Origin of the sequence: Amycolatopsis mediterranei, from assembly GCF_026017845.1 — a bacterium.
GTDB classification, from domain to species: domain Bacteria; phylum Actinomycetota; class Actinomycetes; order Mycobacteriales; family Pseudonocardiaceae; genus Amycolatopsis; species Amycolatopsis mediterranei.
This window is the reverse complement of sequence record NZ_CP100416.1, coordinates 6,046,132-6,102,384: the sequence shown is the minus strand read 5'-3', so window position 1 is coordinate 6,102,384 and position 56,253 is coordinate 6,046,132. Positions and strand designations below refer to the sequence as shown.

55 protein-coding genes (1 of these 55 only partly in view) are annotated in these 56,253 nt (G+C 71.3%); 32 read left to right on the top strand and 23 right to left on the bottom strand.

Features of this window, described 5'->3' with window-relative positions:
* From ISP_RS27295 to ISP_RS27225, 15 genes are all read left to right on the top strand, one after another.
* Positions 1–259, top strand: partial view of a (2Fe-2S)-binding protein gene (locus tag ISP_RS27295; protein ID WP_013227068.1) — the 3' portion only. It extends 212 nt beyond the left edge of the window; only the last 259 of its 471 coding nucleotides appear in the window; the start codon falls outside the window, past its left edge; it ends in the stop codon at positions 257–259.
* Positions 256–1,068, top strand: coding sequence for an FAD binding domain-containing protein (locus tag ISP_RS27290; protein WP_013227067.1), 813 nt, complete (start codon positions 256–258; stop codon positions 1,066–1,068). Before ISP_RS27295 ends, ISP_RS27290 begins: the two co-directional genes overlap by 4 nt.
* A 153-nt stretch (positions 1,069–1,221) precedes the next feature.
* A complete protein-coding gene (locus ISP_RS27285; RefSeq protein ID WP_230468951.1) occupies positions 1,222–1,833 on the top strand; it encodes a flavin reductase family protein in 612 nt (203 codons plus the stop codon).
* Between the two features lie 96 nt (positions 1,834–1,929).
* The gene (locus ISP_RS27280) at positions 1,930–2,079 is read left to right on the top strand and encodes a hypothetical protein (RefSeq protein ID WP_014467225.1); all 150 of its coding nucleotides are present in this window, start codon (positions 1,930–1,932) and stop codon (positions 2,077–2,079) included.
* Positions 2,058–2,651, top strand: a complete 594-nt coding sequence (locus ISP_RS48120) for an IS66 family transposase (protein WP_148281986.1) — start codon at positions 2,058–2,060, stop codon at positions 2,649–2,651. Before ISP_RS27280 ends, ISP_RS48120 begins: the two co-directional genes overlap by 22 nt.
* 55 nt (positions 2,652–2,706) lie before the next feature.
* A complete protein-coding gene (locus tag ISP_RS27270; RefSeq protein WP_014467224.1) occupies positions 2,707–3,936 on the top strand; it encodes an HNH endonuclease signature motif containing protein in 1,230 nt (409 codons plus the stop codon).
* Between the two features lie 689 nt (positions 3,937–4,625).
* Positions 4,626–5,468, top strand: coding sequence for an ESX secretion-associated protein EspG (locus ISP_RS27265; RefSeq protein WP_013227063.1), 843 nt, complete (start codon positions 4,626–4,628; stop codon positions 5,466–5,468).
* A 19-nt stretch (positions 5,469–5,487) separates the two neighbouring features.
* A complete protein-coding gene (locus tag ISP_RS27260) occupies positions 5,488–5,955 on the top strand; it encodes a hypothetical protein (protein ID WP_013227062.1) in 468 nt (155 codons plus the stop codon).
* 8 nt (positions 5,956–5,963) lie between these two features.
* A complete protein-coding gene (locus ISP_RS27255) occupies positions 5,964–8,027 on the top strand; it encodes a hypothetical protein (RefSeq protein WP_013227061.1) in 2,064 nt (687 codons plus the stop codon).
* Between the two features lie 4 nt (positions 8,028–8,031).
* Positions 8,032–8,376 carry a type VII secretion target gene (locus ISP_RS27250; protein ID WP_013227060.1) on the top strand — a complete coding sequence of 115 codons (345 nt, stop codon included), beginning with the start codon at positions 8,032–8,034 and terminating at the stop codon, positions 8,374–8,376.
* On the top strand, positions 8,373–8,918 hold the full coding sequence (locus ISP_RS27245) for a YbaB/EbfC family nucleoid-associated protein (protein WP_013227059.1): 546 nt from the start codon (positions 8,373–8,375) through the stop codon (positions 8,916–8,918). Before ISP_RS27250 ends, ISP_RS27245 begins: the two co-directional genes overlap by 4 nt.
* The gene (locus ISP_RS27240; protein WP_013227058.1) at positions 8,912–13,771 is read left to right on the top strand and encodes an RHS repeat-associated core domain-containing protein; all 4,860 of its coding nucleotides are present in this window, start codon (positions 8,912–8,914) and stop codon (positions 13,769–13,771) included. Before ISP_RS27245 ends, ISP_RS27240 begins: the two co-directional genes overlap by 7 nt.
* A gap of 3 nt (positions 13,772–13,774) precedes the next feature.
* Complete coding sequence (locus tag ISP_RS27235) at positions 13,775–14,251, top strand: radical SAM protein (protein WP_013227057.1); 477 nt, start codon at positions 13,775–13,777, stop codon at positions 14,249–14,251.
* Between the two features lie 52 nt (positions 14,252–14,303).
* The gene (locus ISP_RS27230) at positions 14,304–14,846 is read left to right on the top strand and encodes a GNAT family N-acetyltransferase (protein ID WP_013227056.1); all 543 of its coding nucleotides are present in this window, start codon (positions 14,304–14,306) and stop codon (positions 14,844–14,846) included.
* Positions 14,843–16,150, top strand: a complete 1,308-nt coding sequence (locus ISP_RS27225; protein WP_013227055.1) for an MFS transporter — start codon at positions 14,843–14,845, stop codon at positions 16,148–16,150. Before ISP_RS27230 ends, ISP_RS27225 begins: the two co-directional genes overlap by 4 nt.
* On the opposite strand, the gene ISP_RS27220 is transcribed toward ISP_RS27225, so the two are convergent.
* Complete coding sequence (locus ISP_RS27220; RefSeq protein WP_013227054.1) at positions 16,108–17,343, bottom strand: SGNH/GDSL hydrolase family protein; 1,236 nt, start codon at positions 17,341–17,343, stop codon at positions 16,108–16,110. The genes ISP_RS27225 and ISP_RS27220 overlap by 43 nt on opposite strands.
* A gap of 421 nt (positions 17,344–17,764) precedes the next feature.
* Complete coding sequence (locus ISP_RS27215; RefSeq protein WP_013227053.1) at positions 17,765–18,031, bottom strand: hypothetical protein; 267 nt, start codon at positions 18,029–18,031, stop codon at positions 17,765–17,767.
* A 238-nt stretch (positions 18,032–18,269) separates the two neighbouring features.
* Here ISP_RS27215 and ISP_RS27210 point away from each other — a divergent pair, with 238 nt between their 5' ends.
* Positions 18,270–20,621, top strand: a complete 2,352-nt coding sequence (locus ISP_RS27210) for an alpha-L-fucosidase (RefSeq protein WP_013227052.1) — start codon at positions 18,270–18,272, stop codon at positions 20,619–20,621.
* A gap of 40 nt (positions 20,622–20,661) precedes the next feature.
* Here ISP_RS27210 and ISP_RS27205 read toward each other — a convergent pair whose 3' ends face one another.
* Together ISP_RS27205 and ISP_RS27200 are read right to left on the bottom strand one after the other, a co-directional pair.
* Positions 20,662–22,155 carry an ArnT family glycosyltransferase gene (locus tag ISP_RS27205; protein WP_013227051.1) on the bottom strand — a complete coding sequence of 498 codons (1,494 nt, stop codon included), beginning with the start codon at positions 22,153–22,155 and terminating at the stop codon, positions 20,662–20,664.
* Positions 22,156–22,195: 40 nt separating this feature from the next.
* Positions 22,196–23,524, bottom strand: coding sequence for a type III PLP-dependent enzyme domain-containing protein (locus ISP_RS27200; protein ID WP_013227050.1), 1,329 nt, complete (start codon positions 23,522–23,524; stop codon positions 22,196–22,198).
* An 81-nt stretch (positions 23,525–23,605) separates the two neighbouring features.
* Here ISP_RS27200 and ISP_RS27195 point away from each other — a divergent pair, with 81 nt between their 5' ends.
* Complete coding sequence (locus tag ISP_RS27195) at positions 23,606–24,484, top strand: LysR family transcriptional regulator (protein ID WP_013227049.1); 879 nt, start codon at positions 23,606–23,608, stop codon at positions 24,482–24,484.
* On the opposite strand, the gene ISP_RS27190 is transcribed toward ISP_RS27195, so the two are convergent.
* Entirely contained in the window at positions 24,481–25,035 is a 555-nt protein-coding gene (locus tag ISP_RS27190; RefSeq protein WP_013227048.1) for a hypothetical protein, read from the bottom strand. The two genes, ISP_RS27195 and ISP_RS27190, sit on opposite strands and share 4 nt — an antisense overlap.
* 26 nt (positions 25,036–25,061) lie before the next feature.
* The gene (locus tag ISP_RS27185; protein ID WP_013227047.1) at positions 25,062–26,351 is read right to left on the bottom strand and encodes an NAD(P)/FAD-dependent oxidoreductase; all 1,290 of its coding nucleotides are present in this window, start codon (positions 26,349–26,351) and stop codon (positions 25,062–25,064) included.
* A 170-nt stretch (positions 26,352–26,521) separates the two neighbouring features.
* Here ISP_RS27185 and ISP_RS27180 point away from each other — a divergent pair, with 170 nt between their 5' ends.
* Positions 26,522–26,890: an STAS domain-containing protein gene (locus ISP_RS27180; RefSeq protein ID WP_013227046.1), complete on the top strand. Its 369-nt coding sequence runs from the start codon at positions 26,522–26,524 to the stop codon at positions 26,888–26,890.
* Between the two features lie 28 nt (positions 26,891–26,918).
* Here ISP_RS27180 and ISP_RS27175 read toward each other — a convergent pair whose 3' ends face one another.
* Genes ISP_RS27175 through ISP_RS27165 form a run of 3 tightly spaced genes read right to left on the bottom strand, consistent with a single transcriptional unit; the run spans position 26,919 to position 27,882 of the window.
* On the bottom strand, positions 26,919–27,170 hold the full coding sequence (locus tag ISP_RS27175) for a DUF4235 domain-containing protein (RefSeq protein ID WP_013227045.1): 252 nt from the start codon (positions 27,168–27,170) through the stop codon (positions 26,919–26,921).
* A complete protein-coding gene (locus ISP_RS27170; RefSeq protein WP_013227044.1) occupies positions 27,167–27,472 on the bottom strand; it encodes a DUF3618 domain-containing protein in 306 nt (101 codons plus the stop codon). Before ISP_RS27170 ends, ISP_RS27175 begins: the two co-directional genes overlap by 4 nt.
* On the bottom strand, positions 27,469–27,882 hold the full coding sequence (locus ISP_RS27165; protein WP_013227043.1) for a phage holin family protein: 414 nt from the start codon (positions 27,880–27,882) through the stop codon (positions 27,469–27,471). The genes ISP_RS27170 and ISP_RS27165 overlap by 4 nt, the downstream gene beginning before the upstream one ends.
* A 135-nt stretch (positions 27,883–28,017) precedes the next feature.
* Between ISP_RS27165 and ISP_RS27160 the strand changes: the two genes are divergently transcribed.
* Together ISP_RS27160 and ISP_RS27155 are read left to right on the top strand one after the other, a co-directional pair.
* On the top strand, positions 28,018–28,482 hold the full coding sequence (locus ISP_RS27160; protein WP_013227042.1) for an SRPBCC family protein: 465 nt from the start codon (positions 28,018–28,020) through the stop codon (positions 28,480–28,482).
* A gap of 164 nt (positions 28,483–28,646) precedes the next feature.
* A complete protein-coding gene (locus tag ISP_RS27155) occupies positions 28,647–29,120 on the top strand; it encodes a hypothetical protein (protein WP_013227041.1) in 474 nt (157 codons plus the stop codon).
* A 78-nt stretch (positions 29,121–29,198) separates the two neighbouring features.
* Here the strand turns inward: ISP_RS27155 and ISP_RS27150 are convergent, their stop codons facing one another.
* Positions 29,199–29,999 (bottom strand): GAF and ANTAR domain-containing protein, encoded by an 801-nt coding sequence (locus ISP_RS27150; protein ID WP_013227040.1) that lies wholly within the window; start codon positions 29,997–29,999, stop codon positions 29,199–29,201.
* 41 nt (positions 30,000–30,040) lie between these two features.
* Positions 30,041–30,562 carry a hemerythrin domain-containing protein gene (locus ISP_RS27145; protein WP_013227039.1) on the bottom strand — a complete coding sequence of 174 codons (522 nt, stop codon included), beginning with the start codon at positions 30,560–30,562 and terminating at the stop codon, positions 30,041–30,043.
* A gap of 124 nt (positions 30,563–30,686) precedes the next feature.
* Here ISP_RS27145 and ISP_RS27140 point away from each other — a divergent pair, with 124 nt between their 5' ends.
* The gene (locus ISP_RS27140; protein ID WP_013227038.1) at positions 30,687–32,204 is read left to right on the top strand and encodes a CYTH and CHAD domain-containing protein; all 1,518 of its coding nucleotides are present in this window, start codon (positions 30,687–30,689) and stop codon (positions 32,202–32,204) included.
* A gap of 31 nt (positions 32,205–32,235) precedes the next feature.
* On the opposite strand, the gene ISP_RS27135 is transcribed toward ISP_RS27140, so the two are convergent.
* From ISP_RS27135 to ISP_RS27125, 3 genes are all read right to left on the bottom strand, one after another.
* Positions 32,236–33,027, bottom strand: coding sequence for a SigB/SigF/SigG family RNA polymerase sigma factor (locus tag ISP_RS27135; protein ID WP_013227037.1), 792 nt, complete (start codon positions 33,025–33,027; stop codon positions 32,236–32,238).
* Positions 33,024–33,473 carry an ATP-binding protein gene (locus ISP_RS27130; RefSeq protein ID WP_013227036.1) on the bottom strand — a complete coding sequence of 150 codons (450 nt, stop codon included), beginning with the start codon at positions 33,471–33,473 and terminating at the stop codon, positions 33,024–33,026. The genes ISP_RS27135 and ISP_RS27130 overlap by 4 nt, the downstream gene beginning before the upstream one ends.
* 62 nt (positions 33,474–33,535) lie before the next feature.
* Positions 33,536–33,865 (bottom strand): hypothetical protein, encoded by a 330-nt coding sequence (locus ISP_RS27125; protein ID WP_013227035.1) that lies wholly within the window; start codon positions 33,863–33,865, stop codon positions 33,536–33,538.
* A gap of 243 nt (positions 33,866–34,108) precedes the next feature.
* Between ISP_RS27125 and ISP_RS27120 the strand changes: the two genes are divergently transcribed.
* On the top strand, positions 34,109–35,074 hold the full coding sequence (locus ISP_RS27120) for a TIGR03557 family F420-dependent LLM class oxidoreductase (protein WP_013227034.1): 966 nt from the start codon (positions 34,109–34,111) through the stop codon (positions 35,072–35,074).
* A gap of 30 nt (positions 35,075–35,104) precedes the next feature.
* Here ISP_RS27120 and ISP_RS27115 read toward each other — a convergent pair whose 3' ends face one another.
* Positions 35,105–35,470, bottom strand: coding sequence for an STAS domain-containing protein (locus ISP_RS27115; RefSeq protein ID WP_013227033.1), 366 nt, complete (start codon positions 35,468–35,470; stop codon positions 35,105–35,107).
* Positions 35,471–35,763: 293 nt separating this feature from the next.
* On the opposite strand from ISP_RS27115, the gene ISP_RS27110 reads away from it, so the two are divergent.
* The gene (locus ISP_RS27110; RefSeq protein WP_013227032.1) at positions 35,764–36,492 is read left to right on the top strand and encodes a GAF and ANTAR domain-containing protein; all 729 of its coding nucleotides are present in this window, start codon (positions 35,764–35,766) and stop codon (positions 36,490–36,492) included.
* A 42-nt stretch (positions 36,493–36,534) separates the two neighbouring features.
* On the opposite strand, the gene ISP_RS27105 is transcribed toward ISP_RS27110, so the two are convergent.
* Positions 36,535–36,747, bottom strand: a complete 213-nt coding sequence (locus ISP_RS27105; RefSeq protein WP_013227031.1) for a hypothetical protein — start codon at positions 36,745–36,747, stop codon at positions 36,535–36,537.
* A gap of 179 nt (positions 36,748–36,926) precedes the next feature.
* Here ISP_RS27105 and ISP_RS27100 point away from each other — a divergent pair, with 179 nt between their 5' ends.
* Genes ISP_RS27100 through ligD (ISP_RS27085) form a run of 4 tightly spaced genes read left to right on the top strand, consistent with a single transcriptional unit; the run spans position 36,927 to position 39,874 of the window.
* Entirely contained in the window at positions 36,927–37,124 is a 198-nt protein-coding gene (locus ISP_RS27100) for a hypothetical protein (protein WP_013227030.1), read from the top strand.
* A gap of 16 nt (positions 37,125–37,140) precedes the next feature.
* On the top strand, positions 37,141–38,073 hold the full coding sequence (gene ku, locus ISP_RS27095; RefSeq protein WP_013227029.1) for a non-homologous end joining protein Ku: 933 nt from the start codon (positions 37,141–37,143) through the stop codon (positions 38,071–38,073).
* Entirely contained in the window at positions 38,070–39,014 is a 945-nt protein-coding gene (gene ligD / locus ISP_RS27090) for a non-homologous end-joining DNA ligase (RefSeq protein ID WP_013227028.1), read from the top strand. Before ku ends, ligD (ISP_RS27090) begins: the two co-directional genes overlap by 4 nt.
* Positions 39,011–39,874, top strand: a complete 864-nt coding sequence (ligD, locus tag ISP_RS27085; protein ID WP_013227027.1) for a non-homologous end-joining DNA ligase — start codon at positions 39,011–39,013, stop codon at positions 39,872–39,874. The genes ligD (ISP_RS27090) and ligD (ISP_RS27085) overlap by 4 nt, the downstream gene beginning before the upstream one ends.
* Positions 39,875–39,884: 10 nt before the next feature.
* Here ligD (ISP_RS27085) and ISP_RS27080 read toward each other — a convergent pair whose 3' ends face one another.
* Complete coding sequence (locus ISP_RS27080) at positions 39,885–40,517, bottom strand: UdgX family uracil-DNA binding protein (protein ID WP_013227026.1); 633 nt, start codon at positions 40,515–40,517, stop codon at positions 39,885–39,887.
* Positions 40,518–40,608: 91 nt separating this feature from the next.
* On the opposite strand from ISP_RS27080, the gene ISP_RS27075 reads away from it, so the two are divergent.
* On the top strand, positions 40,609–41,025 hold the full coding sequence (locus ISP_RS27075; RefSeq protein WP_013227025.1) for a CBS domain-containing protein: 417 nt from the start codon (positions 40,609–40,611) through the stop codon (positions 41,023–41,025).
* Between the two features lie 84 nt (positions 41,026–41,109).
* On the opposite strand, the gene ISP_RS27070 is transcribed toward ISP_RS27075, so the two are convergent.
* From ISP_RS27070 to ISP_RS27045, 6 genes are all read right to left on the bottom strand, one after another.
* Positions 41,110–41,412 carry a DUF3040 domain-containing protein gene (locus ISP_RS27070; RefSeq protein ID WP_013227024.1) on the bottom strand — a complete coding sequence of 101 codons (303 nt, stop codon included), beginning with the start codon at positions 41,410–41,412 and terminating at the stop codon, positions 41,110–41,112.
* A gap of 64 nt (positions 41,413–41,476) precedes the next feature.
* Positions 41,477–43,243, bottom strand: coding sequence for an IlvD/Edd family dehydratase (locus tag ISP_RS27065; RefSeq protein WP_013227023.1), 1,767 nt, complete (start codon positions 43,241–43,243; stop codon positions 41,477–41,479).
* Positions 43,244–43,389: 146 nt separating this feature from the next.
* Positions 43,390–44,802, bottom strand: a complete 1,413-nt coding sequence (locus tag ISP_RS27060; RefSeq protein WP_034286145.1) for a GH1 family beta-glucosidase — start codon at positions 44,800–44,802, stop codon at positions 43,390–43,392.
* Positions 44,799–45,671 (bottom strand): carbohydrate ABC transporter permease, encoded by an 873-nt coding sequence (locus ISP_RS27055; RefSeq protein ID WP_013227021.1) that lies wholly within the window; start codon positions 45,669–45,671, stop codon positions 44,799–44,801. The genes ISP_RS27060 and ISP_RS27055 overlap by 4 nt, the downstream gene beginning before the upstream one ends.
* Positions 45,668–46,657: a carbohydrate ABC transporter permease gene (locus tag ISP_RS27050; protein WP_013227020.1), complete on the bottom strand. Its 990-nt coding sequence runs from the start codon at positions 46,655–46,657 to the stop codon at positions 45,668–45,670. Before ISP_RS27050 ends, ISP_RS27055 begins: the two co-directional genes overlap by 4 nt.
* 4 nt (positions 46,658–46,661) lie before the next feature.
* On the bottom strand, positions 46,662–47,966 hold the full coding sequence (locus ISP_RS27045; RefSeq protein ID WP_013227019.1) for an ABC transporter substrate-binding protein: 1,305 nt from the start codon (positions 47,964–47,966) through the stop codon (positions 46,662–46,664).
* Positions 47,967–48,215: 249 nt separating this feature from the next.
* On the opposite strand from ISP_RS27045, the gene ISP_RS27040 reads away from it, so the two are divergent.
* From ISP_RS27040 to ISP_RS27025, 4 genes are all read left to right on the top strand, one after another.
* Complete coding sequence (locus ISP_RS27040) at positions 48,216–49,211, top strand: LacI family DNA-binding transcriptional regulator (RefSeq protein ID WP_071831422.1); 996 nt, start codon at positions 48,216–48,218, stop codon at positions 49,209–49,211.
* Between the two features lie 511 nt (positions 49,212–49,722).
* Positions 49,723–52,641 (top strand): glycoside hydrolase family 48 protein, encoded by a 2,919-nt coding sequence (locus ISP_RS27035; RefSeq protein WP_013227017.1) that lies wholly within the window; start codon positions 49,723–49,725, stop codon positions 52,639–52,641.
* Between the two features lie 10 nt (positions 52,642–52,651).
* Positions 52,652–54,181: a cellulase family glycosylhydrolase gene (locus ISP_RS27030; protein WP_013227016.1), complete on the top strand. Its 1,530-nt coding sequence runs from the start codon at positions 52,652–52,654 to the stop codon at positions 54,179–54,181.
* A gap of 34 nt (positions 54,182–54,215) precedes the next feature.
* A complete protein-coding gene (locus tag ISP_RS27025) occupies positions 54,216–56,036 on the top strand; it encodes a glycoside hydrolase family 6 protein (RefSeq protein ID WP_176742058.1) in 1,821 nt (606 codons plus the stop codon).
* Positions 56,037–56,253 lie beyond the last annotated feature (217 nt).

Genomic DNA, 56,253 nt, shown 5'->3' with positions numbered 1-56,253 from the left:
CACCACCGTCGAAGGACTGTCCTCTTCGGACGGTGAGCTGCACCCCGTGCAGCGGGCGTTCCGGGAGCAGCACGGCCTGCAGTGCGGGTTCTGCACGCCGGGGATGATCATGGCGTCGGTGTCCCTGCTGGCCGACAACCCGAAGCCGGCGCGTGACGAGGTCCGCGCCGGGCTCGAGGGCAACCTCTGCCGCTGCACGGGGTACCACAACATCGTGAGCGCCGTGGTAGACGCGTCGGGGCAGGAGGTGGACCGGTGATCCCCGCTTCGTTCCAGTACCTGCGGGCGTCCACAGTGGACGAGGCGCTGACGCTGCTGGCCTCGCACGGCGACGACGCGAAGGTGCTGGCGGGCGGCCACTCCCTGCTGCCGCTGATGAAGCTGCGACTGGCCGCGCCGGAGTACCTGGTGGACATCGGCCCGCTCGACGAGCTGCGGTACGTCCGGCTGGAGGGCGACGAGGTCGTCATCGGCGCGTTGTCCCGGTACAGCGCGCTGGTGCAGGACCCGGTGCTGCTGGAGCACGCGCCCCTGCTGGCCCACGTGTCCGGCGAGGTGGGCGACCGCCAGGTCCGCCACCGCGGCACGATCGGCGGCTCCCTGGTCCACGCGGATTCGGCGGCCGACCTCCCGGCGGCGGTCCTGGCCTCGGACGCGGTCCTGGTGGCCCGTGGCCCGTCGGGCGAGCGCCGCATCCCGGCGGCGGAGTTCTTCCTCGGCCCGTTCACGACACCGCTGGAGCCGGCGGAACTGCTGACGGAGATCCGCCTCCCGGCCCAGACGGGCCAGGGCTGGGGCTTCGAGAAGTTCACCCGCCGCGCGATCGACTGGGCGATGGTCGGGGTGACGGTCGTGGGCGGCCGCGTCGGCCTGGTGAACATGGGCGGAGTGCCCTTGCGCGCCACGGCCACGGAGGAGGCCTTGGCGGCCGGGGCATCGATCGACGACGCGGCGGCGCTGGCGGCCGAAGGAACGAACCCGCCGGACGAGCCCCACGCGACGGCGGAGTACCGCCGTCACCTGGCCCGGGTCCTGACACGACGGGCCTTGGCGCAAGCCTCGCGGTGAGCAGAGGGGGCGGCACTTCCGCGGGTGCCGCCCCCTTGATCGCGATGGCCGATTCCCGCCAGCGCCGGGTCCCGTGTGGACGGCAGGATCGGTGGCGTGAAACCTGTTGAGCACACGGCCATCGAGCCCGGTATCCTGTATTTCGGTACTCCGGTGGTGTTGATTTCCAGTACCAATGAAGACGGTTCGGCCAATCTGGCCCCGATGTCCTCGGCGTTCTGGCTCGGCTGGCGGGCGGTGCTCGGGCTGGGCGTCCGGTCGAAGACCGCGCAGAACCTGTTGCGCACCCGGGAAGGTGTGTTGAACCTGCCGTCGGAGTCGATGGCCCCGGCGGTGGACCGGCTGGCGTTGACGACGGGGTCGGACCCGGTGCCCGGCGGGAAGCGCAAGCGCGGCTACTTCCACGTGGCGGACAAGTTCGAGCGAGCCGGGCTGACACCGGTGGCGTCTTCGACCGTGGCGCCGCCTCGGGTCGCCGAGTGCCCGGTGGCCATGGAGGTCGTCGTCGAGGCGGTGCATCCGGTGGGGGAAGACGGGGGAGTGGTCGCCTTCGAGGTGCGGGTGCAGCGGGTGTTCGTGCACGAGTCGATCCGCATGGCCGGCACCGAGGACCGCATCGACCCGGACACCTGGCGGCCGTTGATCATGAGTTTCCAGAAGTTCTACGGGTTGGGGCCGCAGGTCCATCCTTCGACATTGGCCCGGATTCCGGAGCGGCTCTACCGTGGTCCGGATATCGAGCGGGCGCGGCAGGTGGCTTCTTGAGTCTCATTCGTCCTGCTGGGGGTTCTTCGTTGTACCCTTTCGGTAACTGTTCAGGCTGTTTTCGGGCGGTGAGCGGGCCTGTGGGATGATCTTGTTGTGGGGGACGGTGTTCGTCCGTCGTATGACGAGCTGGCCGCGCTGGTCGCAGCGCAGGCGGTGGAGCTCGCTCGTGCGCGGGAGGAGATCACCGCGTTGCGGGGCGAAGTCGCCGCCCTCAAGCGCCGATTGGGCACCAACTCGGGGTAACTCCTCGATGGCACCATCGTCGGACCGGTTCAGCAAGCCCGCCCCCAAGTCGTTGCGGCAAGTCCGGACGCAAGCAGGGCAAGCAGCCAGGCACGCCCGGAGCGACCCCCCAGAATCGCCATGAAGACTCTCGAAAAGCTCAACACTGCTGCGCATATAGCACGAGACGCCGGCCTGGCGCGATCCCCGCCCACATCGTCGATCTGCTGATCTCCGGGTTCGTCCGCACCGTCAATCTTGGCCTGCTGCTGCCCCCACCCGACCGAGGCCGCAAGCAAAGCAAGACACGGAACCTGCTGGTTCGCCTGCGCGACTATCAGCACCAGGTGCTGCTGTTCGCCCGCGACCTCACCGTCCCGTTCACCAACAACCAAGCCGAACGCGACCTCCGCATGATCAAAGCCCAGCTGAAGATCTCCGGCGGCTGGCGCACCCGACACAGCGTCCAAGCGTGGCTGCGCGTCCGCGGCTACATCTCCACCGCCCGCAAGCACAGCCTCCACCTCATCACCGCCCTCCGCGACGCCATCACCGGAAACCCTTGGCTACCCACCACTGCCGAAACGACCTGAACAGTTACCCCTTTCGTGTGATGAACTGGTGTTCGATACTCGGTAATCTTGAGTTATGACCGACAACGCGGCCCTCCCCTCCGATGCGGTGGTCCTCGCCGACCGCATCGGTGAGCTGGTCGCGTGCATGCGGACTGCCGAGGCCGAACTTGGTGCGCTGCTGGTGGAAATCGAGCAGCGTGGGGTGATGGAGCTGTTCGGCTACCGTTCCGCCGCGCGGCTGCTGGAGCACCTCGCCGATGTCCCGAAGCAGGCGGGCGAACGGATGGTGAAACGCGCCCGGGCTCTCCACCCGGGCCGCAACCTCGACGGCAGCCCGATTCCCGCTCTCGCCCCTGCAACCGGTGTTGCCGCGCGCGCTGGGGAGCTGAGCACCCCGATGATCGACGTGATCACCGGTGTCCTCACCCAGGTCCCACCCGAGCACCATGCCGGCGTTGAGCAGAATCTCCTGTCTTTCGCCGCCGACGCCGGACACAAGCAGGTCGCCGCCCTCGGCGCCAGGATTCTGGCCCATCTGAACCCCGACGGCGCCGAACCCGCCACCACCGAACCCGCCACCCCCACCCGGGAACTGTTCCTGCGCCGCAAAAGAACCGGCATCTGGGAACTGAACGGCACGTTCGACGACGAGACCGGCACCCGCGCCAGCGCTGTGCTCGACGCCATCGCCGAGCGCCGCACCAGCGACGAGGGCCCCGACCACCGCACCCTGCCCCAACGCTACGGCGACGCCTTCTCCGACACGATCGACCTCGCCCTCAACTCCCCGGACCTGCCCACGCAAGCCGGGGAACGGGCCCACGTGATGGTCGCGGTGTCGCTAGCGGACCTGAAGTCCGGGGTCGGGACGGCCACCCTCGGCGACGCCGGCGAGATGTCGGCCGCGGAAGCACGGGTGCACGCCTGCGACAGCATGCTCATCCCCGCCGTCATGGGCGAGAAAAGCGAACCCCTTAACCTGGGCCGTCTCCGCCGCCTGATCTCCGCCGGGCTCCGCCGTGCCCTGTACCTACGCGACCGCGGCTGCGCGTTCCCCGGCTGCCACCGCCCACCCCGCCACTGCCAAGGCCACCACATCCGTCACTGGGCCGACGGCGGTCCCACCGACCTGACCAACCTGGTCCTGATGTGCGCCCACCACCACCGGCTCCTGCACCGCTCCGGCTGGCAAGTCCGCATCGCCGCCGACGGCCTCCCAGAGTTCCTCCCACCGGTGTTCCTCGACAAACGCCGAAAACCCAGGCGCAACAACCTCCACCAACCACTCCCATTCGCAGCCTGAACACGGGAAAGGCCCGCAGCCACACGGCTACGGGCCCACACCCACACCCACGCCCGCGCAATCACCAGCGCCATCGCAGCTGCTGCTTCCGGGGCCGCGATCGTGCCACTGTTGCCCACTCTTCCTCCGCGACCACCCCAGTCACCGCCGCCGCCTCGATCGCTGCCGTGGCCACGGTCGCTGCGCTGCCTCGATCGCTGCTGCAGGCTCGGTCGCGGCCACGGTCCCCGCTGCCGCCTCGATCGCTGCCGCCGCTGTGGCCAGATCCTTCCTTCGCCACGACCGCCACAGTTACCGCCGCCGCCTCGGTCGCCGCCGCCGTCGCGGTAGCCGCTGGCCCCGGTGCTGATGCTGAATCCGCGGTGACATGCGTCATCCGGCTTCCGAGCCGAGCGAGCAGCGAACCAGCGAATCGGCCCGCCGACCCGGCCAGCCCACCTCCTTCCACCCACGCCGCACCTCACCCACCAGGCCAAGTCCGTCACCTCGCCAAACAAACCGTCCCCCTCACCCGACCGGGGGCCGCACTCACTCCGTCGGGCGATTCGGGCTTCTTTGCCCGCGTGGTCCAGGGGATCGTGGTCTTTCGGGCATCCGGGTGGCGGTGCCGACGCCCACCCCGGCCGCACTGCTAATGTTCATCAGGGAACTTGCTTGAAGGTTTGATGAAAAGGATCCGGCGAGGGGCAATGGCGGAGCGGTTCGAGTTCGTCCTCGAGGTCTTCGAAGCACTCGTCGTCGGGCGGGCTACCGGGGGCGATGTCCGGCGGTACCCGCTCCGGGCCGGGAACCTGCCCACCGATCCCGTGCGGTTCGTGCGCGTGGCCCGGCAGGTCTACGACGCACTGGAAGAACGGCGGCTCTCCGTCTCCGGTGAGCTGCACCCCGGTGTCCGGGCCGCCTTCGAACTGCTCGCCGAACCGCGGGTCTCGGTCGCCGTCAGCGGGATCGACGGGCTCGGGGCCGATGTGGCCGTTCTCGTCGTCAGCGACGGTGCCCAGGCGCTCGGGATCACGCAGGCTCCGGACACCGATGAACTGCTGTTTTCGCTGTTCGCCGACGAAGAACTCGTCGAGGTCGTCACCGGGGTGCTGCCGCCGGCCCCTGCCGCCAGCACCGGGAAGCACGTCGTCCACCGGGCCGCCGGGCGGGAGGTTTCCGCCATGACCGCGAAGCGGATCGCGGACGCCGAGTTCGACGAAGAAGAGACCGATGCCTTCGGGATGATCGAGGTCAAGGCCGTCGTGCGGCCCGGGCGGCGGCCGCCGGCTGCGAAACCGTCCGATGTCGCCGTGCTCGAACGGGTGCTCGCCGAACCTCGGCTGGGTGGTGGGCACATTGCCGTCAGTGCTCAGGGGCGGCGGGGCGAACGGCTCGCCGGCGAGCCGCTGAGCTGGCTCGACACCGCCGATGGCCGGTACCTCGTGCACACCCGGACGGGCGAGGCCGGGGAACTCACCGCGGAGTACGTGCCCGCCGGCCGGGCCGACCTCTCGCGCGCCATCCGCGACGCGATCGCCGCTGTCTACTGATCGGGGAGGAACAGTCCTGATGACCGAAGAGACCGCGGCCACGGCCCAGGCTCTCCAGGCCACCATGCAGATGCAGGCCGCCACGACACCCGAGGCCAAGACGGTGGCCGCCCTGCGGGTCGGGCTCGCCGGGGCGCAGCTGAAGCGGCTTGCCCAGACCGGTGGCTTCGCCATCGACGACACCACGGGCAACCAGCTGATCGAGGCGCTCGAAGGCGTGCTCGAGTCGCTCGAGCAGCGCTGGGCGAACCTGCAGCGGTTGCACGACGCGCCGGCGCTGAGCCGGACCGCCACCGGGCAGTGGGTGTCCGCGCACATGGTCAGCACCGCCGCCGACGAGCACGGCCTCGTCACCCAGCTGCAGGCCGCGCGGCAGGAGTTCCCGACCTACATCGAAGCCATCAAGCTGGCCAAGCAGAACTACAAGTCCCGGGAAGAGACCACGCGCACGACGCTGACCTCGCTCCCGGCCGCCGACCAGAGCTGAGGGAGACCGTGGCACCCACCGCCGAGTCCGTCTCGGACCCGTCGTCCCCGGACTACAACCCGCGCAGTCCGCTCTACGACGTGACCGCCGATTCGTCGTCGAAGTACTACGTCGGACCGCTGACCACGGACCACTCGCCCTCGGGCGACCAAATCCGCGAGATGGCCACCCGGCAGGTCGACGACGAGATCCGGCGCGGCTGGCTCGGCCCGGTCGTCGACCCCGTGCTGCGCGACCGGAAGATCCAGGAGCTCTACCAGCAGCACCTCGACGACGCCAAGCACGGCCTCGACGAGGGCCTCGCCATGCGCGAAACCGGTGGGGCGCCGCGCACGCTGTGGAACAACGCCAGCCACGAACAGATGAACGAAGCCATCACACTGGACGCCAATCCGGCGACCGTCGCGGAAACTTCGGAAGAATGGGTGAGCGTCGGCAACGACCTCGGCACCCACCAGAAGACCCTCGCCGACGCGATCAACGCCAGCACCGACAACTGGCAGGGCGGCGCCGGTGACGCCGTCCGCGAGCACCTCGCCGGCGTCGGCAAGTGGCTGGGCGCGACCGCGCAGGGGGCCACGCTCGCCGGCCGGCAGCAGGAGATCCACTCCCAGGCGCTCAACGAGACCCAGCGGCAGATGGTCGCGAACCCGCCGGTGCAGTTCGACCTGCAGTCGACCAACCAGCGCCTGATGTCGATGACCGACCCGGTGCAGTACGCGGCGGCCGCGGGCGAGGCCATGCAGACCTATCGGGCGCAGCAGGCCGCGCGGGAGCACGCCGCGCAGATCATGACGCAGTACGACGAGACCATCGGCGGCGCGGTCGCCACCCCGCGGTTCCCGGCCCCGCCGAAGCTGCCGACGGCCACGGCGACCAGGCAGAACGTCGTCGCGCGCAGCGGCTCCGCGGCGGGTGGCGGTGATGGGCAGCCGCTGGCGACGCGGACCGCGATGGACGGCGTCACCCCGCAGAGCCCGCTCGACGCCCGCGCCGCGGGGCTCGACGGTGCCGGCGGGGGCGGCAGCGGTGCGGGCATCCCCGGCGGCGGCTCGGGCAGCGGCTCCGGCTTTTCCGGAAGTGGCATTCCGGGCAGTGGCATTCCGGGCGACGGCTCGGGCACCGGCAGCGGCAGCGGCTTCTCCGGTAGTGGCATTCCGGGCAGCGACACGCAGGGCGGCGGCTCCGGCTTCTCCGGCAGCGGCATTCCGGGCAGTGGCATCCCGGGCAGTGGCATCCCGGGCAGTGGCATTCCCGGTAGTGGCATCCCCGGCGGCGGCGCGGGTGGCGGCGGTGCGGGCTTCACCCCGCCGAACTTCGACGTCCCCAACACGCCCACCGGCGGCAACTTCAGCGGTGCCGGCATCCCCGGCTCGTCGCTGCCGCACTTCGACGACTCCACGACGTCGTCCGGCTTCACGCCCTCGGGAATCGGCGGGGGCGGGGGCACCGGCGGCAGCGGGTTCACCCCGCCGTCGATCCCGAACATCCCGGACATCTCCGGCGGGGGCGGTGGCACCGTCCGCGGCGGCGGTTCGATCCCCGGGTTCACCCCGCCCGGCATCGACCCGATCACCGGGCTGCCCCTCGGCTCCGGCGGGCTCAACACGCCCGGTGGCGCCAAGATGCCGACCATCGGGCGCGGCGGCGGGATCAACGGCGAAAGCATCGCCAGCCGGCTCGGCGGGATCGGCGGCGGGGCCGGTGGCGGCGGCGGTTCCCTCGGCGGGATCGGCGGCGGCTCCGGGGCAGGTGGTTCCGGGGCCGGTGGTGCCGGCGGCGGCGTGCGCGGCACGGGTGCGGGCAACCTGAGCGGTGGAGCCGCCTCCGGCGCGGCCGCGGAAGCCGAAGCGGCGGCAGCACGCAACGCGATGTCGGGCCGCGGTGCGTCCGGCGCCGCGGGATCGCCGGGCATGGGCGGCATGGGCGCCGGCCGCGGCGGCAAGAAGGAAGACGACAAGGAACACAAGTCGGCCGACTACCTCGAAAGCGACGACCCGAACTTCTTCGCGGGCGAAGAAGCGGTCGCGCCGCCGGTGATCGGGGACTGGAAGAACCAGGATTGGAAGTGACGGCATGACGGCCCCCGGATTCGAGGTCGAACCGGATGACCTGGTCGCGCACGCGAGTCACGTCGAGAGCCTGGTGGACCGGCTCAACACGGCGAGCTCGGCGGCCGACACGGCGATGTCGGACCACGCCTACGGACTGCTGTGCGCTTTCCTCCCGCCGATCATCCGGCCGACGGGTGAGCAGGCGAAGGACGCGCTGACGGCGTCGACGGAAGGCGTGCGCGGGCTGGCTGACAATGTCACGTCGGCCGCGAAGTCCTACCAGGAAGGCGAAGAGGGCAACGCGCAGCCGTTCGAGCGTCAGCTCGCGTCGTCTTCGCGTATGTCGGAAGTGAAGGTGCGGTCATGACACGGCCCGACGGGCTCGGGGACCTGATCCAGGACCCCGACGAGACGATCCGCCGGATGGACGACTGGGCGGCCGGGTTCGCGGCGAAGGCGGAGCGCTACCAGGCGGCGCAGGAGGAGACCGAACGGCTGCGGCTGACCGCGACCAGCTCCGACGGCGCGGTCAGCGTGACCGTCGGCGCGGACGGCACCGTCACCGACCTGACGTTCTCGAACAAGGTCAAGTCGTTCCCGCTCGAAGAGCTCTCGCGGCAGATCCTGACGACGATGCGCCGGGCGCAGTCCGGCATCGCCGACCGCGTCGCCGGGGTGATGGCCGAGCAGCTCGGTGACGAGGACCGCGAGACCCGCGGTGCGCTGCTCGACTCCCTGCGCGGCCGGTTCCCCGATCCGGACGAACCGGACGAGCAGCCGCCCGTCCCGCCCGCTCCGGTGCCGCCGGCGCCGTCGGGTGGCGCGGCCGCCTCGCCCGCTCCCGGAACCCCGACGACGCCGCCCCGGCGGCCTACTGCAGCCGACGATGAGGACAACAATCCGTGGTGAATCCGCTGGTCGCGGAGACGAAGGATTCCACGAAGGCGTATTCGGGCATTTCGCTCTTGGAGTCGGCGAATGACTTGAAGTCGGCGATCGAGAGCGGTGACTGGGCGTCGGTCGCGATGGGTGCGGTCGGGACGGCGTTGGATGCGTTGTCGATGGCGATGGATCCGTTCGGGGCGATCCTCGCTGCCGGGGTCGGGTGGCTGATGGAGCACGTCGGTCCGCTCAAGGAGGCCTTGAACGGTCTGACCGGCAATGCCGATGAGATTGCTGCGCAATCGGAGACGTGGAAGAACGTCGCGACCGAGCTGGGCAGCATCGGGGAAGACCTGACTGGCATGGTCAAGGCCGACACGGTGTCTTGGACTGGGAACGCGGCGGACACTTACCGGCAGCGGGCGCAGGACACGGTGACGCTGCTGGAGACTGCGCAGAAGGGCTGTGAGGGTGCTTCGAGCGGGGTGAAGACCGCGGGTGAGGTGGTCGCGGCGGTCCGGGCGCTGGTGCGGGACATCATTGCTGAGCTGGTCGGGCATTTGATCAGCTGGGCGTTGCAGGTGGTGTTCACCTTGGGGATCGGGTTGACCTGGGTGGTGCCGCAGGTGGTCGGCGCGGTGGCGAAGGTGGCGTCGAAGATCGCGGATTTGGTGAAGCGGTTGGTGACGGCGTTGAAGGCGCTGATTCCGCTGTTGAAGCGGGCGGGTGATCTGTTCGCGGACGCGGCGAAGGCGTTGCGGAAGATCAAGCCGGGTAAGGCTGCGCCGCCGCCGAAGCACGCGGATATCAAGAGTGGGCCGAAGGACATCGGTGGTCCCAATGGGAAGGGCGGCCCGGACGCGCCACCGCCGAAGACCGACGGCACCAGTCCCTCGGGCGCCAAAGGCGACGGCACGACGACCTCCGGCGCGAAGACCGACCCACCGCCCAAGACCGACCCGCCACCGGCGTCGAAGGGTCCCGACGACAACCCCAAGGGCCCGGACCCGACGCCCAACGGCGGCTCGACCACGCCCTCGGGTGCGGGCAAGGGCGACGGCGGCAAGGGCGGGGGCTCGTCGAACAAGCCGGACAACCCGCGCGACCGCGGCGTCGGCCCGGACGACCGCGTCTGCAAGTCCGACCCGGTCGACGTCGCGAACGGGGACGTCGTGCTGGAACAGCGCGACCTCGAGCTGCCGGATGCCCTCGTGCTCGACCGCACGCACATCTCGTCCTACCGGGCCGGGCTGTGGTTCGGTCCGACGTGGACGTCCACTGTGGACCAGCGGCTCGAGCTCGACGACGAGCACGTCTGCTACTTCTCCGCCGACGGCCTGATCCTGGTGTACCCGCACGCCGAGCCCGGCGTCCCGGTGCTGCCGCTGGAAGGACCGCGGCGGCCGCTGACCCGCACGGCGACCGGCTACACGCTGCACGACCCCCTGGCCCGGCGCACGCTCACCTTCGCGCCGCTGCCCGGCCGCGGCGGCGCGCTGCAGCCGCTGCAGCAGGTCGAAGACGCCGGCGGCGCCGTCATTTCGTGTGCCTACACGCCTTCCGGCGCGCCGGCGCGCCTGACGCACTCGGCGGGCTACGAGGTGGCCCTCACCACCGACCGCGGCCGCGTGGTGGCGGTGGACGTCGTCGACGGCGACACCGGCTACCGCGTCCGCGCCGTGCGCTACGACTACGACCCGCGCGGGCGGCTGGTCGCCGTGGTCGACTCGTCGGACACGCCGGTCCGGTTCGAATACGACGACGCCGGCCGGATCACCGGCTGGCACGACCGCAACGGCGTCTGGTACCGCTACGTCTACGACGCCGCGGGGCGCTGCGTGGTCACCGTCGGGGACGGCGGTTTCCTCGACGGCCGGTTCGCCTACGACCCCGCCCAGCGGGTCACCAGGTTCACCGACTCGCTCGGCCACACCAGCGAACACCACTTCAACGAGCTCGGCCAGCTCGTGCGCGACATCGACCCGCTCGGCGCGGTCACGGCGTACACGTGGGACCGCTACGACCGCATGCTGAGCCGGACCGACCCGCTCGGCCACACGACGCTGTTCGAGCACGGCGAAGCCGGCGAACTGCGGGCGGTCGTGCGGCCCGACGGCAGCCGCGTCGCCCTCACCCGGCACCTCGACGGCGCCTGGGACATCGCGGTCGAGGCCGCCGGCCGCGTTTGGCGTCGCCACTACCCGGCCGGCAGCGCGCCCGATCCGTACACCACGCTGCCCGGCATCGCCGACGGTTCCGCCGAAGAAGCCTTGAGCCCGGACGAGCCCGGCACCGCGGCGGCCACCGCCGCCGAGCTGCGCGAGCGCGGCGACGGCACCGACCTGTTCGGCCGCCCCAAGGCCGTCGTCGACGCGGGCGGGCGGTCCGCGCTGCGCTGGAGCGTCGAAGGCAAGCTGCTGGCCCGGACCACGCCGGCCGGGGTGCAGGAGGTCTGGCGCTACGACCGGCAGGGCAACGAACTCGGCCACACCGGCCTGCTCGGCCAGGCCGAAGCCCGCGAATACGGGCCGTTCGACCTGCTGACCGCGGTCACCGACCCGACCGGCGCGCGGACGGCGTACACCTACGACACCGAGCTGCGGCTGGTCGCGGTGACCAACCCGGCCGGGCTGACCTGGCACTACACCTACGACCCGGCCGGGCGCCTCGCCGCCGAGTCCGACTTCGACGGCCGGGTGACCCGCTACACCCACGACGCCGCCGGGCGCTTGGTGCGCTCGGAGGCCGGCGGCCTGGTCGTCGAGTACGCCTACGACGTCCTCGGCAACGTCGTCTCGCGCCGCACGGCCGACGAGCTCACCACGTTCGCCCACGACCCGGTCGGCCGGCTCGCCGGCGCGGCGAACGCCGAGTCCCGAGTGGACATCGAACGCGACGACCAAGGTCGCGTGCTCACCCACACCGTCGACGGCCGCACGATTTCGTTCGGCTACGACGACGAAAACCACCTCGTGCACCGCCGCACACCGTCCGGAGTGGACAGTGTATGGCGGTTCGACCCGGACGGTGTCCCGGTCGCGCTGCAGACCGCCGGCCAGTCGATCCGCTTCGGGCACGAGGGCGGCGCCGAAACCCGGCGCGTCTTCGGTGACGTCGTGCTCGAACAGGCCTACGCGGGGGAGCGCCTCACCGGCCAGGCCGTGACGGTCGCCGGGCGGCGCGTGCACTCGCGCGGTTACGACTACCGGCCCGACGGCGAGCTCGCCGTCGTCGACGACGACGTGACCGGCCCGGTGCGCTACCAGCTCGACGCCGCCGGCCGGGTCACCGCGGTCGCCGGCCCGAACCGCGCCGAGCAGTACCGCTACGACGGCGCCGGCAACATCACCGGCACCGCGCGGGAACGCCGGTTCTACACCGGCACCCGGCTGACGGCGTCGGACACCACCGCCTACGAATACGACGCCCACGGCAGGCTCGTGTCCCGCCGGGACGCCTCGGGCGCTGTGTGGCACTACACGTGGAACGCCCTCGGCCGGCTCACCGGCGTCGTCACACCGGACGGCAGCCACTGGCGCTACCGGTACGACCCGCTCGGCCGGCGCACCGCGAAACAGCGGATCGTCGCGGGCCAGGGCGGTGCTCCGGTGGTGGCCGAGCAGGTGCTGTTCAGCTGGGACGGCACCACCCTCGTCGAGGAACAGGCCGGCACCCGGGTCACCACCTGGGAATACCACCCGGACGACGGAAAACCCCTGGCGCAGCTGGCTTCCGGCCGGCTGGCCACGATCGTCACCGACCAGGTGGGCTCGCCGATCGAGCTCGTCGACGCGGCCGGTGCGCTGCTGTGGCGCGGCGAGGCGGACCTGTGGGGCAACCCTGTGCTCCCCCAAGAGACAGTGTCCCCTCAAGAGCAGGCCGGCACGCCGCTGCGCTTCCCCGGCCAGTACCGCGACGCCGAGACCGGACTGCACTACAACGTCTACCGCTACTACGACCCGGCGACCGCGCGGTACCTCAGCCCGGACCCGCTGGGTCTCGAACCCGCCCCGAACCCGGTCGCCTACGTGGCGAACCCGCTCCTCGCGGCCGACCCGCTGGGGCTCACGGCGACGGTGTCCCCGTGCGGGAAGGTCAGCGACAAGGCGCCCCCGAAGCGCCAGCGGTCCGAGGACGACTCGACGAACGCGTCCGGCTCCGGCTCGAGCAAGAAGCCGAAGACCGGCCAGGACTTCAAGCCCGGGGACATCGTCAACGACGACCTCAAGGACCCGGCGATCGACAAGTACAAGAACTTCCCGAAGGACGACCCGAACAACCCGCTCGGCAGGCGCCTGAAGGACTCCGAGGGCAAGACGAAGGTCAAGCGGTCCGAGGACGTCGGCGAGGCCGGGGCGCACGACTACCTGAAGAAGGTCACCGGCAAGGACGACCTCGACATGATCACGCCGACGAAGGCCAACCCGCTGCCGGCGGGCAAGTACGGCACCAAGCCGGGCGAGCCGTGGCCGAACGCGGTCGCCTTCAACGGCAACAACGTCGCCGACGTCGCCTACTGGGACGGCAAGACCATGCACGTCGTCGAGGCGAAGGGCAACGGGTCGACGCTGACGGGCGGCCCGATGCACGGCCGCGTGCAGAAGTTCGACCCGGACACCGGCGCCCCGGTGCCGCCCGCGAACCGGCCCAACGAACACCGGATGGACCAGGGCAGCACGGAATACCTCAAGGACGTCGCCGCGAACATGAAGAACAGCAAGCCGGAGAACGCGACCTACGACGGCCGGGGCGAGGTCGGGACCTCGATCTGGAACGCCATCCACAACGGCCATCCGCCGGTGAAGTACGTTCCGGTCAACACGACGGTCGGCCCGGACGGCAAGGCGGTCGTCAAGGTGACGCCGGGGTACGGGGAGTAGAGCATGGGTTACGCGCTGGTCTTCCGCGCCGCGTCGGCGGACGAGTTCCGGGCACGGGTGGCCGCCGACCCGGTGGTGGCGGCGTTCCGCGACGCCGGTGGCGGCGAACCCACACCGGAGGTGGCCGACACCGTCGCGCGCACGGCGTTGGCGATGGGCGAGGAGGCCGGCCGCACCGGGCATTCCTCCGCGGGCGGCGACCGGTTCCGCGAGGAGCTGTTCGACGGCGTGCTCGCCGGGCTGCTGGGCGCCGACGTGGCCGACCACCTGCTCTCGCGCAACCTCGAAGGCATCGTCTGGACCGACTACCCGATGGTCGGGTTCGTGCTCGCCGGCGAGCTCGCCGAAGCCCTCGCGAAAGCGGGGGACGACCGCCCCGGCGACCTGGACGAGGACGACGCCGAGGTGATCGACGCCGTGCTCGCGGCGCTGCGCAAGGTGGCCGACGCGGGGCAGGACGTCGTCACGGTGTACGCCTGAGCAGTCCGTTCGGCCCTCGACAGGGGACGCCCGGGCGGGCGACACTGGGCCGATGACCGGCCTGATCACCGGAAGCCGTGTCCGGCTGCGGCCTGCCGCCGCCCCGGACGCCGCCCGGTTCGAGGAGATCCTGTCGCACCCCGAAGTCGCCCGCTGGTGGGCCGACGCCGAGGAGCCGGTGGCCGCCCAGGTGTCCTATCTGCTGGACCCCGACGAAGGCACCACGACCTACGCCGTCGAACACGAGGACGTCGTCGTCGGCATCGAACTGGCCTTCGAGGAGGCCGACCCGCAGTACCGCCACGCCGGGATCGACATCGCGGTGCACCCGGACTTCCAGGGGCGCGGCCTCGGCGCGGACGCCATCCGCACGCTGGCCGAACACCTGTTCACGGAGCGGGGGCACCACCGGCTGGTGATCGACCCCGCGGCCGGCAACGAGGCGGCGATCCGGCTCTACCGGTCGCTCGGTTTCCGCCCGGTCGGCACGATGCGGTCCTACGAGCGCGGTCCGGACGGCAACTGGCACGACGGGCTGCTGATGGACCTGCTCGTGGACGACCTGGTCCCGGCGGCCGCACTAGCAGGCTCGTGAGCAGCCGCGCGGTCGCGGCCCGGCCCTTGCGGCGGGTCGCCGTGGCGAGCGCGGTGGGGACCACCATCGAGTGGTACGACTACTTCATCTACAGCACGGCGACGGCGCTCGTGTTCGGCAAGCTGTTCTTCACGACGCTGTCGCCCGCTTCCGGGACCCTGGCCGCGTTCGCGACGCTCGGGGTCGGGTTCCTGGCCCGCCCGGTCGGCGGGATCCTCTGGGGCCACTTCGGCGATCGCGTGGGCCGCAAGGCGATGCTGGTGCTGTCACTGCTGCTGATGGGCGTGGCCACCGTCGGCGTCGGGCTGCTGCCGACGTACTCCGCGATCGGGGTCTGGGCGCCCGTCCTGCTGCTCGTCCTGCGGCTGCTGCAGGGGCTGAGCGCGGGCGGCGAATGGGGCGGGGCGGCGCTGATGGCGGTCGAGCACGCGCCCGAGGGGCGCCGCGGCCGGTACGGCGCGTTCTCGCAGATCGGCGTCCCGGCCGGATTGATCCTGGCGCAGCTGATGTTCTTCGTCCTCGGCCGCGCGCTGACCGACGCGCAGTTCGCCGCGTGGGGCTGGCGGGTGCCGTTCCTGGCGAGCATCGTGCTCGTCGGCATCGGCCTGGTGATCCGGCTGCGGATCGAGGAAAGCCCGGTGTTCTCCCGGTTGCGGGAGGCGGAGGAGCGCAGCAGCCGGCCGATGGTCGACGTGCTGCGCGAGCGGCCGCGGGCACTGCTGGTGGCCTCCGGCAGCTTCATCGCCAACACCGCGATCGGGTACATCTTCCTGGCCTACCTGCTGTCCTACGGCACCTCGGTGCTCAAGATCAACCGCACCACACTGCTCGTCGTGGTGATCGTGGGCAGCGTGACCTGGCTGGTGAGCATCCTCGCCTCGGCGGCGTGGTCCGACCGCGTGGGCCGCAAACCGGTGTACCTGGCCGGATCGGTGCTCCTGGTGGTCTGGCCGATCCCGTTCTTCCTGCTCGTCGACACGCGGGCGACGGCGTGGCTGATCGTGGCGGTGGTGGTGCTCAACATCGGCCTCGGGGCCACCTACGGGCCGCAGTCGGCGTTGTTCGCGGAGCTGTTCGAGCCGCGTTACCGCTACAGCGGGGCTTCGTTCTCCTACGCCGTCGGCGCGGTACTGGGCGGTGGCTTCGCGCCGTTGATCGCGACGGCGTTGCAGACCGCCACCGGCACTTCGCTTTCGGTGTCGCTCTACCTGGTGGCCGTGGCGGTGCTGAGCCTGGTCGCGGTGCTGTTCATCCCCCGGGATCAGAGCCGGTCGAGCCGGACGGCGGCGGCCATCCGCTCGTAGCCCGCGTCACCGGGGTGGAGGTGGTCGCCGGAGTCGTAGGCCGGGAGCATCCGGAGCGGGTCGGCCGGGTCGCGGACCGCGGCGTCGAAGTCGATGACGGCGTCGAAGACCCCGCTGGTGCGGATGAACGCGTTCACCGCCTGGCGGGTCGCTTCGAGGGTGTCGTCGTAGACGCGCCAGCCCTTGAACGGCGTGAGCGTGCCGCCGAGCACCCGGATGCCGCGCGCGTGCGCCTGCGCCACCAGCTGGCGGTACGCCGACGTGATCGCGGCCGGGTCGGTCTGGTGCGGCTCCTGCTGGATGTCGTTGATGCCCTCCAGCACGATCAGCGTCCGCACGGCACCGACGCTCAGGACGTCCCGGTCGAACCGGGAGAGCGCGTTCTGGCCGGCGCTCGAGCCGGGGACGTCGAGCAGCAGCCGGTTGGCGCTGATGCCGGCGTTGAGCACGCCGTAGCGGTCGTGCAGCCGATCGGCGAGGTAGTCCGGCCAGCGGTGGTTGGCCGCTGGGGCTGACCCGTAGCCGTCGGTGATCGAGTCGCCCAGCGCGACGATCGAAGCCTTCGCGTTCGAGGCGGGGGATCCGCCCTGGACGTCGACACCGGAGACGTAGTGCCACACCGACGTCTGCTCGGTGTACGGGGCGCCGGACTCGCTGGCCGCGAAGTCGCCGTTGCGGGTGAAGTAGGACGTCTGCGTCGCGAGCGGGTGGTAGGTCACCGGTCCGGACTTCGCCGGCACGTAGGTCGTCACGAGCAGGTTCGTGTCGGCGGGGACCCGGAGGTCGACGGGATCGCTCAACGCCTCGGCGCCGGCGGGCACGACGACGCTCGGGGCGCCGCCGAAGGCCAGGGACCGCAGGGTGCCCGGCACGGCGTCCGGCCCGGTGGCCTGGACCGCGACCGTGACGTGCCCGAAGGTCAGGGGCGCGGCGCCGAAGGCGTTCGACAGGTGGACGCGGGCCCGGTCGCCGCCGGCGCTGGTGTGCACGACGTTGCGGATCGAGTAGCCCGGGTAGCCGTCCGGGGTGTTCGGCACGGCGGCCGCGGGCGCCGCGGCCCACGTGCCGACCCAGCCGCCCACCGCCTGCCGGGCGAGGTCCGGTACCGCGCTTTCCGGATTCGCGCTGCCGGACGTCGTCAGGAGGGCGAATCCCGCCAGGACGGCCGCGCTCAGCGCCACGAAACGTCGCATGTCCCCACCGTCGCCCGCGGTCCGCGGCTGGGCGACCGCTGATCAGGTGAGCCATCGGACAAGATCCGGGACAGTGTCATCGGAACAGAGGTGCCACCGGAACAGAAGCCGGGGAAGGGCGGGGCGGGCCCGTCCGGGATTCTGGGGATGCCGGACGGGCCCGCGCGAGGTGGCCGTTGCCGCGACGGCCGCTCGCCGGGGTTACCCGGTCCCGATCGGGCGGAGGCTGGCCCGGATCGTTGCGTCGTGGTGACCCCGGAGGGCGTGTGCGAGACGCCCTCACCCAAAGCACGGCCGCCGGTGCGGGGTGGTTCAGCGCAGTTTCGGGGATTCCCGGTCCGGGGTGCTACGCCGGAAAGCCGTGAAGGCCGCTTCCCGGGTCGGTCCCGGGAGCGGCCTTCACGGCTTCTGAGCGGGAGGCTCAAGCTGCGGCGGCGGGAAATCCGGTCAGGGCGCGGTGGCCCGCGTCGGTCAGTTCGGCGGGGGCCCACTGGCCGGGCGCGACGAGCCGGGTGGCTCTGACCAGCCCGGCGCGGGCGAGGTCGTGGGCGGTGTTCTGGTCGCAGCACGACAGGCCGTCCACGCGGAGGTCGGGTTCGCAGCTGCAGCGGAGCTCGGCGCGCCCGTCGGCGATCGCCTTGAGCATGGCGATCGCACGGCGGCTCAGCGCGTTCGGGTCGGTGGACATCGGTCTGGCCTTTCGGTGCGGCTGGGTTCTGACGGCGAGGGCTGCAGCTCGTTACCTAGGGATACGCGGCGAACACGAGCACGGTTCATCACGATCGGGCCAGTTGGCCTCTTGACACGGCGAAGGCCACCAAGCAGGCTCATTCATCGGATGAATCAGTTCCGCCAGCGACAGATGCGCCTCCTGGGGGCTAACTCTGCCGTGATCCCGCCGTAGTCATCCGATCCCTGGAGGCTCAGTGCCGACCTTCCCCCGCCGTCAAGCCCTCGGTATCGCGCTGGGAGGTGCCGTCGCGCTCGGCGTGGCCGGCCACACCCCGGCCGGCGCCGCCATCCCCGTGGACGCCGCCCCCGACCGCGCCGACACCCCGATCGTCCCGCCCCCGCCGCCGGTCCCGGTCGCCCTCGACCCCTGGTTCACATGCGACGGCATCGACAGCGCGTCGGCCACCGGCGGCGACTTCGACGGGTCCGGCTACACCTTCCCGGCCGAGCACCTGCCGTCCGGGCAGATCGTCACCGCCGGCGGCGTCCCGTTCCGGCTCGGGTCCGCGGCCGCCGGGGCGAAGAACAACATCGCCGCCACCGGCCAGCGGATCGACCTGCCGAAGGGCCGCTACTTCGTCGGGTACTTCCTGGTCGCCGGCAGCTACGGCGCGGCGGGCGGCGCGGCGACCGTGCACTACGCCGACGGCAGCACGAGCACCGGCTCCCTGTCCGGCCCCGACTGGTACACCGGCAGCGGCGCGCTCGTCTCGCCGTTCCGCTACGCGCCCGGCGGTGTCGTCGACAACAACCCGGTTTCGCTGGCCACCGGCCAGGTCTGGATCGACCCGGCGCGCGAAGCCGTCGCGCTGACCCTGCCGGTGACGGCGAACCCGGCACCGAACGTCGCCAGCCTGCACGTCTTCGCGCTCACCCTCCAGCCGGTCGCCGTGGGCCGCTCGGCGCTGATCCTGGACGGCCGCTCGACGGCGAACCTGCTGACCGACGGCGGGCCGCAGGCCGCCGAGGCGACCATCGTCAACGCCGGGACCGTGTGGCTCGGCGCGGGCGACCGGGTGAGCGTCACCGTCGACGTCCCCGGCGGCCGGACGACCGTGCCCGCGACCGTCCGTTCGCTGGCGCCGGGGGAGCAGGCGACGGTCCGGCTCGGGCTGGCGCCGAACGCGTCCGTGCCGCCCGGCACCACCACGAACGGCCAGATCCGCGTCACCGCCGGCCGCGGCACGCTCGCCACGCAGCAGGTCCCGATCACCCTCGGCGTCCCGGACTTCCGGCCGGCCGACGCTTCGCTCTCGACGCACCGCGCGCCCTACTGGTTCGACGACGCCAAGTTCGGCATCTTCATCCACTGGGGCGTGTACGCCGTGCCCGCGTGGGCGCCCGTGGGGCAGCAGTACGCGGAGTGGTACTGGCAGAACCAGCAGGACCCGAACGGCGCGACCTACGCCTACCACCGGCAGAAGTACGGCGAGAACTTCACCTACGACGACTTCATCCCGCTCTTCACCGCGGCGAAGTTCGACCCGCGTTCCTGGCTGAACCTCATCGCGGACGCGGGCGCGGAGTACTACGTCCTGACGTCCAAGCACCACGACGGCTTCGCGTTGTGGGACACGAAGGTCAGCGACCGCAACTCCGTGAAGCTCGGGCCGAAGCGCAACATCGTCGACGAGCTCTTCGCGGCGTCGCGGAAGTACACCCCGCAGCTGCGCAACGGCTTGTACTTCTCGCTGCCGGAGTGGTTCAACCCGGACAACCCGTGGATGGGCCACGCGCCGCGCAACCCCTACACCGGCGCGCCGCTGCCCTACACCGGCTACACCGCGGGCAAGGACTTCGTCCGCGACTACCAGGCGCCCCAGGTGCTGGAGCTGATCTCGGAGTTCGACCCCGACGTCCTGTGGTTCGACATCGGCGGCGTCAACGACAGCCGGACCGTGCTCACCGAGTACTTCAACCGCGCGAAGAACCGCAGGCGCCCCAAGGACGTCACCTACAACGACCGCGGCGGCATCCCGGACCACGACTTCACGACGCCGGAGTACACGACGTACCCGAACACCGTGGTGGCGAAGTGGGAGTCGAGCCGGGGCCTCGACCCGTTCTCCTACGGCTACAACCGCGCGACCCCCGACGAGAAGTACATGACGGCGGAGGAGGTCGTCCGGACGCTCGTCGACATCGTCTCGAAGAACGGCAACTTCCTGCTCGACATCGGCCCGGACTTCGACGGCACGATCCCGGACGTCATGCGCAAGCACCTGCGGGACGCGGGCGCGTGGCTGAAGGTCAACGGCGAGGCCATCTACGGGACCACGTACTGGTCGAGGATGGCCCAGCTCGGCGACCTGCGGTTCACGGTCAAGCAGAACGAGGCGTTCTACGTGCACTCGCTGACCGCGCCGGGCAGCCGCGTGGTGGTGGACGCCCCGGTGCCGATCCGCGCGGGTGACCGGGTGACCATGCTCGGCTACCGCGGCGCGCTGCACTGGACGGTGGAGAACGGCTCGCTGGTGATCGACGTCCCGGCCGCGGCCCGGCAGGCGGGCCGCTACACGTGGGTGTTCAAGATCGCCTGGAGCTAGCGGCCGGCGTTCTTGCCGGTGCGGACACTGACGCGGCCGCTCAGTAGTAGTGGCGCAGCTGGGGCCACGCCGCGGACCACGGCCGCGTCAGTGTGCACAGCGAAAGCACGACACCTTCCTCGTCGTTGTCGACGCCTTCGGTGTTGTGGTGCTTGGCGACCGCGCGGCACCCGGTGATCAGCCGGGCCGCGGGGGAGCCGGGCCGGATCCGCCCGACGAGCAGCACCGGGCCGACCAGCCGGTCCGGGGGTGGCCCCCAGTCCGCGTACGACATGTGCGGCGAATACGGCTGCGGCAGCCCGAGCTCGGGACCGTAGCGCTCGATCGCCCCGGCTTCGCCGTAGTTGCCGGCGAGGATGACCGCGGTGTCGCGCTCGGCGTCCGGGATCCGCCGCCACGCCCCCGCGACGCTGCCGGCGAAGTCCGGCCAGCCGACCTGCTCGCCCGGCTCCTTGTTCATCGCCAGCAGCGGGCCGTTCAGCGTCGACGCCGGCACGACCGGGAGTCCGATGAGGACGGACACGGCCACGCACACCGCGGCGGCCGCGCCGGTGAGCGCCCGCCGCGTCGCCCCGCCGCGGCCCAGCCACCGCAGCACCGGTTCCGCGCCCAGCGCCACCAGCGGCAGCAGCAACGGCACCGAGTAGTACGGCTTCCCGCCGAGCACCAGGAGCTCGGCGCAGACCACCGGATAGGCGATGGCCAGCGGACGGGCCCAGCGCAGGGCGGGGTCGCGCCACGGCCGCACCAGCCCGGCAATCCACACCGGCACCAGCACCGGCGAAAGGAGCAGCAGCTGCATCGGCACGAACAAGAGGCGGTTCTCGCCGCCGTCGTCCGCGCTGATCCCGCCGGCCACGGTGAGCAGCGGCCAGCCGTGCAAGGCCTGCCAGAGCACCACCGGCGCGGCCAGGACGGCGGCGATCCCGACGCCTGCGGCGAGCCACCAGGTCCGCAGCACCCGGAGCGGCCCGGCGATGGCGACGCCGAGGCCGAGCCCGGACAGCAGGAGCAGGACGAGCCACTTGTTCGCCAGGCCGAGTCCGGCGGCGGCACCGACGGCGAGCCACCACCGGCCGTCGCCGGTGCGCAGCAGCCGCAGGCCGAAGAGCGCGATCAGCGACCACAGCAGCACGTCCGCGGAGTTGGTCGCCAGCATGTGCGAGACGACCAGGACGTAGGACGACAGCGCCGTCGCGAGCGCGGTGAACAGCTGGACGCCGCGGCCGCCGCCGAACTCGCGGGCGATCAGCGCGACGACCACCACCGTCGCCATGCCCAGCAGGGTCGCGATCACCCGCAGGCCCGCGGGCGTCTCGCCGAACAATGCCGTCGACGCCCGGGCGAGCCACGGCGTGATCGGCGGGTTGTCGACGTACCCCCAGTCCGGCCGGCGGCCCGAGGCGACGAAGTACAGCTCGTCGCGGTGGAAGCCGTAGCGCCCGGACAACGCCGTCAGCACGACGGCCTGGACCGCGACGACGATCCCCACCGGCAGCGCGGCGAACCGCGGTAGATCGCGAGCAGCCCCCATGGCGGCCTCCCCTCGGCTGCCGGGGATGGTACGCGGTCGATCACGCTTCCGGGCGCGCTCCGAGGAACTCGCCGCCGGCGTCGGCGACCAGCTCGTCGAGGGTCTGCGCGCGGCGCAGCGGCGTGAACTCCACGTCGCCGCGGCCGGACACGGTGAACCCGTACACAGCCGGACGCGGCAGCGTGTTGTACGCGTAGTGCGCGCCGAAGTAGTACGCGCCGGTGTCGTGGGCGACGACGAGATCGCCCGGTTCCAGCAACGGCAGCGGTCGCTCCCGGGCGAGGAGGTCGCCGGCGAAGCACAGGGGACCGGCGATGTCCTGCGCCACCTCGGGTCCCGTCTTCGGGACGCCCGTGGCGTCGAACGCGCCGATCCGCAGCGGCCAGTGCTCCGGCTGGAGCACCGTGCGCGCCGCCACCTGGCCGCCCGCGTGCGTCACGGCGATGTGCCGGCCCCCGGCGACCTTCGTGTACTCCACCGTGCTGACCAAGAAACCGCTCTTCGCCAGCAGGGAGCGGCCGAACTCGGTGACGAACGCGTAGCGCCCGTCGCCCAGGGAAGGCACCCGCGCCAGCAGCGTCGCGACGTAGCCGGCGTACGTCGGGCCGGGTGCGTCGGAGGTGAAGTCCACCGGCAGCCCGCCGCCGAGGTCGAGACTCGTCACCTGCCGGTACCCGGCTTCGGCGTTGATCTCTTCGGCGAGTTCGTGCGCCGCGGCGACGCCGTCGGCCATCAGCTCCGGCGGGCAGCCCTGCGAGCCGACGTGGACGTGCAGCCGCGTCAGCCACGGCCGGCGCGTGAAAGCTTCGCGCAGCAGTGCCCGGCTTCCGTTGTCGCGCAACGGAATGCCGAACTTCGACGCCGCGGTCGCGGTGCTGGTGTCGCCGATCCGGCCGGCCCCGACCTGCGGGTTGATCCGCAGGCCCAGCACCGACCGCGGCGGTGCCGCGCCGACCAGCCGGTCGAGCCGGGCGAGCTCCTGGAAGTTGTCGGCGTTGACCGCGGTGCCCTCGGCCAGTGCGTGCGCGAGCTCGGCGGTGGTCTTGGCGGGGGAGTCGAGCACGAGCCGCGGGCCGCGCAGGCCCGCGGCCTCCGCGACCGCCGTCTCGCCCGGGCTCGCGACCTCGGCGTCGATCCCGAGGTCGCCGAGGAACCGCAGGAGGGGCGCCAAGCCGCACGCCTTGGCGGCGACCGTGTGCTGGACCCGCCCGAGCGGCGCGAACGCCTCCGTCAGGTCTTCGACGGCTTCCCGGACGGTGGCCAGGTCGACGAACCCGGCCAGCGGGGCGGCGAGCCGCCGGTCCGCCGCGGCGGCGAGGGCGAGCAGCTTGCGGTCGGTGCGGGTGCGGGGCGCGCTGGTCGTGGTCACGGGATCAGGACAGCAGCGCGCCGGGTGGGACGTCCAAGACTTCGTCCCGATCAGACCATAGGAACGCCTTATAATCGCTGGGTGGACCTGCGCCGATGGCACTACTTCGCCGTGCTCGCCGAGGAGATGCACTTCACGAAGGCGGCCGCCCGGCTGTTCGTGTCCCAGCCGTCGCTGAGCCAGCAGATCCGCGCCTTCGAGGCGGACCTGGGGGTCGCGCTGCTCGACCGCACGGGCCCGCGCTTCGCGTTGACCGACGCCGGGCGGGTGGCCGCCGCCGAAGCACGTGACCTGCTCGACCGGCTGGACCGGGCCCGGGGCGCGATCACCGCGGCCGGCCGGGGCGACGCCGGGCGGCTGCGGATCGCCTACACGCGTTCGGCGCCCGGCCCGCTGGCCGGCGACCTGGTCGCGGCCTACCGCGAGCGGCACCCGGACGTCGAACTGGCCCTGGAAACGGGCTGGACCAGCCTGAACCTGGCCCGGCTGGCGGCGGGTGAGATCGACGTCGGCTTCGTGCGGCCGCCGGTCACCGCGCCGGACATCGAGGTCGCGGTGGTCGGGTCGGAGGAGGTCCTGCTCGCGCTGCCGTCCGGCCACCCGCTCGCCCGCCGCCGCGGCTGGGTGCGGCGGGCCGCGATCGCCGCCGAGCCGGTGGTGTTCTGGCCGCGGGAGAACGGCCCCGGCCAGTACGACGCGATCAGCGGCCAGGTCTGGCCGGGCGGGCTGCCCCCGATCGTCCGCGAAGAACCCGAGGACGAGCAGCTGATGCGCGCGGTCGCCGAAGGCGCGGGCCTCGCGGCGGTCCCGGAACACCGGGCCCGGGCACTGCGCCGCCCCGGCGTGGTCCTGCGCCGGCTGGACGACCCGCCACCGAGGATCGACCTCGGCCTGGCCTGGCGGGCCGGCTCGGCGTCCCCGGTGGTGCGGGCCTTCGTCGACCTCGCCTCCGGCCGCTAGTTTTCGCCGAGCACCCGGCGCACCGCCGTGACGACCTGGGGGTGGCCGAGCGGCAGCGGCGGCGGCACGCGGTCTTCCCGGCTCTCGGTGCTCGACGCCACCACCCGCACGTCCGTGCCCGCCTCGCGCAGCTTGGCGACGACGTCGTCGTGTTCGGCGAGCCAGGCTTCGTTGGCCTGGACGGCGTCGTCGGAGGCGAGGAACGCGTCCGAGGCCGGGTCGACCAGGAGCAGGTGCGTCGCTGCGCCCGGGTGCCGCTCGACCAGCTGCAGCGCTTCCGCCGCGAACGGGCCGCTCGCCACCACGGCGATCTCGGGATCGCCCGGGCCGGCGTCGCCGAGGAGGTCGTCGGCTTCGGTCAGCGCGCCGCCGGCGGGCACCCGGCACCAGAACACGGCGCGCTTCTCCGCCAGCGGCCGCCAGGTCGCGGGCAGCTCGTCGTGCTTCGCGGCGCCCGCCGGGTCGAGGACGATCACCTTGGCCCCCGACGGGTCCCCGGCGGTCACCACGGCGGGACCTTCGGAACGGACGGGTTCGGGTTCGGCGGGCATGGGCTTTCCTTTCACCGAAAGGGAGTTCAGCGGCGGGGGAGTTCCGGGCTGTCCGTGTCGAGCGGCACGGCACCGGAGCGGACGAGTCCCAATTGGACGGTCTGGCGGCCGGTCAGCGCCTCCAGGAGCCAGTCGACGGCCGTGCGCAGGCGGTTGCCCGGCATCGCCATGAGGTGGTAGCCGCGGGTCACGGCCTTCGCGGGGCGCCCGGACAGCGGGATGTGCAGCGGGTTCGCCGCGGCGGCGCCGGCCCCGAGGTCGACGACGAAGCCGAGGTCGTGGTGGCGGTAGGTGCCCCGGCGGCCGTACCCGAGCGACGCCGCCACGTTGCGTCCGGCGAGCCTGCCTTGGCGCTCGGCGTGCTGCGCGGTCATCGCGGTGTACTGGCCGGGACGGGTGAGGTCGGGCACCGCGGCCGCGTCGCCGCAGGCGAACACGTCGTCGCGGCCCGGCACGTTCAGCTGCTCGGTGACCACCAACCGGCCCTTCGCGGTCTCGAGCCCCAGGCCGGCCACCAGCGGGTCCGGCCGCACGCCGACGCACCACACGAGGGTGCGGGCCGGCACGGCGTCGCCGTTGGTCAGCGTGACGCCCTTGGCGTCGGCGTGGTCGACCGAGGTCTTCATGAGCACCTCGACCCCGCGCGAGCGCAGCACCTGATCGGCGGTCCGGCCGAGCCGCCCGGCGAGCTCGGGCAGCACCCGCTCGGCGACGTCCACCAGCAGCCAGCGGATCCGCTGCCCGGCCAGCTCGGGGTGGCGCGCGGCGAGCGCCGCGGTGAACGCGGGACCCTGCGCGGCGACCTCGGTGCCGGTGTAGCCGGCCCCGACCACCACGAACGTGCAGCGCGCGTCGCGTTCGGCCGGGTCTTCGGCCGCGGCGGCCAGTTCGATCTGCCGGGTGATGTGGTCGCGCAGGTACAGCGCTTCCGGCACGCCGCGGAAGCCGTGCGCGTACTCCGGGACGCCCGGGATCGGCAACAGCTTGTTGACGCTGCCCGCGGCCAGCACCAGCCGGTCGTACCCGATCCGGTGCTCGTTGTCCTCGGGGTCGGTGTAGGTGACGTGGCGGGAATCGAAGTCCACCCCGGTGGCCACGCCGAGGACGAGCCGGACACCGGGCAGCGTTTCGGGAATCGAAACCGCGACGCGCCGCGGGTCGAGGATCCCGGCCGCCACTTCGGGCAGCAACGGCAGGTAGAGGAAGTAATCCGTCGGGTTCAGCACGACGACTTCGACGTCATCGCCGGCTTCCTTCCGCAGGCTTTTCGCGGCGTGGTATCCGGCGAAACCGCCGCCGACGATCACGACACGCATGGATCTCCTTCCGGGGCCGGATCTGCGTCCCGAACGGATTACCCGAGGCCGGAGCCGGGAAACCCGCGGGGTTGACCTCACCCCCCAGGGGCGTACGGTCAGGGGGGTTGGCTGTTGTTCAGACACGTGCTCCGGTCAGCGCCCCTGCACCGCTGAGCATAGGGAGCGCCATGTACGACTGTTTCCGCACGATCTACGAACCGTCCGGCCTCACCGTCACCACGACCGCACGACCGGGTGGGATCACCGTCCTCACCCTGGTCGGCGACATCGACGCCGCCACGGTCGGCATCCTCGACGAAGCCCTCGCCACCGGGGAGCGGCTGGTACTCGACCTGACCCGGGTCGCCTTCCTGAGCTGCGCCGGGGTCCGCTCGCTGCTGCAGGCCGACGCCCGCACCGAACTCGCCGTCGTGCTCGGCGGCCACGCGGTCACCCGTTCGCTCGAAGCCACCGGCGCCGACCTGGTGCTGAAGATCCACCCGCGCGTCGGCGCCGCGCTCGCCGGCCTGGCCCTCGAGCCCGGCCGGGAGGCGTGACTGCCGCGTACTTTCAGTCGTCGCCGGGCTAGTCGCCGGTCGCCTTGCGGTAACCGACGGCGCCGGCGCGTTCGGTGGCGGCCTTGACGGCACCGAAGATCGCCCCCTGCACCGCCGCCGCGATGACCACCTGACGCCAGGTGTAGTCGCGGTCGGTGGCGTCGGGGGCATCGTCCTCCCCGGCCACGCGGCTCCAGACCTGCTTGAACACCTGGCCGGCGAGGATGCCGCCGAGGGCACCCACCACCCAGCTCAGCGGCTTGTAGAGCGCTTTGTTCACGAGTTCCTCCGGCGCAGGATCAGGCGGATCAGGATCAGCAGGCCCAGCACGCCGGCGAAGACCGGCAGCGGGTTGGCGCGGACGGCGTCGGCGCCCTGGCGGAACTTGACCGCGGTCGGCTCGTTCGTCACGTCGGCGACCTTCGCGGTCGCCTGGTCGAGCTTTTCGTCGACGTTCTCCTTGACCCTGGCCTTCACGTCGAGCTTCTGCCCGAGCGCTTCCAGGGTCTCGGTGAGCTCCTCCCGGGTGGCGTCCCGGTCGAGGCGTGCTTCCTCGGCGTTCTTCGGGAAGTCCCCGCTCATGTCCGCACTCCCTGCTTCACGGTCGCCACGTCTTCGCGGACGCCGCTGATCGCTTCTTCGGGCACCGGCGGCACCCCTTGCGTCACTTCCTTCTTGCCGACCAGGGCCGCGATCCCGGCCACGAGGAACAGCGCGACCGCGACGAGCACCGCCGCCAGCCAGCCGGGCACGACGAGCGCGAGCGCCAGCACGGCCGCCGCGACCAGCGTGCCGGCCCCGAGGAACGCGAACAGCCCCGCCGCGCCGAACAACCCGGCGCCGAGGCCCATCTTCTTGCCCTTGCGCTGCAGTTCGAAGGCCGCGAGCCGCATCTCGTCCCGGACGAGCCGCTTGACCTCGTCGGTCAGGTCCGTCACCAGTTCGCCGACCGAGCGGTCGGAAGCCGGCTTCTTGTTCACCTCTTCGATCACCGAACACCTCCTTGCCTGGCCGCCGGGTACCCGGCTCCGGCCCGCGTCAACCGCGCCGGGTTTGACCCCCGGCACACCGGGTAGCCGTTTTGTGCCCTCAATGACGAAGTACCGACCATCGACGAGGAGGAGTGCATGAGCACGATCACCGAAATCGTGGACGTGGAAGTCCCCGTTTCGACCGCGTACAACCAGTGGACGCAGTTCGAGGAATTCCCCCGATTCATGGAGGGCGTCGAAGAAATCCGCCAGGTGGACGCCACCCACACCCACTGGGTGACGCGGTTCGGCGGCGTGACCCGCGAATTCGATGCGACGATCACCGAGCAGCACCCCGACGAGCGGGTCGCCTGGACGTCGGACTCCGGTCCGGACCACGCCGGCGTCATCACCTTCCACCGGCTCGACGACTCGCACACCCGGGTGACCGCGCAGATGGACATCGACCCGGAGGGCTTCGCCGAGAACGTCGCCGACAAGCTCGGCGTGCTCGGCCGCCGCGTCAAGGGCGACCTCAAGCGGTTCAAGGAGTTCATCGAGCAGCGCGGCGGCCGGGAGACCGGCGCCTGGCGCGGTGACGTGGACCGCCCGGGGCGGTAGACCCAAGGGGTCACCCGTCCGGGACGAGTTGTCGCGGCGGGGCGGGATGATCTCCCGCCCCGCCGCGTTTCACGTCCGGGGTCTTCACCGCGTGACGACGGCGTTTCCCTGCGCGACCTGCCGGGTATTCCTCCCGCAAGGTCCCCCAGGAAGGAGCGTCCGGCATGACCACGAACGCGTACCTGTCGTTCCTCGCGATCGGTGTTGCGCTGATCGTGATAGACGGGCAGATCATCTACCGCAGCGGCCGCCGGTACCTGGAGAACTCCTACGGCGACCCGGCGGCGGGCGCTTCGATGACCCGCCTGGTCACGGTGTTGTTCCACCTCGCGACGCTGGGGGTGCTGGCGCTCATCTCGACCATCGACATGGGCGGCAGCGACCTGCCTGGCGTGGTCGGGCGGATCGGCGTGTTGCTGCTGATCCTCGCCCTGGCCCACGCGATCACCCTCGGCGTCCTGGCCCGCATCCGCGGTGAGCAGGAGGTCGAGGCGGTCGTCCAGCGCGGCCCGCGGCCGCGGGTGGACGCAGCAGAGCAGCAGCAGGCCGCGACGGTCACCCCGGTGCCGGGCCAGGACGGCCGGTACCCGGCCGCGAGCCCGACGCTGGAGAACCGGTCCCCGTACTCGGCTCAATAGCAGCGGCTCGGCAGAAGCGACCGAGGGCGGCACTTCCCGGGAAAGTGCCGCCCTCGGTGTATTTCGCGGCGTGGGGGCTCAGGCCTCCGAGGCCGGCAGGTCCACTTCGGTGTGCCGGGCGGCGAGGGCCTTCGCCAGATCGGCGAGCTTGACGTTGAGGTCCTGCGACGCGCGGCGCAGCACGTCGAAGGCCTCGTCGGCGGTGATGCCGCGGCGCTGCATCAAGATGCCCTTCGCCTGGCCGATGACGTCGCGGCTGTCCACCGCCCGGCGCAGATGCGCCGATTCCAGTTCGGCCGCGGCCACGGCCTGGGTGTGGGCCAGCGCGAGCGACGCGTGCGTCGCCAGCAGCAGCGCGAGGTCGATTGCCCGCGCGTCGAACGCGCCCGGGGTGCGCGAGTAGATGTTGAGCGCGCCGGAGAGCCGGGGCGGGCGGGCGTCCGGGAGCAGGGCGGTGGCCAGCACCGAGTGGAAGCCGTGGCGGGCGGCGGCCGGGCCGAACGCCGGCCAGCGCGGGTCCCGGCCCAGGTCCTGCGACCAGCCGACGGCCGGGCCGTCCGGGCGCGCCGACTCGACGCAGGGGCCTTCGCCGTGGTCGTACTGCACCTGGTCGAGCTGCTCGGCGATCGGAGCCGTGCCGACCGGGGTGTGGAAGGTGCCGTCGGCGTCCCGCAGGGTGACGCTGACCAGGTGGGCGTCCGGGATGAGCGCGGTCGCGGCCCCGACGACGAGCTTGAGCACCCCGGCGACCGTCGGCGTCACGTCGAGCAGGGTCCGCGTGAGGTCGGCGAACTGCCGAGCCAGCGGCCCCGGCTCCGGTTCACCGTCCCGCCCGAACCAGGCCCGTTCCCGGGCCCACTCCTCTTCGCCGACGCTCATGGGTCCTCACTGTCTTCCGGATCGCGGTGCAGGCCTTCCATTCAACCCGATGCCGGGGCGCGCAGGGCGGCACGGGCCCGGTCGACGAACCCCGGCCCCGGCCACAGCTGGTCGGCCTGGGGCACCCGGTCGGCGAGATCGGGGTGCGGGAGCGTGGGTGCGGCCTCGCGGGTTTCGAGGACCTCCCGGCCCAGTTCGGCCTGCCGGTCGGCGGAGCAGGTGCGCCCGATCTCGCGCACGGCCGCGGGTCCCTCCTCGCGGACGTGCCGCCGGACGGCGCGGATCAGCCCGCCCAGCAGGCGTTCGAACCGCGTCTCCTGCGGCCCGGCGCCTTCGAGCTGGCGCATCAGGCGGTCCGCTTCGGCGAGGTCGCCGTCGCCGTCGAGGTAGGGCTCTTCGGCGACGGAGTGGCGGACCAGCTCCGCGATCAGGTGGTCGGCGAGGTCCTTGCGGTTCTCCGGGCTGCCCTGGCCGAGCTCGAGCTCGGTGCAGAGCCGGTCGAGTTCGCGGTGGTCGCCGGCGAGGACGGTCGTCAGGTCGGTTGCGGACTGGTTGCCGTTCATGCACTCTCCTGGTCCGGGCTCGGGTTCGCAGAAGGGGATACCCGCTGCTCCGCCCCCGAATCCCGTGTCGGCCGCGCGCAGCCCGGGTATCCACCGGGTAAACCCGCTTCGAGGAGGACGAACCATGGCAGCGCCGTCACAGGTGACCGAGCGCGAACGCAAGTACGAGATCGTCGCCGGCAGCGGGGTGCCCCGCCTGGTCGGCGTCGGCGGCGTCGAAACCCAGGACGACCCCGTGGAGCACGTCCTGGACGCGTCCTATTACGACACCGAAACGTTCCGGCTGGCCCGCAGCGGCATCACGCTGCGGCGGCGCGTCGGCGGCCCCGACGCCGGCTGGCACCTCAAGCTTCCGGTGTCGGCCGACGAGCGGCAGGAGCTGCAGCTGCCGCTGGGCGGCGACCCGCACAAGGTGCCCGGCCGGCTGCGGCGGCTGGTGCGGGCGTACACGCTGGGGGAGAAGCTGGTGCCGATCGCGCACCTGCGCACCGACCGCTTCGCCCACCGGCTCGCCGACGCTGGCGGCCGCACCATCGCGACCCTCACCGACGACCACGTGACCGGGGAAGCCGGTGGCGCGACCGCGCGGTTCGACGAGTGGCGCGAACTGGAACTCGAACTGGACCCCGCGGCCGAACCGGCGCTGCTCGGGGAGTTCGACCACGCGCTGACCGAGGCCGGTGCCTCGGTTTCGCCGTGGCCGTCGAAACTGCGCCGCCTCGTCGGTGACCGCGTCTCGGCGCCGCCGCGGCCCGGCAAGAAGCCGTCCGCCGGCGACGTCGTGCTGGCGGCTTTGCGCGAGCACTACGGCCGGTTGCGCCGTGCGGACGTCGGGGTGCGGCTGGACGCCGAGGATTCGGTCCACCAGATGCGCGTCGCGATCCGTAAACTGCGAAGCACGTTGCGCACCTTCGGGTCGCTCATCGACGAGAAGGAGACGGCGTCGGTCACGACCGAGCTGCAGTGGCTCGGCCGCGAGTTGTCGCCGGCCAGGGACACCGAGGTGACCGAGGAGCGGCTGCGCGAGCAGCTCGACGAAGTGCCTTCGGAGCTCGTGTTCGGGCCGCTGCGCCAGTTCCTCACCCGCCACTTCGCCCGTGAGGCGGAGGTAGGGCGGGCTCGCGCGCTGGCCGCGCTGACCGGCAAGCGCTACCTGCAGCTGCTGCGCAAGCTGGACACCCTGCTGGAAGAACCACCGCTGACCGCGAAGGCGCGCAAGCCCGCGAAGGCCGGTCTGCGCAAGCCGCTGCGAAAGGCCGCCAAGAAGCTGAGCCGCGCCGAAGCGGCGGCGCGCGGCCTGACGGGCGTCGAGCTGGAGACGGCCCTGCACGACGTGCGCAAGAAGGCCAAGCGGGCCCGCTACGCCGCCGACACCGTGAAGCCGGTGTACGGGAAGAAGCTGGCCAAGTGGCGCAAGAACGTCAAGGCCGTCCAGGGCACGCTGGGCGAGCACCAGGACACCGTGGTCGGCCGGGAAATCCTGCACCACCTCGCCATCGCCGGCCACGGCGAGGGGCAGAACACCTTCACCTTCGGGATGCTCCACGCCCAGGACGCCGGGCGGGCCGCGAAGCTGCGCGAGACGTTCGCGCGGGAGTGGCGCCGGCTGCGGAAGGGCGGGCGCCCGGGCTGGCTGGGTTGAGCCGCCGGGAGGCGGCCGCTCCGGCCGCCTCCTAGCCCTCGCCCGTGAGCTTCCCGCGCAGCTGCTCCAGGGTCTGCGACAGCAGCCGGGAGACGTGCATCTGGGAGATCCCGACGCGGTCGGCGATCTGGGTCTGCGTGAGCCCGCCGAAGAACCGCATCACCAGGATCGCGCGTTCGCGCTTCGGCAGTTCCTGCAGCAGCGGCTGGAGGGCCTCGTGGTTCTCGACCATGGCCATCTCGTGGTCCGGTTCCCCCATGGTGTCGGCCAGCGACAACGCCTCGGCGTCGTCGTGCACCGGCTTGTCGACCGAGAGCGCCTGGTAGGCGTTGCCCGCGAGCAGACCTTCGCGGACCTCGTCGACGTCGAGGTTCAGGTGCTCGGCCAGCTCGGTCGGCGTCGGGGCACGGCCCAGGCGCTGGGAGAGCACCGCCGAGCCCTGGCTCAGCGAAAGGTGCAGCTCCTTGAGCCGCCGGGGCACCCGGACGGACCAGCCGGTGTCGCGGAAGTGCCGGCGGACCTCGCCCATGATGGTCGGCACCGCGAAGGACAGGAAGTCGTGCCCCCGGGCGGGGTCGAACCGGTCGACGGCGTTGATCAGGCCGATCCGCGCCACCTGGACCAGGTCTTCGCGGGGCTCGCCGCGGCCGGAGAACCGGGTCGCGATGTGCTCGGCCAGCGGGAGCAGCTCGGTGACGAGCTTGCTCCGGACGACGTCCCGGCGCGGATCAGCGGTGTCGAGGCTGCCCAGTTCCTGGAACAGCGGTTCGCAGTGGGCGTATTCGTCCGGGCGGTGGAGGAGGGTTTTCCGCTCGCTGCTCACGCGCTCGTTCCCGGGTTGAGCACCAGCTCGATCGTGACGATGCCCGCACCCCCACCGGGCAGCGCGTCGCAGTGCGCGGTCACCGAACGGCTCAGCGTCGTCAGGACGTGCCAGCCGAACGTGCGGTCACTCGGTGGCCGGGGGTCGCTCGATCGGGTTGAAACGATGACGTGCAAGCCGTCGGGGGCCAGCCGGAAGCGACACTGCAGCTGCGAGCCCAATTCCGCCAGCTGGACGAGCTGCGCGCACGCTTCGTCGACGGCCATCTTGGCGTCGGCGATGGCGTCCAGCCCGAAGTCCGCGCGCGAGACCACGCCGTGCGTGAGCATCCTGACCAGCGGAATCTGCTCCGCCATGGCGGGGAGCCGCAGCTCGACGAGTTCGTCGAGCAGCTCGTCGACGCTCTGCTTGCCGCCGAACGAGCTGTCGCTTCGAGGTTCTTCCATACGGGAGGTACTACCCATCCGGTGTAATGCTGACACTTCGTGATCAGGGATTTCGGGTTTCGTCACCGGCCCAGCGCCCGTTCGAGTTCCTTCTTGGTCATCTTCGAGCGGCCGTCGATGTTCTTCTTCTTCGCTTCGTTGTACAGCTGCTCCTTCGTCGGGCCGCCCGGGCCCTTGCGGTTGCCGGACCGCTCGCCGCCGCGCTGCTGCGGCGACTTGTCCTTCAGCGACGTCTTGCTGGCCTGCCGGGACTCACCCGACTGGGCGCGGTTCTTGTTCACCGTGCGGGCCGCGATCTCCGTGGCCCGTTTCGTGCTCGCCCCGCGGTCCTCGGCCGAGTCCTTGATGTGCTCGTACTGGCGCTCTCGCTTGCCGCTCCACGACTGAGGCATGCCGGCTCCCTTCGTCTCGCGCGACGGGTACCCGCTTGATCAGCGGGTAAACGTCCCGGTCCGGGTGGTTACCCACCGCGGTCTACGGGTACGCGGAGAGCTGTGACAACCGGGGCTCCGCCCCGAGCCGGGGGCTCCGCCGCCCGGAACCCCCGAACAGCAGTGACAACCGGGGCTCCGCCCCGGGCCGGGGGCTCCACCACCCGGAACCCCCGAACAGCAGCCGATCGAGAGGAGACGCCGATGCGGATCGGCTACACCTTGATGACCGAGCAGACGGGCCCGGACGACCTGGTCCGGTTCGCCGCCGGTGCGGAACGGGCCGGCTTCGACTTCGAGGTCATGAGCGACCACTACTCGCCCTGGCTGGACGAACAGGGCCACGCGCCCTACGCCTGGGCCGTGCTGGGCGCGGTCACCCAGGTGACCGAGCGCGCCGAGCTGATGACCTACGTGACCTGCCCGACCATGCGCTACCACCCGGCGGTGGTGGCGCAGAAGGCGGCGACCGTGCAGGCGCTCTCCGGCGGCCGGTTCACCCTCGGCCTCGGTGCCGGGGAGAACCTCAACGAGCACGTCATCGGCCGCGGCTGGCCGCCGGCCAACGTGCGGCACGAAATGCTCGCCGAGGCCGTGCAGATCATCGGCGGCCTGTTCGACGGCGGCTACTTTGACTACGAAGGCAAGCACTTCCGCGTCGACTCGGCGAAGCTGTGGGACCTGCCCCGGACGCGGGTGCCGATCGGGGTCGCGGTCTCCGGTTCGCAGTCGGTGCAGCGGTTCGCCCCGGTCGCCGACGTGATGATCGCCGTCGAACCGAAGGTGGAGCTGTCCCAGGAGTGGGACGCGACCAAGCTCGGCGGCGCGCCGAGCCGCAAGGTCGGGCAGCTGCCCGTGTCTTGGGGCACCGACCGCGACGCCGCCGTGAAGCGCGCGCACGAGCAGTTCCGCTGGTTCGCCGGCGGCTGGAAGGTCAACGCCGAGCTGCCGGGGCCGGCGGGCTTCGCCGGGGCGACGCAGTTCGTCCGCGAGGACGACGTCGCCGGCTCGATCCCGTGCGGCCCGGACGCCGAGCCGATCGTCGAGGCGGTGCGGGAGTTCGAGAAGGCGGGCTTCACCGACGTGGCGCTGGTCCAGATCGGCGGTGACCAGCAGGAGGGCTTCCTCGACTTCGCCGAGAAGGAGCTGCTCCCGGCCTTGCGTGGATAGGTATTGCGCGGCTAGCGGCACCAGGCGGGGTCAGGCCGGCGCGGGGGCGGGCCGTCGATCGGCCAGCGCGAGGCGCCGGTCCGCCCCGGTCACCCGCAGGGCCCGCCGCACGACCGCGTTGGCCCCGGTGACCACGAGCAGCCCGGTGCCGCCCTGCCCGGCCTGCAGCGCCGCGTGCAGCAGCACCCGGACGCCGGCCACGCCGAGGAAGTCCACTTCGGACAGGTCGACGACCAGCTGTTCCGGCGTCGCCCACAGGCGGTCGGAGAGCAGCGTGGCCAGGTCGGCCGCGGTCGCGCTGTCGAGTTCGCCGCGCGCGGTCACCAAGACCGCGTGCGGGGCGGGCCACGCGGTGCGCAGCCGGAGGTTGGGGTGCCGGGCCCGGGGAAGGTTCATGTCGTTCGCCGCCGTCCTGATGCGGGCGCGGCCGCAGCGCCGCGCTCCGGTGGTTCGAGCGGCTGCTGGTTGAACCGTACGACCGAGCCTAACCCTGTGCCCACGGCCCGCAACCGTCGTTGCTCCGAACGGGCGGGTGGCGCGCCGCGGCGGTGACCGCTCGTGCCCGGGGCGGGCGGGATGCAGTAATCTCGCGCTGGACCCGTTAAAGCGCTAGCGGCCCACTAGTGGCGCGCGCCCGGGTCCCCCCTGGTTGAGAGCGCCCCATCGGAACGAGGAGGGGCGGCACCAGGATGACGGGCGGCCATGAGCAGCTGACCGCGCGGCTGGACGAAGTCACGCTCGCGATGGAGTCGCTGACCGGGATGCTGGACAGCGAACTCGACCTCGGGCAGATGCTCCAGGCGGTGTGCGACCACGCCGTGCAGGTGGTCCCGGGGGCCGACATGGCGAGCATCACCCTCGTGCGCGAAGGCGTGCCGGAGACGGTGGCCAGCACCGACCAGCGGGCGGTGAACTTCGACCGCGAGCAGTACCGCATCGGGGACGGCCCGTGCCTGCGCGCCGCCGAGACGGGCCAGCCGGTCCGCGTCGGCGTCGGCGCCGTCGGGGATCTGTGGCCGCAGTTCGTCACCTCGGCCGAGCAGCTGGGGGTGGCCAGTTTCCTCGCCGCGCCGCTGACCGTGGACGAGGACATGTCCGGTGCGGTGAACCTCTTCGGGTTCGGCGAGCACGGCTTCAGCGAGCTGGGCACCAAGATCCTCGAGCTGTACACGGCGACGGTGGTCATCGGCCTGCGCAGCGCGCGCCGGTACTTCGCGGCCCGTGAGCTGGTCGACCAGCTCAACCGCGCCCTGGAGACCCGCGCGGTGATCGACCAGGCCAAGGGCATCCTGATGGCGGCACACCGGATCACCGCGGAGGAAGCCTTCCAGCGCCTGGTGAAGCGTTCGCAGGACGGCAACCGGAAGCTCCACGAGGTGGCGGCGGAGTTCGTGGCGGCGGTGGCGACGACGACGTGAGCCGGCCCGTCCCCAGCCGGCCGTGTCCCAGCCGGCCGTGTCTCAGCCGGCCGGGACCTCGTCCGGGGGCGCCTCGGACTCGACGGGTGCCGGTTCGGGGCGGTGCTTGCTGCGCTGGCACGTCGTGCAGACCAGGGTGCGGCCCAGCACCGTGCCGTCGTCGGCGACGACCTGCGCCACGTGCATCGTCGGGAAGCCGCAGATCTCGCAGGGCAGTGAGCCGTCTTCGCGGCTGATGCGGATCTGGGTGCCCATCCGGCCTCCTGGCTGTGACGTGGATCTCACCACCTTGCCGTGTTGGTGGCCGGAACCGGCCGAATTCACTCGTTCGGCCTAGTGAGGACGCTTCTGGGTGGTTCCGCCGGTGCCCGCTGTGTCGCCTGCGGTGATCCTGGGTAACCCGCCCGCGAACGGATTGCCGGAGGGGAGCGAACATGCGAGACAAGCGGAACGACCTGCGGCCGGTGGCGGACCTCCTCGTCGACGGTGGGGACGCGGCGGAGCTGGAGCGCACGCGGCACAAGGCGGCACTGGCCGTGGCCGCGCGGGCCAAGGACCCCGAGGACTGCGCGCGGCTGCTGGACATGCTGGGGCTGCACCGGACCGGCCGGCGCAGCACCGACGTCGCCTGAGGCCGGGGAGGACGACATGGCCCGACCGGTGTGGAGCGGCGCACTGAGCCTGGGGCTGGTCACCGTGCCGGTGGAGCTGTACCCGGCGGTGGCGGACCACACGATCCACTTCCACCAGTTCGAACGCGGCACGGCGGACCGGATCCGCAACCGCCGCGTCAACGAACGGACCGGCGAGGAGGTCACCCAGGGCGAGATCGTCAAGGGCTACGACCTCGGCGGCGGCGACCACGTGCTGGTCGAACCGGACGAACTGGACGAGATCGCGCCCGAGCGGTCGCGCCGGATCGACATCGAGCAGTTCGTCGAGCTCGACGAGATCGACCCGTGGTTCTTCGACAAGACCTACTGGCTCAAGCCGGCGAAGGAGGACTTCGCCAAGGCGTACGGCCTGCTGCTGCAGGCGATGGACCGCAGCGAAAAGGCCGGCGTCGCGAAGTTCGTGCTGCGCGGCAAGGAGTACCTCGCCGCCGTTCGCGCCGGTGAAGGCGTCATGGTGCTCAACACGCTGCACTTCGTCGCCGACCTGCGGAAGCCGAAGGACGTCATGGGCAAGCTGCCGGAGGTGCCGAAACCCCGGCCGAAGGAGCTCGACATGGCGCTGGCGCTGGTCGACGAGATGACCGCTCCCTGGAAACCGGAGGACTACCGCGACGAGTACTCCCAGCGCGTCGAAGAGCTGATCAAGGCCAAGGAAGCCGGCAAAGAGATCGCTCACGAAGAGGAGCCGGAGCCCTCGGCCGACGTGGTGGACCTGTTCGAGGCGCTGTCGCGCAGCGTGAAGAACCGCAAGAGCGGCGGCAAGGAACCCAAGAAGAAGGCGGCGAAGAAACCCGAGCTCGCCGAGCTGTCGAAGTCCGATCTCGACAAGCTGGCCCGGGAACAGGGCGTGAAGGGCCGGTCGAAGATGACGCGCGCCCAGCTGGAGAAGGCGCTGAAGGCGTCGTGACCGGTCCCGGCTGGCGCGAGCCGACCCTGGCCACGCTCACCGACCGCCGGTTCTCCGACGAGGACTGGATCTTCGAGCGCAAGCTGGACGGCGTCCGCGCGATCTGCGTCCGCGACTCCGGAACGCCCACGTTGTACTCGCGCAACCACAAGGTGATGGACAACGCCTACCCGGAGATCGTCGAGGCCCTCGCCGCCCAGGGCGGCCCGCGGTTCGTCGCCGACGGCGAGATCGTCGCGTTCGACGGTGCCAACACCAGCTTCGCCGCGCTCCAGCCCCGGATCCACGTCAGCGACCCGGATCGGGCCCGCGCGACCGGCGTGCGCGTCTACTACTACCTGTTCGACCTGCTGTACCTCGACGACCGGGACACGACCGCGCTGCCGCTGCGGCAGCGGAAGGCGTTGCTGCGGGAGGCGTTCGGCTTCGCGGACCCGCTCCGGCTGTCGGCGCACCGCAACACCGAGGGGGAGAAGTTCTTCGAGGAAGCGTGCCGGCGCGGCTGGGAGGGCGTCATCGCCAAGCGGGCGGACGCGCCGTACCACCACGGGCGGTCACCCGACTGGCTGAAGTTCAAGTGCGCGCAGGGCCAGGAGTTCGTCATCGGCGGCTTCACCGACCCGCAGGGTGCCCGCCACGGCTTCGGCGCGCTCCTGCTGGGCTACCACGATGACGACGGCCTCCGGTACGCGGGCAAGGTCGGTACCGGCTTCGACGAGCGGCTGCTGACGTCGTTGCACGCGCGGCTGCGGGACCGGGAGACGGCGCGGTCGCCGTTCGCCGGGCCGGTCAAGGAACCGGGGGCGCACTGGGTTCGGCCGGAGCTGGTGGCGCAGATCGGCTTCTCCGAGTGGACGCGCGACGGGCGGCTGCGGCACCCGCGGTTCGCCGGGCTGCGCGAGGACAAGAAGGCCGCGGACGTCGTACGGGAGCGCGCGTGAAGACTTCCCACCCGGACAAGGTGTTCTACCCCGAAGACGGGCTCACCAAGGGCGACGTCGTCGAGTACTACCGCGCCGTCGCGGACGTCATGCTGCCGCACCTGCGCGGCCGTCCGCTGACGCTGCGGCGCTTCCCCGACGGTATCGGGAAGCCGGGCTGGTTCCAGAAGCACCCGGGGGAGCACTTCCCGGACTCGATCCGGGTCGAGCGCGTTCCCCGGCGCGGCGGTGGCACCGACGAGTACGTCGTGTGCGAAGACGCCGCGACGCTGGAGTACCTGGCGAACCAGGGGACGGTCGAGTTCCACGTCTGGCTGTCCACAGCAGACGCCCCGGAGCGGCCCGACCGGCTGGTGCTCGACCTCGACCCGCCGGACGGCACGCCGGTCACCGAGTTGCGCACCGTCGCGCGGCGCATCCGCGACCACTACGAGCGGGTCGGCCTGACGGCGTTCGTCCAGGCGACCGGCGGCCGCGGGTTCCACGTCCTCGCGCCGCTGGACGCGAAGTCGGAGACCGACGTGGTGCTGGAGCTCTCGCGCGCCCTCGCCGACCGGGTCGCCGGCGACGACCCGGATCGGCTGACCACGGCCCAGCGCAAGGACCAGCGCGGCGACCGGATCTTCCTGGACGCCAACCGCAACGGGTACGCGCAGACGTTCGTGGCGCCGTACTCGCTGCGCGCCCGCCCGGGTGCGGCGGCCGCGACCCCGCTGGACTGGCGGGAGCTGGGCACCGCGGACCCGGCCGGCTGGTCCCTGGTCAAGGAGAAGCGGCGGCTGGCCCGCAAGGAGGATCCTTGGCGGGACCTGGACGAGCACGCGGGGTCGGCCGAGGCGGCGCTGAAGCAGCTCGGGTGAGGGAGAAGCGTCAGCCGAGCAGCTTCGCCGCGGCCTGCAGATCGGCGACGAAGCTCGCGTAGGCCTCGTCCCGGTCCGGCGCCCGCAGCACGGCCGACGGGTGCACCGTCGCCATCGCCGCAGGCACCAGCCCGGCCAGCTCCTCCGGCGGCTCGAGCGGCTCGCCCCGGTGCGCGGTCAACCGGAACTTCGGGCCCAGCAACGACTGCGCGGCCGTCGCGCCCAGCAGCAGCACCAGCTCCGGGCGCACGGAGCGCAGTTCCGCCAGCAGCCACGGGCGGCACGCGACCACCTCGGTGCGGCCCGGTTTCTGGTGGATCCGGCGCTTCCCGCGTTCGTCGCGCTTGAACTTGAAGTGCTTGACCGCGTTGGTGACGTACAACGACCGCCGGTCGAAGCCGGCTTCTTCGAAGGCGCGGTCCAGCAGCTTCCCGGCGGGCCCCACGAACGGCTCGCCCGCGAGGTCCTCCTTGTCACCCGGCTGTTCGCCGACGACGAGGACCTTCGCCCGGGCCGTGCCTTCGCCGAAGACGGTCTGCGTCGCGTCCTGGTACAGGGGGCAGGCCTGGCAGCCGGACGCCGCCGACCGCAACCGGTCGAGGTCGGTGGTGTCCGGCGGCTCGGCACCGCGGGAATCCGGCATGTGCGCGGAAATTCCCCGTCCGGGGCACGGGTAAACCCGCCCGGCCCGGGTAGCCGGAAGGCGACCCCTCCCGGAGAGAAAGGAGTTCACGATGACCACCGCACGCGACATCATGACGTCGGACGCGACCTGCGCCCGGGAGTCCGACACCGTGCACGACGCCGCGGTCACCATGGCGCGCAAGGGCGTCGGTGCCCTGCCGATCTGCGGCGAGGACAACCGGCTCAAGGGCATGATCACCGACCGCGACATCGTGGTGAAGGTCCTGGCCGAGGGCAAGGACCCCCGCGCGGTCCACGTCGGCGAGCTCGCCCAGGGCGAGGTCGTGACGATCGGCGCGGACGACGACGCCCAGGAGATCCTGCGCACGATGTCCGAGCACCGCGTCCGCCGGCTGCCGGTGATCGACGGGCACGACCTGGTCGGGATCGTCGCCCAGGCCGACGTGGCCAGGGCGCTGTCGAACCCGAGCGCCGGCGAGCTGGTCGAGGCGCTCTCGTACGACTGAGTGACCCCCGACGCGGTACGGCCGCCCCCGGCGCGAGTTCCGGGGGCGGCCGTACTTCGTGAGGTGGATCGGGCCGAGCGCGGCTCAGGACGAGCCGGCCGTCGCACCGTCCTCGGTGGACTCACGGGCCGATTCGGCGCGGGCGATGTGCCAGGCCACCAGCGCGCCGGCGCTCACCGTGCCCCAGAGCACGAGCGCGGCGTCGCGGGCGAACAGCCCGACGAGCAGCATCACCACCGCCGTGACGTCGCAGAGCACCAGCAGCAGGCTCCAGCGCCGGGGCGAGCGCAGCTTGCGGCCGCTGAAGGCGGCGGCGAACGCGGGATCACTCGCGCGCAGCTCGGCCTCGATCTCGCGTAGGGCGTGGCGTTCTCGATCCGGGAGCATGGGGGCCTCCTCGCCTCGGCTACCGCAGGGGATACCCGTTTTCCGCGGGGGCGAAGCACCGGAATCAGTGGTTGTCGCGGGGAATTCCCTTCGTTGCCGCGATGCGCTGGTACGCCACGGCGGGGCGCAGCACCATGCCGTCGCACAGCTGGTCGGTCATCGACCGCTGGATCTCCTGCCACGGCGTCTGCGACTCCGGGACCGGGTAGCCGCCGGCCTCGGCCAGCGCCCGGTGGCGCTGCGCGAGTTCGTCGTCGGAGATGAGGACGTCCGCGGTGCCGGCCCCGAGGTCGATCCGGACCCGGTCCCCGGTCCGCAGCACGGCGAGGCCGCCGCCGGCGGCGGCTTCGGGGGAGGCGTTGAGGATCGACGGCGAGCCGGAGGTGCCCGACTGGCGGCCGTCGCCGAGGCAGGGTAGCTCGTGCACGCCCCGCTTGATCAGCTCCGCGGGCGGGCGCATGTTGACGACCTCGGCCGACCCCGGGTAGCCGAGCGGGCCGGTGCCGCGCATCACCAGCAGCGAGTGCTCGTCGACGCCGAGGTCCGGTTCGTCGATGCGGGCGTGGTAGTCCTCGGGGCCGTCGAAGACGACGGCGGTGCCTTCGTAGACGCCCCCGGCCAGGTACCGGCGCCGGAACTCCGGCGAGATGACGCCGGCCTTCATGATCGCCGCGTCGAAGAGGTTGCCCTTCAGCACCAGGAACCCGGCGTCGGGGGTGAGGGCGGTGTCGAAGGTCCGGATGACGTCCCGGTCGCCGGCTTCGGCGTCGCGGCAGTTGTCGCCGAGGGTGCGGCCGTTGACGGTGGGTGCGTCCTCGTGGATCAGCCCGTGGCGCATCAGCTCGTGCACCACGGCCGGGACGCCGCCCGCGCGGTGGAACTCCTCGCCGAGGTACTTGCCGGCGGGCTGCAGGTCGACCAGCAGCGGGACGGCGTGGCCGAGCCGCTGCCAGTCGTCGAGGTGCAGGTCGACGCCGATGTGCCGGGCGATCGCGCCGAGGTGGATGGGCGCGTTGGTCGAGCCGCCGATCGCGGAGCTCACCACGATGGCGTTCTCGAACGCCTCGCGCGTCAAAATGTCCGACGGCTTGAGGTCCTCGCGGACCAGCTCGACGATCCGCAGCCCGGTCCGGTAGGCCATCCGCGCCCGGTCGCGGTGCGGGGCCGGGATGGCCGCGCAGCCGGGCAGGCTCATCCCGAGGGTCTCGGCGAGCGCGTTCATCGTGGACGCCGTGCCCATCGTGTTGCAGTGCCCCGGTGACGGCGCGGACGACGCGACGAGCTCCATGAACCCGGCGTCGTCGATCTCGCCGGCGGCGAGCAGCTCCCGCGCCTTCCAGATGATCGTGCCGGAGCCGGTGCGCTCGCCGTTGAACCAGCCGTTGAGCATCGGGCCGCCGGACAGCACGATCGCCGGGAGGTCGACGGTCGCGGCGGCCATCAGGCACGCCGGGGTGGTCTTGTCGCAGCCGGTGGTGAGCACGACGCCGTCGATGGGGTAGCCGTAGAGCGTCTCGACCAGGCCGAGGTAGGCGAGGTTCCGGTCGAGAGCGGCGGTGGGGCGCTTGCCGGTCTCCTGGATCGGGTGCACCGGGAACTCGATCGCGATCCCGCCCGCCTCGCGGATGCCCTCCCGCGTCCGGTCGGCCAGCTGCAGGTGGTGGCGGTTGCAGGGGGTGAGGTCGGAGCCGGTCTGCGCGATGCCGATCACCGGCTTGCCGGACTGCAGCTCCTCCCGGGTGATGCCCCAGTTCATGTACCGCTCGAGGTAGAGGGCGGTCATCCCGGGGTCGGCGGGGTTGTCGAACCAAGCTTCGCTGCGCAGTCCCATACCGGTCAGTCTGGCAACGGGCCCGGCGGAATGCACGCCCCGAAGCGCAGTGAATGACTCATTCCTGGCGTCCGACGTCAGGAATGAGTCATTCACTGCATGCGAGCCGTGGCGGACACCCGCGCCGGTGTCCGCCACGGACCCCCTCAGCCGAGCCCGTTGAGGCCGATCACCCGGGAGTACCAGTGGGCACTCCGCTTCGGCGTCCGCCGCTGCGTCGCGTAATCGACGTGGACCAGGCCGAACCGCTTCGCGTACCCCTCGGCCCACTCGAAGTTGTCCAGCAGCGACCAGTAGAAGTACCCGCGCAGGTCGACGCCGGCCTGGATGGCGTCGTGCGCCGCCCGCAGGTGGGAGTCGAGGAACGCCACGCGGTCGGTGTCGACGATGTCACCGCCGTCGGAGATGACGTCGGGGTAGGCCGCGCCGTTCTCCGTGATGTACAGCGGCACGGGCCGGTAGCCGCGGTGCACCTGCAGCAGCGACTCGGTCAGCCCGGCCGGCTGGACCTCCCAGCCGGAGTCGGTGCGGGGCGCCGCCGGGTCCGGGACGAAGTGCACGTCGGCGGCACCGACCCACTCGGGACCCGCCGGCTCGCTGCCCGGCACCGGACGGCCCGCGACGCGGTAGTCGCGGTAGTAGTTCACGCCCAGCCAGTCGACGTGCGCGGCGATGACCGCGGCGTCGTCGTCGCGCACGACCGAGCCGAGCCCGAACGGCTCGAGGTCGGCGACCAGGTCGTCCGGGTAGCCGCCGCGCAGCACCGGGTCGAGGAACAACCGGTTCTGCAGGCCGTCGATCCGCCGGGCCGCGGCGACGTCGGCGACGTTCGCCGGGTCGTGCGGAACGACCGGGTACAGGTTCAGCGTGATGCCGGCCGGGGTGTCCGGGGCGTGCTGCCGGATGATGTCCATCGCCAGGCCGTGGCCCAGCAGCAGGTGGTGCGTGGCGGCCACGGCCGCCGGGTGGTCGGCGCGGCCGGGCGCGTGGATGCCGCCCGCGTACCCGAGCATCGCCGCGCACCACGGCTCGTTGAGCGTCGACCAACTGGCGACCCGGTCGCCCAGCCGCTCCAGCACGGTCTCGGCGTACTCGGCGAACCGGTAGGCGGTGTCCCGGTTGGTCCAGCCGCCCTTCTCCTCCAGCGCCTGCGGCAGGTCCCAGTGGTACAGCGTCGCCCACGGCTGGATCCCGGACTCGAGCAGGCAGTCGACCAGCCGGTCGTAGAAGCCGAGCCCGGCGGTGTTCGCCTCGCCGCCGTCCGGCCGCACCCGCGGCCACGCCAGCGAGAAGCGGTAGGCGCCGAGGTTGAGGCGGCGCATCAGGCCGACGTCCTCGGAGTACCGGCGGTAGTGGTCGGCCGCCGGTTCGCCGTTGTCGCCGCCCCGGACCGCACCCGGGCGGCGGGCGAAGACGTCCCAGACCGAGTCGGTGCGCCCATCGGCCGTCGTGGCCCCTTCGACCTGGAACGCCGCGGTGGCGGCGCCCCAGACGAAGCCAGGCGGGAACATCAACGCGGTCTCCGCCCGAACGCTGTCGGGATGTACGGACATGTTCACCCTTTCACGGCACCTTGCATGATCCCGGCCACGATCTGGCGGCCGAGGAGGACGAAGACGATGAGGATGGGGATCGTGGCCAGGGTCGTGCCGGCCAGGACGAGCGAATAGTCGACGTAGTAGCCGCTCTGCAGCTTTTCCAGGGCCACCTGGACCGTGGGGTTGCCGGCGTCCAGCACGACGAGTGGCCACAGGAAGTCGTTCCACGACATCATGAACGTGAACATCGCGAGGATCGCCGCGGCCGGGCGCACCGCGGGCATGCAGACGTTCCAGAAGATCCGGATCATGCTGCAGCCGTCGACGCGCGCGGCCTCGATGAGCTCGTACGGCAGAGCGTCCACTGTGTACTGCCGCATCCAGAACACGCCGAACGCGGTGACCAGGTTGGGCACGATCACCGCCGTCAGGTGGCCCGCCCAGCCCAGTTCCGACATCGCGATGAACAGCGGGATGATGCCCAGCTGGGTGGGCACCGCGAGCGTCACGACGATGAACACGAACAGCTTGTTGTTCCCCCGGAACCGCAGTTTCGCGAAGGCGAACCCGGCCAGCGAGGAGAACAGCACCGTGGTCAGCGTGACCGTCCCGGATACGATGACGCTGTTCGCCAGCGCCTTCCAGAACGGCACGGTGTCGAAGACCCGGGCGGCGTTGGCGAAGAAATTCCCGCCGGGCAGGAACGACGGGATGCGCTCGCTGAGCATCGCGTTGTCCCGGCTGGCCACCAGGAACGACCAGTAGAACGGGAACAGCGAGCCGAGCACGAAGATCGCGAGCACGACATAGGTCGCCTTGCGCGGCTTGCCGAGCGAGGCGACGGTCTTGCGGAGCCCCGTTTTTCGGATGTCACTGCGCAGTGTCGTCATTTCTTCTTCACCGCCGGGGTACGGGCGATCCGGCCAGTGAGGAAGAAGTTCACCAGCGCGATGAGGATGATGATCAGGAACAGCACCCAGGCGATCGCCGAGGCGTAGCCGAGGCTGGCGTTCTGGAACGCCGTCTGGTACAGGTACAGCGTCACGGTCTGGAACTGGTTGGTGGAACCGCCGTTGTTCGACCCCGGCATCGCGTCGAACAGCTTGGGCTCGGTGAAGATCTGCAGGCCGCCGATCGTCGAGGTGATGATGACGAAGATCAGCGTCGGTTTGAGCAGGGGCAGCGTGACGTTGAAGAACCGGCGCCACGTGCCCGCGCCGTCGATCAGCGCCGCCTCGTGGAGTTCCTTGGGGATGGCCTGCATGGCCGCCAGCACGATCAGGGCGTTGTAGCCGGTCCAGCGCCAGTTGACCATGATCGCGATCGCGACGTGGCTGCCGAACCGGTTGGCCTGCCAGTCGATCGGATCCAGGCCGATGGTCTGCAGCACGCCGTTGACCAGCCCGTACTTCGGGCCGAACAGGTTGGCGAAGATGATGCCGATGGCCACGAGGCTGGCCGCGTACGGCAGCAGGATGCCGACCCGCCAGCCGGTCGCGCCGCGCAGCCGGGCACCGAGCAGCGCCGCCAGCAGCACCGCGAAGACGAGCTGCGGGACGCTGGAGAGCAGGAAGATGCTGATCGTGTTGACCAGCGCGTTCCAGAACTGGCTGTCGGCGAACAGCTCCTTGTAGTTGTCGAGGCCGATGAAGTCCGGGTCGTCGTCCCCGGCCTTCCACTTGAACGTCGACACGTACGCCGTGTAGAGCAGCGGGAACAGCCCGACGATCCCGAAGACGATGAAGAACGGCGCGATGTAGAGGTACGGCGAGACCTTGACGTCCCACCGGCTCAACCGGTGACGGAAGGTGGGCCGGGGAGACACCCGCTCCCCGGCCTTACTCCCTTCTGGCGCGACCTTGTCGAGGACGGTCATCGGTTCAGCGCGTGATCTTCTTCGCGGCTTCGACGAGCTGGTTCCAGCCGTCCGCGGCCGACTTGCCCTGTTCGACCGCCTGCAGGGCCGGCTGTGTGGCGTTCTCCTGGATCTGGCCGTCACCGGGACCCTTGTACTGCGGCTTCTGCACCTTCTTGGCCTGCTCGGCGAACAGCTCCCCGACCTTCGTGTCGCCGAAGTAGGGGTTGGTGTAGCTCAGCAGTGCCGGGTCGGTGAGCGCCTTGACCTGGCTCGGGAAGTTGCCCTTCGCCTGGAACGCCTTGATCTGCTGCTCCGGTGCGGTCAGCCAGGCGGCCAGCTCGGCGGCCTCGCGCGGGTGCTTCGACTGCGTCGGCACGGTGAGGAACGAGCCGCCCCAGTTGCCGCCGCCGCCGGGGAAGGCCGCGGTGACGGCCCACTTGCCGGCGTTCTCCGGGCCCGCGTGCTCCTTGATCACGCCGAGCATCCAGGCGGGGCACACCTTCGTGGCGAACGCGCCCTGCGCGAAGCCGGTGTTCCACTCGTTGCTGAACGCGGTGAGCTTGGCCGACTCGCCCTTGGCGACCGCGTCGGTGACCTTGGCCCAGGCGTCCTTGATGCCCTGGTTCTTCTCGACGGCCAGCTTGTCGTCGGTGCCGATGTAGCCCTCGGGGAGCTGGTTGACCATGGCGTTGAAGTTCTGCGAGGCCGAGTCGAACCACGCCTTGCCGTTGCTCTTCTTCACGAAGTCCGCGCCGGCGGCGAAGTAGCTGTCCCAGGTGGCGAACAGCGGCTTGACCGCTTCGGGGTCGTCCGGGAGGCCGGCGGCCTTGAACATGTCCTTGCGGTAGCACATGGCGAGCGGGCCGATGTCGGTGCCGTAGCCGATGAGCTTGCCGTCCTTGGTCTTGGCGGCTTCGTACTTCCAGTTCAGCCAGCGGTCGGGAGAGGCGTCGGCCGGACCGATCTTGCTCAGGTCGTTGAACTTCGAACCCTTGTCGAGAAAGTCCGACAGGTGGCCCTCTTCGAGGGCCGTCACGTCGGCGAGACCGGAGCCGGCGGCCAGCTTGGTGACGAGTTCTTCGTGGTAGGGGCCGCCCTGGCCGGTCTTGTGGTGGGTGATCTTGATGTTGGGGTGCAGCCGCTCGTATTCCGGGATGAGGTCCTCGTAGCCGAACTCGGTGAACGTCGCCAGCGTGAGGTCGACGTGCTCGTTCGGGTTCGCCGCGGCCGGAGGCTGCTGTTCACCGCCCCCGCTGCAGGCCGAGGCGCCGAGCGCCGTCATCGTGATGCCCAGTGCCAGGACCAGGCCGTTCCGGATCGTTCTCACGTGTCCAACCACCTTGTTGACGGGAATGAGCGCTCTCACTGCTGGGAGCCGATCTGGGAGCGCTCCCAGGTGTGGCAGAGTCTGCTGGGGCCCTTCACCGGTGTCAAGAGGTCGTAACCGGAGTGTTTCCTGCGAGGAGCGCTCCCGGACATTGCCCAGCGTGACCGTTAAGCTGTCGAGGTCCGGGTGGTTGTGGTGAGCGAGGGCGGTGCCGTGGGGCCTCGAGCAGGGGATGAAGAACGGCCGACACTGGAGGACGTCGCGGCGTTCGCCGGCGTGTCGCGGTCGACGGCGTCACGCGCGTTGAACGACGACGCGTACGTCAGTGCGGCGGCGCGGGAGAAGGTGCTGGCCGCGGCCCGTGACCTGGGCTACTCCCCGAACCAGGCGGCGCGGTCGCTGGTCACGCGCCGCACCGGGGCGGTCGCGGTGGTGCTGTCGGAGCCGGAGGCCCGGCTGCTCGACGACCCGTACCGCACCGCGGTCATGCGGGCCGGCTACCGGGAGCTCGCCGACGTCGGCCGCCAGATGGTGCTGATCTTCAGCGACACCCGCGAAGACCTGAGCAAGACCGTCCGGTTCCTGGAGGGCGGCCACGTCGACGGCGCGCTGGTGTTCGCGCCGCACCGGGCCGACCCGCTGCCCAAGGCGCTGCGGCTGCTGCGGATCCCGGTCGTGTTCGGCGGGCAGGCGGCCGGCATCCGGCGCGGCGTGCACGTCGTCGACTTCGACAACGAGGGCGGCGCCCGGCTGGCGGTCGAGCACCTGGTCGCGGCCGGGCGGCGGCGGATCGCCACGATCGCCGGTCCGCAGGACCAGAGCGCCCCGATCGACCGCCTCGCCGGCTGGCGCAAGACCCTGCTCGACGCCGGGCTCGACCCCGCCGACCTGGCCGAAGAGGCCGACTTCACGCTGGCCGGCGGAGCGAACGCGATGTCCTCGCTGCTGGCCAGGCACGCGGACCTGGACGCGGTGTTCGTCGCCAGCGACATGATGGCGGTGGGTGCGCTGCGGACGCTGGACGCGGCCGGCCGCCGCATCCCGGACGACGTCGCGGTGGTCAGCTTCGACGACAACGCGACCCTAGCCCCGGCCATGGACCCGCCCCTGACGTCGGTCCACCAGGACCCCCGCGAGCAGGTCCACGCGATGGTCGAGACCCTGATGCGGCTGCTCGACGACCAGAACCTCAAACCGCGCCAGCACATCCTCCCGGTCTCCCTGGCGGTCCGCGCCTCGAGCTGACCCGACCCGCGCGTCGACCTCCCGATCACGCGTGTCGACCCTCTGATCACGCGTGTCGACCGTCTGATCACGCGTGTCGGCTCTCCGATCACGTCAGCCGACCCTCGGCGGCACCCCCTCGGCGTGTCTGGAGGGTCGACACGCGTGTCTGGAGGGTCGACACGCGTGTTTCACGGGTCGACACGCGTGGTGTGAAAACCCGCTCGGCGTCCGTGGCTCGATGGGTGGGAACGTTCCGGCCCGAGATGCACGCCTTTGGCGCTAAACAGTGTTTTCTCGACACTGAGTGCGACCGGGTGACTAGGCCGAACGGGTGGCTGTACAACGATCGGGTACGGCTGTTCAGGAGTGTTCAGTGCGCCGGTGTTCGCCGGGTGCGCAGGTGTGACACCCGGGACCGCGGTGTCCTTCTGACTCGATTCTTTACATCCAGGTTTCCGGCTGGCTACCGTCTGCGCCTGGAAGCGCTCCCAGATCGCTGGCTCCCTACGGACAAAGGAGTTCCGCAGCCATGCGTTCCTCTCCCCGAAAGCGCGCGCGTGCGCTGGCACTGGCCTCGGCCGTGCTGGCGGTCACGGGCGCGGTGGTCGCCCCACCTCCGGCGCTCGGCGCCGACATCGCCTGTTCCGTCACCTACACCACCAACGACTGGGACACCGGGTTCACCGCCAACGTCTCGCTGCGCAACGACGGGGCGCCGCTCGACAGCTGGAAGGTCGGCTGGACGTTCCTCGATGGCCAGAAGGTCCAGCAGGGCTGGAGCGCGACGTTCGCCCAGACCGGCGCCGCGGTCACCGCGACGAACCTGTCCTACAACGGCCACCTCGGCACCGGGGCGAGCACGTCGTTCGGGTTCAACGGCTCGAAGGGCTCGGCCAACCGGCCGCCGACGGACTTCTCGGTGAACGGCAGCGCGTGCACCGGGGCCAACAAGGCGCCCACCGTCAGCCTGACCGCGCCGAGTTCAAGCGGCACCTACTACGCCCCGGCGACGATCCCGCTGGCCGCGACGGCCGCCGACAGCGACGGCACGGTGAGCAAGGTCGAGTTCTACGCCGGCGACACGCTGCTGGCCACCGACACGGCCGCGCCGTTCGAAGGCAGCTGGGGCAACGTCCCCGCCGGAACCTACTCGATCACGGCGAAGGCCTACGACGACAAGAACGCGTCGACGACGTCCAGCCCGGTCAGCGTGAAGGTCCTCTCCGGGCCGACGATCGTCGCCACGCCGGCGACCGCGCAGGTCAAGCAGGGCGGGAAGACGACGTTCGCGGTGTCGCTCGCCGGTGCCCCGACGGCGCCGGTCACCGTCGCCGTCGCACGGACGGCGGGCAGCACGGACCTGACGGCCGACCCGGCGAGCCTGACGTTCACCACGGCGAACTGGAACGCGCCGCAGAACGTCACGGTCAGCAGCGCCGACAACGGAGGAGCGCTGGGCAGCGCGACCTTCACCGCGAGCAGCAGCGGCTACACCGCGGCCACGGTGACGGTGAACGAGATCTCGTCGTCCACTTCGGACTACCAGCTCGCGTTCCTCACGCAGTACAACAAGATCAAGGACCCGAACAACGGCTACTTCCGCAAGTTCGGGAACATCCTGGTGCCTTATCACTCGATCGAGACGCTGATCGTCGAGGCGCCGGACTACGGGCACGAGACGACGTCGGAGGCGTTCAGCTACTACCTGTGGCTGGAGGCGTCCTACGGCCGGGTGACCGGTGACTGGGCCCCGTTCAACCAGGCGTGGACCTCGATCGAGACGTACGCGATCCCGTCCGCGGCGGACCAGCCGGGCAACTCGGGCTACAACGCGAGCAAGCCGGCGACCTACGCGGCGGAGTACCCGAGCCCGAAGTCCTACCCGTCGCAGCTGCAGAGCGGCGTCTCGGTCGGCAGCGACCCGATCGCGGCGGAGCTGAAGGCGGCCTACGGTTCGCCGGACGTCTACGGCATGCACTGGCTGCTGGACGTGGACAACATCTACAAGTTCGGCCACTGCGAGGACGGCACCAACACCGCGCCGGCGTTCATCAACACCTTCCAGCGCGGCTCGCAGGAATCGGTCTGGGAGACGGTCACCCAGCCCAGCTGCGACGTGCTGAAGTTCGGCGGCAAGAACGGCTACCTCGACCTGTTCACCGGCGACTCCTCCTACGCCAAGCAGTGGAAGTACACCGACGCGCCGGACGCGGACGCCCGCGTGGTGCAGGTGGCCTACCAGGCCGAGAAGTGGGCCCAGGCGCAGGGCAAGAGCGCCGATGTCGCGGCCGTGCTGAAGAAGGCGTCGAAGATGGGCGACTACCTCCGGTACTCGCTGTTCGACAAGTACTTCAAGAAGATCGGCAACTGCGTCGGCGCGTCGAGCTGCCCGGCCGGCACCGGCAAGGACAGCGAGCACTACCTGATCTCGTGGTACTACGCCTGGGGCGGGTCGATGGACTCCTCCAGCGCCTGGGCGTGGCGGATCGGGGACGGCGCGGCGCACCAGGGTTACCAGAACCCCCTGGCCGCTTATGCGTTGTCGGCGGATCCGGGCCTGAAGGTCACTTCGGCGACCGGCGCGACCGACTGGGCGACCAGCCTCGGCCGGCAGATGGAGTTCCTGCAGTGGCTGCAGTCGTCCGAAGGCGGTCTCGCCGGCGGTGCGACCAACAGCTGGGACGGCCAGTACGGCACGCCGCCCGCGGGCACGCCGACCTTCTACGGGATGTACTACGACTGGCAGCCGGTCTGGCACGACCCGCCGAGCAACCAGTGGTTCGGCTTCCAGACCTGGGGCATGGAACGGATCGCCGAGTACTACCAGGCGACCGGCGACGCCCGGGCGAAGAAGATCCTCGACAAGTGGGTGCCCTGGGCGATCGCGAACACCACGGTCGGCGCCGGCGGGAGCTTCCAGATCCCGTCCGACCTGACCTGGAGCGGCGCGCCGGACACCTGGAGCGCCACCAGCCCCGGCTCGAACACCGGCCTGCACGTCGCGGTGAAGAACTACAGCCAGGACGTCGGGGTCGCGGCCTCGCTCGCCAAGACGCTGCTCTACTACGCGTCCGGGTCGAGCAACGCCCAGGCCAAGACGGTCGGGGAGCAGCTGCTGACCGCCCTGTCGGCCAACGCGGACACCAAGGGCATCGCGGTGCCGGAGACCCGGTCGGACTACGACCGGTTCGACGACAAGTACAACGCCACCACGGACCAGGGGCTCTACGTGCCTTCGGGCTGGACGGGCACGATGCCGAACGGCGACCCGATCAACGCGAACTCCACGTTCCTGTCGATCCGGTCGTTCTACAAGAGCGACCCGCAGTGGCCGAAGGTCCAGTCCTACCTGGACGGCGGGGCTGCGCCGACGTTCACCTACCACCGGTTCTGGGCGCAGTCGGAGATCGCCACGGCGTTCGCCGCGCACGTCGCCCTGTTCGGCTGAGAGGCATCACATGAAGCGACTGCTCTCGCTGGTGGTCGCCGCACTGGTCGGGGGCGCCGTTCTCACGGCGTCCCCGGCCGCCGCGGCCCCGGGCACCACCGCGGCGGCCGGCACCGGGACCGGGTTCTGGCACGCCGCCGGCTCCCAGCTGGTCGACGCGACCGGCACGCCGGTCCGGATGACCGGGATCAACTGGTTCGGCGCCGAGACCGGCAACTACTCGCCGCACGGGCTGTGGAGCCGCAATTACAAGGACATGCTCGACCAGATGGCCGGGCTCGGGTACAACACGCTGCGGCTGCCGTACTCGAACCAGCTGTTCGACGCCGGGTCCAAGCCGGTCAGCATCGACGCCGTGCAGAACCCGGACCTGCAGGGCCTGTCCGGCCTGCAGGTGCTCGACAAGATCGTCGCCTACGCCGGTGTCAAGGGCATGCGCGTGCTGCTGGACCGGCACCGGCCGGACTCCGGCGCGCAGTCCCCGCTCTGGTACACCAGCGCGTACTCCGAAAGCCGCTGGATCTCCGACTGGACGATGCTGGCCCAGCACTACAAGGGCAACCCGACGGTGATCGGCGCGGACCTGCACAACGAGCCGCACTCGATCCAGGGTGGCGGCGGGGCCTGCTGGGGCTGCGGCGACACCGCGACCGACTGGCGGCTCGCCGCCGAACGGGCCGGCAACGCGGTGCTCGCGGCGAACCCGGACTGGCTGATCGTCGTCGAAGGCGTCGACTGCGTCAGCGGCACCGGCGACCCGCAGTGCGGCTGGTGGGGCGGCAACCTCTCCGGAGCCCGGCAGTTCCCGGTGCGACTGTCCAAACCGGACAAACTGGTGTACTCGGCGCACGAGTACGCGACGTCGGTGTTCGCCCAGACCTGGTTCTCCGACCCGGCGTTCCCGGCGAACCTGCCCGCGCTGTGGGACCACTTCTTCGGCTACCTGCAGAAGCAGAACATCGCACCGGTGCTGCTCGGCGAGTTCGGCAGCACGCTCGCCGACCCGCGCGACAAGGTCTGGCTGCAGGAGCTGATGAAGTACGCGGGCAGCGGCCCGTCCGGGATGAGCTTCACGTACTGGTCGTGGAACCCGAACTCGGGGGACACCGGCGGCATCCTCAACGACGACTGGACCACGGTCAACCAGACCAAGCAGGCGATCCTGCAGCCCTACCTGATCCCGCCGGTGGGTTCGGGCGGCGGCACGACCGACCCGCCGCCCGCGGCGAGCTGCGCGGTCACCTACCACGTCGACAACACCTGGCAAGGCGGCTTCATCGCCACGGTGACGTTGAAGAACACCGGCAGCTCGGCGCTGAAGAACTGGGCGCTCGGCTGGACCGTGCCGTCCGGGACGCAGATCACCGGCGGCTGGAACGCGACCGTCACGCAGACCGGGCAGCAGGCGAGCGCCAAGGCGCCCACCTGGGCGCCCGACCTGGCCGGCGGGGCCACCGCGGCGATCGGCATCCAGGCAACCGGCGCCTCGACCGGCTCGCCCGGCGGCTTCGCCGTCGGCGCGACCGCCTGCACCACCTGACCCACCCACCGAAGAAGACAAAGGAGCGCACTCGATGAGGAGTGAATTCTGGTCCCCGAAGAGGAAGTCACGGTTCGCCGTGGCGTCCTCGGTGACGGCGGCGGCCGTCACCGCCGGATTGCTGGTGGCCGGGGGCAGTCCGGCGGGCGCCGCCACGGGCTGCAAGGTCACCTACACGGTCAACCAGTGGGACACCGGCTTCACCGCCAACGTCGCCGTGACCAACCTGGGTGACGCCGTCTCGTCCTGGAACGTCGAATGGGACTTCGGCGGCAACCAGCAGGTGCAGCAGGGCTGGAGCGCCACGTTCAGCCAGAGCGGCAAGCACGTGAGCGCGAAGAACCCGTCGTGGGGCGGGTCGCTCGGCTCGAACGCCACGGCCAACTTCGGCTTCAACGGCTCGTTCTCGGGCACGAACGACATCCCGACGTCGTTCTCGCTCAACGGCGCCCACTGCGACGGCACGCCGGCGACCACGACCCCGACGACGCCGACCCAGACGACCACCACCCCGACGACCACGCCGACGACGACCACCACGACCCCGACGACGGTCACCACGACGCCCCAGCCCGGGACCCACGTGGAGAACCCGTACGCCGGGGCCAAGGGGTACGTGAACCCGGACTGGTCCGGCGAGGTGAGCGCGGCGGCCGCGGCCAAGGGCGGCACGCTCGGCGCCCAGATGGCCAAGGTGGCCAACACCTCGACCGCGGTCTGGCTGGACCGGATCGCCGCGATCGCGGGTACGACGGACTCGCGCGGCCTGCGCGGGCACCTCGACGCGGCGCTGGCCCAGGCGAGCGGCGGCACGCCGGTGACCATCCAGATCGTCGTCTACGACCTGCCGAACCGCGACTGCGCGGCGCTGGCGTCCAACGGTGAGCTGAAGGCCGCCGAGAACGGCCTGGCCCGGTACAAGTCGGAGTACATCGACCCGATCGCGTCGATCATGGCCGACCCGAAGTACGCGCCGCTGCGGATCGTGGCGGTCGTCGAGCCGGACTCGCTGCCCAACCTCATCACGAACACCTCGATGGCGACGTGCGCGGAAGCGCAGTCCAGCGGGGTGTACACGCAGGGCATCCAGTACGCGCTGAACAAGCTGCACGCGATTTCCAACGTCTACAACTACCTGGACATCGCGCACTCGGCGTGGCTCGGCTGGGACAGCAACTTCCAGCCGTTCGTCAACCTGGTCAAGCAGGTGCTGCAGGGCACGACGGCCGGGGTGAACAGCATCGACGGCTTCATCAGCGACACGGCGAACTACACGCCGCTGACCGAGCCGAACCTGCCCGACCCGAACCTGAACGTCGGCGGGCAGCCGCTGAAGTCGGCGACGTTCTACCAGTGGAACCCGTACTTCGCCGAGGTTCCCTTCGCCACGGCGATGTACAACGCGTTCGTTTCCGCGGGCCTGCCCAGCGGGATCGGCATGCTGATCGACACCTCGCGCAACGGCTGGGGCGGCGCGGCCCGGCCCACCGGGGCCTCGGGGTCCACTGTGGACAGCTACGTCAACTCGGGCCGGATCGACCGGCGGCTGCACCGCGGCAACTGGTGCAACCAGAGCGGGGCGGGTCTGGGCATCCGGCCGACGGCCTCGCCGGCGGCGCACTTCGACGCCTACGTCTGGATCAAGCCGCCGGGTGAGTCCGACGGCGCGAGCACGCAGATCCCGAACGACGAAGGCAAGGGCGCGGACCCGATGTGCGACCCGACCTTCCACGGGAGCCAGCAGGCCAACGGCGGCAACCTGACCGGTGCGCTGCCGAACGCCCCGCTGTCCGGCAAGTGGTTCGAGACCCAGTTCGAGCAGCTGGTCCAGAACGCCTACCCGGCGGTGCAGTAAGACCCCGGGCCGGGCGGTGCCGCGCAGCCGCCGCCCGGCCCGGCCTCCACCACGGCGGCCGCGGCCTGTCCCGCCAGGTCCGCCGCCTTGGTCCCGCGGGGGGGCCCCCGGGGGGGGGGCGGGGGCCCCGGGGGGCGGCCCCCGGGGGGGCCCGGCCGGGCGCCCCCCCCCCCCCCCCCCCCCGGGCGCCCCCGGGCCGGGTGGCGCCGGGGGGGAC

What these genes read in the sequence shown, in the direction of transcription:
- ISP_RS27230 (WP_013227056.1), top strand. Translation starts at nt 14,304, where the DNA reads ATGACCGGCCTGATCACCGGAAGCCGTGTCCGGCTGCGGCCTGCCGCC.
- ISP_RS27185 (WP_013227047.1), bottom strand. Translation starts at nt 26,351, where the DNA reads ATGCGTGTCGTGATCGTCGGCGGCGGTTTCGCCGGATACCACGCCGCG.
- ISP_RS27050 (WP_013227020.1), bottom strand. Translation starts at nt 46,657, where the DNA reads ATGACCGTCCTCGACAAGGTCGCGCCAGAAGGGAGTAAGGCCGGGGAG.
- ISP_RS27035 (WP_013227017.1), top strand. Translation starts at nt 49,723, where the DNA reads ATGCGTTCCTCTCCCCGAAAGCGCGCGCGTGCGCTGGCACTGGCCTCG.
- ISP_RS27120 (WP_013227034.1), top strand. Translation starts at nt 34,109, where the DNA reads ATGCGGATCGGCTACACCTTGATGACCGAGCAGACGGGCCCGGACGAC.
- ISP_RS27265 (WP_013227063.1), top strand. Translation starts at nt 4,626, where the DNA reads ATGGCGGAGCGGTTCGAGTTCGTCCTCGAGGTCTTCGAAGCACTCGTC.
- ISP_RS27260 (WP_013227062.1), top strand. Translation starts at nt 5,488, where the DNA reads ATGACCGAAGAGACCGCGGCCACGGCCCAGGCTCTCCAGGCCACCATG.
- ISP_RS27190 (WP_013227048.1), bottom strand. Translation starts at nt 25,035, where the DNA reads ATGCCCGCCGAACCCGAACCCGTCCGTTCCGAAGGTCCCGCCGTGGTG.
- ISP_RS27110 (WP_013227032.1), top strand. Translation starts at nt 35,764, where the DNA reads ATGACGGGCGGCCATGAGCAGCTGACCGCGCGGCTGGACGAAGTCACG.
- ISP_RS27150 (WP_013227040.1), bottom strand. Translation starts at nt 29,999, where the DNA reads ATGAGCGTCGGCGAAGAGGAGTGGGCCCGGGAACGGGCCTGGTTCGGG.
- ISP_RS27065 (WP_013227023.1), bottom strand. Translation starts at nt 43,243, where the DNA reads ATGGGACTGCGCAGCGAAGCTTGGTTCGACAACCCCGCCGACCCCGGG.
- ISP_RS27070 (WP_013227024.1), bottom strand. Translation starts at nt 41,412, where the DNA reads ATGCTCCCGGATCGAGAACGCCACGCCCTACGCGAGATCGAGGCCGAG.
- ku (WP_013227029.1), top strand. Translation starts at nt 37,141, where the DNA reads ATGGCCCGACCGGTGTGGAGCGGCGCACTGAGCCTGGGGCTGGTCACC.
- ISP_RS27130 (WP_013227036.1), bottom strand. Translation starts at nt 33,473, where the DNA reads ATGGAAGAACCTCGAAGCGACAGCTCGTTCGGCGGCAAGCAGAGCGTC.
- ISP_RS27205 (WP_013227051.1), bottom strand. Translation starts at nt 22,155, where the DNA reads ATGGGGGCTGCTCGCGATCTACCGCGGTTCGCCGCGCTGCCGGTGGGG.
- ISP_RS27100 (WP_013227030.1), top strand. Translation starts at nt 36,927, where the DNA reads ATGCGAGACAAGCGGAACGACCTGCGGCCGGTGGCGGACCTCCTCGTC.
- ISP_RS27245 (WP_013227059.1), top strand. Translation starts at nt 8,373, where the DNA reads ATGACACGGCCCGACGGGCTCGGGGACCTGATCCAGGACCCCGACGAG.
- ISP_RS27215 (WP_013227053.1), bottom strand. Translation starts at nt 18,031, where the DNA reads ATGTCCACCGACCCGAACGCGCTGAGCCGCCGTGCGATCGCCATGCTC.
- ISP_RS27025 (WP_176742058.1), top strand. Translation starts at nt 54,216, where the DNA reads ATGAGGAGTGAATTCTGGTCCCCGAAGAGGAAGTCACGGTTCGCCGTG.
- ISP_RS27160 (WP_013227042.1), top strand. Translation starts at nt 28,018, where the DNA reads ATGAGCACGATCACCGAAATCGTGGACGTGGAAGTCCCCGTTTCGACC.
- ISP_RS27170 (WP_013227044.1), bottom strand. Translation starts at nt 27,472, where the DNA reads ATGAGCGGGGACTTCCCGAAGAACGCCGAGGAAGCACGCCTCGACCGG.
- ISP_RS27220 (WP_013227054.1), bottom strand. Translation starts at nt 17,343, where the DNA reads ATGCGACGTTTCGTGGCGCTGAGCGCGGCCGTCCTGGCGGGATTCGCC.
- ISP_RS27180 (WP_013227046.1), top strand. Translation starts at nt 26,522, where the DNA reads ATGTACGACTGTTTCCGCACGATCTACGAACCGTCCGGCCTCACCGTC.
- ISP_RS27145 (WP_013227039.1), bottom strand. Translation starts at nt 30,562, where the DNA reads ATGAACGGCAACCAGTCCGCAACCGACCTGACGACCGTCCTCGCCGGC.
- ISP_RS27080 (WP_013227026.1), bottom strand. Translation starts at nt 40,517, where the DNA reads ATGCCGGATTCCCGCGGTGCCGAGCCGCCGGACACCACCGACCTCGAC.
- ISP_RS27030 (WP_013227016.1), top strand. Translation starts at nt 52,652, where the DNA reads ATGAAGCGACTGCTCTCGCTGGTGGTCGCCGCACTGGTCGGGGGCGCC.
- ISP_RS27105 (WP_013227031.1), bottom strand. Translation starts at nt 36,747, where the DNA reads ATGGGCACCCAGATCCGCATCAGCCGCGAAGACGGCTCACTGCCCTGC.
- ISP_RS27155 (WP_013227041.1), top strand. Translation starts at nt 28,647, where the DNA reads ATGACCACGAACGCGTACCTGTCGTTCCTCGCGATCGGTGTTGCGCTG.
- ISP_RS27270 (WP_014467224.1), top strand. Translation starts at nt 2,707, where the DNA reads ATGACCGACAACGCGGCCCTCCCCTCCGATGCGGTGGTCCTCGCCGAC.
- ISP_RS27250 (WP_013227060.1), top strand. Translation starts at nt 8,032, where the DNA reads ATGACGGCCCCCGGATTCGAGGTCGAACCGGATGACCTGGTCGCGCAC.
- ISP_RS27075 (WP_013227025.1), top strand. Translation starts at nt 40,609, where the DNA reads ATGACCACCGCACGCGACATCATGACGTCGGACGCGACCTGCGCCCGG.
- ISP_RS27115 (WP_013227033.1), bottom strand. Translation starts at nt 35,470, where the DNA reads ATGAACCTTCCCCGGGCCCGGCACCCCAACCTCCGGCTGCGCACCGCG.
- ISP_RS27055 (WP_013227021.1), bottom strand. Translation starts at nt 45,671, where the DNA reads ATGACGACACTGCGCAGTGACATCCGAAAAACGGGGCTCCGCAAGACC.
- ISP_RS27125 (WP_013227035.1), bottom strand. Translation starts at nt 33,865, where the DNA reads ATGCCTCAGTCGTGGAGCGGCAAGCGAGAGCGCCAGTACGAGCACATC.
- ISP_RS27235 (WP_013227057.1), top strand. Translation starts at nt 13,775, where the DNA reads ATGGGTTACGCGCTGGTCTTCCGCGCCGCGTCGGCGGACGAGTTCCGG.
- ISP_RS27140 (WP_013227038.1), top strand. Translation starts at nt 30,687, where the DNA reads ATGGCAGCGCCGTCACAGGTGACCGAGCGCGAACGCAAGTACGAGATC.